This window comes from Heyndrickxia sp. FW510-T9 (assembly GCF_058781025.1).
Genome location: NZ_JBYSWK010000029.1, coordinates 1 through 55,418, shown reverse-complemented (window position 1 = coordinate 55,418; position 55,418 = coordinate 1). Strand labels below are relative to the sequence as shown.

59 protein-coding genes and 1 pseudogene are annotated in these 55,418 nt (G+C 36.0%); 48 read left to right on the top strand and 12 right to left on the bottom strand.

Annotated features, from left to right (window positions below):
- Nucleotides 1–98 precede the first annotated feature (98 nt).
- The gene (locus AC3WJF_RS14950) at nt 99–284 is read right to left on the bottom strand and encodes a hypothetical protein (RefSeq protein WP_492453536.1); all 186 of its coding nucleotides are present in this window, start codon (nt 282–284) and stop codon (nt 99–101) included.
- Nucleotides 285–462: 178 nt separating this feature from the next.
- On the opposite strand from AC3WJF_RS14950, the gene AC3WJF_RS14945 reads away from it, so the two are divergent.
- The 5 genes from AC3WJF_RS14945 to AC3WJF_RS14925 all read left to right on the top strand — a co-directional run bounded on the left by AC3WJF_RS14945 (nt 463) and on the right by AC3WJF_RS14925 (nt 3,664).
- Nucleotides 463–1,269 (top strand): amino acid ABC transporter substrate-binding protein, encoded by an 807-nt coding sequence (locus AC3WJF_RS14945; protein ID WP_492453534.1) that lies wholly within the window; start codon nt 463–465, stop codon nt 1,267–1,269.
- A gap of 15 nt (nt 1,270–1,284) precedes the next feature.
- Nucleotides 1,285–1,968: an amino acid ABC transporter permease gene (locus AC3WJF_RS14940; RefSeq protein ID WP_492453532.1), complete on the top strand. Its 684-nt coding sequence runs from the start codon at nt 1,285–1,287 to the stop codon at nt 1,966–1,968.
- 13 nt (nt 1,969–1,981) lie between these two features.
- On the top strand, nt 1,982–2,728 hold the full coding sequence (locus tag AC3WJF_RS14935) for an amino acid ABC transporter ATP-binding protein (RefSeq protein ID WP_492453530.1): 747 nt from the start codon (nt 1,982–1,984) through the stop codon (nt 2,726–2,728).
- 29 nt (nt 2,729–2,757) lie between these two features.
- On the top strand, nt 2,758–2,895 hold the full coding sequence (locus AC3WJF_RS14930; RefSeq protein ID WP_492453528.1) for a hypothetical protein: 138 nt from the start codon (nt 2,758–2,760) through the stop codon (nt 2,893–2,895).
- 319 nt (nt 2,896–3,214) lie between these two features.
- On the top strand, nt 3,215–3,664 hold the full coding sequence (locus AC3WJF_RS14925) for a Dps family protein (RefSeq protein ID WP_492453526.1): 450 nt from the start codon (nt 3,215–3,217) through the stop codon (nt 3,662–3,664).
- 235 nt (nt 3,665–3,899) lie between these two features.
- On the opposite strand, the gene AC3WJF_RS14920 is transcribed toward AC3WJF_RS14925, so the two are convergent.
- Entirely contained in the window at nt 3,900–4,385 is a 486-nt protein-coding gene (locus tag AC3WJF_RS14920) for an NUDIX hydrolase (RefSeq protein ID WP_492453524.1), read from the bottom strand.
- Between the two features lie 166 nt (nt 4,386–4,551).
- Here AC3WJF_RS14920 and AC3WJF_RS14915 point away from each other — a divergent pair, with 166 nt between their 5' ends.
- The 14 genes from AC3WJF_RS14915 (at nt 4,552) to AC3WJF_RS14850 (ending at nt 17,203) form a co-directional block, all read left to right on the top strand.
- Nucleotides 4,552–4,740, top strand: coding sequence for a hypothetical protein (locus tag AC3WJF_RS14915; protein WP_492453522.1), 189 nt, complete (start codon nt 4,552–4,554; stop codon nt 4,738–4,740).
- 128 nt (nt 4,741–4,868) lie between these two features.
- Nucleotides 4,869–5,345 (top strand): glutathione peroxidase, encoded by a 477-nt coding sequence (locus AC3WJF_RS14910; protein ID WP_492453520.1) that lies wholly within the window; start codon nt 4,869–4,871, stop codon nt 5,343–5,345.
- Nucleotides 5,346–5,648: 303 nt separating this feature from the next.
- The gene (gene proC, locus AC3WJF_RS14905) at nt 5,649–6,485 is read left to right on the top strand and encodes a pyrroline-5-carboxylate reductase (RefSeq protein WP_492453518.1); all 837 of its coding nucleotides are present in this window, start codon (nt 5,649–5,651) and stop codon (nt 6,483–6,485) included.
- 143 nt (nt 6,486–6,628) lie between these two features.
- Nucleotides 6,629–7,063, top strand: coding sequence for an FAS1-like dehydratase domain-containing protein (locus tag AC3WJF_RS14900; protein WP_492453516.1), 435 nt, complete (start codon nt 6,629–6,631; stop codon nt 7,061–7,063).
- Nucleotides 7,064–7,077: 14 nt separating this feature from the next.
- Entirely contained in the window at nt 7,078–7,464 is a 387-nt protein-coding gene (locus AC3WJF_RS14895) for a MaoC/PaaZ C-terminal domain-containing protein (protein ID WP_492453514.1), read from the top strand.
- Between the two features lie 207 nt (nt 7,465–7,671).
- The gene (locus tag AC3WJF_RS14890) at nt 7,672–8,139 is read left to right on the top strand and encodes a flavin reductase family protein (RefSeq protein WP_492453512.1); all 468 of its coding nucleotides are present in this window, start codon (nt 7,672–7,674) and stop codon (nt 8,137–8,139) included.
- A gap of 201 nt (nt 8,140–8,340) precedes the next feature.
- Nucleotides 8,341–9,729: a TldD/PmbA family protein gene (locus tag AC3WJF_RS14885; protein ID WP_492453510.1), complete on the top strand. Its 1,389-nt coding sequence runs from the start codon at nt 8,341–8,343 to the stop codon at nt 9,727–9,729.
- A 4-nt stretch (nt 9,730–9,733) separates the two neighbouring features.
- Nucleotides 9,734–11,077 carry a TldD/PmbA family protein gene (locus tag AC3WJF_RS14880; RefSeq protein WP_492453508.1) on the top strand — a complete coding sequence of 448 codons (1,344 nt, stop codon included), beginning with the start codon at nt 9,734–9,736 and terminating at the stop codon, nt 11,075–11,077.
- A 136-nt stretch (nt 11,078–11,213) separates the two neighbouring features.
- On the top strand, nt 11,214–11,840 hold the full coding sequence (locus AC3WJF_RS14875) for a hypothetical protein (protein ID WP_492453506.1): 627 nt from the start codon (nt 11,214–11,216) through the stop codon (nt 11,838–11,840).
- Nucleotides 11,837–13,060: a sensor histidine kinase gene (locus AC3WJF_RS14870; RefSeq protein WP_492453504.1), complete on the top strand. Its 1,224-nt coding sequence runs from the start codon at nt 11,837–11,839 to the stop codon at nt 13,058–13,060. Before AC3WJF_RS14875 ends, AC3WJF_RS14870 begins: the two co-directional genes overlap by 4 nt.
- Nucleotides 13,057–13,722, top strand: coding sequence for a response regulator (locus AC3WJF_RS14865; RefSeq protein ID WP_492453502.1), 666 nt, complete (start codon nt 13,057–13,059; stop codon nt 13,720–13,722). Before AC3WJF_RS14870 ends, AC3WJF_RS14865 begins: the two co-directional genes overlap by 4 nt.
- A gap of 151 nt (nt 13,723–13,873) precedes the next feature.
- Nucleotides 13,874–14,806 (top strand): ABC transporter ATP-binding protein, encoded by a 933-nt coding sequence (locus AC3WJF_RS14860; protein ID WP_492453500.1) that lies wholly within the window; start codon nt 13,874–13,876, stop codon nt 14,804–14,806.
- Nucleotides 14,807–14,818: 12 nt separating this feature from the next.
- Complete coding sequence (locus AC3WJF_RS14855) at nt 14,819–16,030, top strand: ABC transporter permease (protein WP_492453498.1); 1,212 nt, start codon at nt 14,819–14,821, stop codon at nt 16,028–16,030.
- A 21-nt stretch (nt 16,031–16,051) separates the two neighbouring features.
- Nucleotides 16,052–17,203 carry an ABC transporter permease gene (locus AC3WJF_RS14850; RefSeq protein WP_492453496.1) on the top strand — a complete coding sequence of 384 codons (1,152 nt, stop codon included), beginning with the start codon at nt 16,052–16,054 and terminating at the stop codon, nt 17,201–17,203.
- Nucleotides 17,204–17,233: 30 nt separating this feature from the next.
- On the opposite strand, the gene AC3WJF_RS14845 is transcribed toward AC3WJF_RS14850, so the two are convergent.
- On the bottom strand, nt 17,234–17,509 hold the full coding sequence (locus AC3WJF_RS14845; RefSeq protein ID WP_492453494.1) for an alpha/beta-type small acid-soluble spore protein: 276 nt from the start codon (nt 17,507–17,509) through the stop codon (nt 17,234–17,236).
- 109 nt (nt 17,510–17,618) lie between these two features.
- Here AC3WJF_RS14845 and glsA point away from each other — a divergent pair, with 109 nt between their 5' ends.
- Together glsA and AC3WJF_RS14835 are read left to right on the top strand one after the other, a co-directional pair.
- The gene (gene glsA / locus AC3WJF_RS14840; RefSeq protein ID WP_492453492.1) at nt 17,619–18,548 is read left to right on the top strand and encodes a glutaminase A; all 930 of its coding nucleotides are present in this window, start codon (nt 17,619–17,621) and stop codon (nt 18,546–18,548) included.
- A gap of 245 nt (nt 18,549–18,793) precedes the next feature.
- Complete coding sequence (locus AC3WJF_RS14835) at nt 18,794–19,006, top strand: hypothetical protein (RefSeq protein ID WP_492453490.1); 213 nt, start codon at nt 18,794–18,796, stop codon at nt 19,004–19,006.
- A 41-nt stretch (nt 19,007–19,047) separates the two neighbouring features.
- Here the strand turns inward: AC3WJF_RS14835 and AC3WJF_RS14830 are convergent, their stop codons facing one another.
- Genes AC3WJF_RS14830 through AC3WJF_RS14820 form a run of 3 tightly spaced genes read right to left on the bottom strand, consistent with a single transcriptional unit; the run spans nt 19,048 to nt 22,029 of the window.
- On the bottom strand, nt 19,048–19,932 hold the full coding sequence (locus tag AC3WJF_RS14830) for a glycine betaine ABC transporter substrate-binding protein (protein ID WP_492453488.1): 885 nt from the start codon (nt 19,930–19,932) through the stop codon (nt 19,048–19,050).
- Nucleotides 19,932–20,780, bottom strand: coding sequence for an ABC transporter permease (locus AC3WJF_RS14825; protein WP_492453486.1), 849 nt, complete (start codon nt 20,778–20,780; stop codon nt 19,932–19,934). The genes AC3WJF_RS14830 and AC3WJF_RS14825 overlap by 1 nt, the downstream gene beginning before the upstream one ends.
- Nucleotide 20,781: 1 nt before the next feature.
- Nucleotides 20,782–22,029, bottom strand: a complete 1,248-nt coding sequence (locus AC3WJF_RS14820) for a quaternary amine ABC transporter ATP-binding protein (protein ID WP_492453484.1) — start codon at nt 22,027–22,029, stop codon at nt 20,782–20,784.
- 470 nt (nt 22,030–22,499) lie between these two features.
- Between AC3WJF_RS14820 and AC3WJF_RS14815 the strand changes: the two genes are divergently transcribed.
- The 5 genes and pseudogenes from AC3WJF_RS14815 to AC3WJF_RS14795 all read left to right on the top strand — a co-directional run bounded on the left by AC3WJF_RS14815 (nt 22,500) and on the right by AC3WJF_RS14795 (nt 26,395).
- Nucleotides 22,500–23,039: a GbsR/MarR family transcriptional regulator gene (locus tag AC3WJF_RS14815; RefSeq protein ID WP_492453538.1), complete on the top strand. Its 540-nt coding sequence runs from the start codon at nt 22,500–22,502 to the stop codon at nt 23,037–23,039.
- A gap of 395 nt (nt 23,040–23,434) precedes the next feature.
- A pseudogene (locus AC3WJF_RS14810) lies at nt 23,435–23,530 on the top strand (DUF1641 domain-containing protein); the annotation flags it as partial.
- A gap of 164 nt (nt 23,531–23,694) precedes the next feature.
- Complete coding sequence (locus tag AC3WJF_RS14805) at nt 23,695–23,841, top strand: hypothetical protein (protein ID WP_492453482.1); 147 nt, start codon at nt 23,695–23,697, stop codon at nt 23,839–23,841.
- A gap of 244 nt (nt 23,842–24,085) precedes the next feature.
- A complete protein-coding gene (locus tag AC3WJF_RS14800; RefSeq protein ID WP_492453481.1) occupies nt 24,086–25,705 on the top strand; it encodes a long-chain fatty acid--CoA ligase in 1,620 nt (539 codons plus the stop codon).
- A 72-nt stretch (nt 25,706–25,777) separates the two neighbouring features.
- On the top strand, nt 25,778–26,395 hold the full coding sequence (locus AC3WJF_RS14795) for a lytic transglycosylase domain-containing protein (protein ID WP_492453479.1): 618 nt from the start codon (nt 25,778–25,780) through the stop codon (nt 26,393–26,395).
- Nucleotides 26,396–26,481: 86 nt separating this feature from the next.
- On the opposite strand, the gene selD is transcribed toward AC3WJF_RS14795, so the two are convergent.
- Nucleotides 26,482–27,537, bottom strand: a complete 1,056-nt coding sequence (selD, locus tag AC3WJF_RS14790; RefSeq protein ID WP_492453477.1) for a selenide, water dikinase SelD — start codon at nt 27,535–27,537, stop codon at nt 26,482–26,484.
- A 115-nt stretch (nt 27,538–27,652) separates the two neighbouring features.
- On the opposite strand from selD, the gene selA reads away from it, so the two are divergent.
- The gene (gene selA, locus AC3WJF_RS14785) at nt 27,653–29,062 is read left to right on the top strand and encodes an L-seryl-tRNA(Sec) selenium transferase (RefSeq protein WP_492453475.1); all 1,410 of its coding nucleotides are present in this window, start codon (nt 27,653–27,655) and stop codon (nt 29,060–29,062) included.
- Between the two features lie 194 nt (nt 29,063–29,256).
- Here selA and AC3WJF_RS14780 read toward each other — a convergent pair whose 3' ends face one another.
- Complete coding sequence (locus AC3WJF_RS14780) at nt 29,257–29,403, bottom strand: small acid-soluble spore protein P (RefSeq protein WP_492453473.1); 147 nt, start codon at nt 29,401–29,403, stop codon at nt 29,257–29,259.
- Between the two features lie 118 nt (nt 29,404–29,521).
- Between AC3WJF_RS14780 and AC3WJF_RS14775 the strand changes: the two genes are divergently transcribed.
- Complete coding sequence (locus tag AC3WJF_RS14775; protein ID WP_492453471.1) at nt 29,522–29,779, top strand: hypothetical protein; 258 nt, start codon at nt 29,522–29,524, stop codon at nt 29,777–29,779.
- A 63-nt stretch (nt 29,780–29,842) separates the two neighbouring features.
- Here the strand turns inward: AC3WJF_RS14775 and sspO are convergent, their stop codons facing one another.
- Nucleotides 29,843–29,992: a small acid-soluble spore protein SspO gene (gene sspO / locus AC3WJF_RS14770; RefSeq protein WP_492453469.1), complete on the bottom strand. Its 150-nt coding sequence runs from the start codon at nt 29,990–29,992 to the stop codon at nt 29,843–29,845.
- Between the two features lie 339 nt (nt 29,993–30,331).
- On the opposite strand from sspO, the gene acnA reads away from it, so the two are divergent.
- The 6 genes from acnA to AC3WJF_RS14740 all read left to right on the top strand — a co-directional run bounded on the left by acnA (nt 30,332) and on the right by AC3WJF_RS14740 (nt 35,067).
- A complete protein-coding gene (gene acnA / locus AC3WJF_RS14765) occupies nt 30,332–33,043 on the top strand; it encodes an aconitate hydratase AcnA (protein WP_492453467.1) in 2,712 nt (903 codons plus the stop codon).
- A gap of 342 nt (nt 33,044–33,385) precedes the next feature.
- Nucleotides 33,386–33,520 (top strand): FbpB family small basic protein, encoded by a 135-nt coding sequence (locus AC3WJF_RS14760; RefSeq protein WP_492453465.1) that lies wholly within the window; start codon nt 33,386–33,388, stop codon nt 33,518–33,520.
- Between the two features lie 55 nt (nt 33,521–33,575).
- Nucleotides 33,576–33,719, top strand: coding sequence for an acid-soluble spore protein N (locus AC3WJF_RS14755; RefSeq protein ID WP_055739731.1), 144 nt, complete (start codon nt 33,576–33,578; stop codon nt 33,717–33,719).
- A 96-nt stretch (nt 33,720–33,815) separates the two neighbouring features.
- Nucleotides 33,816–34,052, top strand: a complete 237-nt coding sequence (tlp, locus tag AC3WJF_RS14750; RefSeq protein WP_492453463.1) for a small acid-soluble spore protein Tlp — start codon at nt 33,816–33,818, stop codon at nt 34,050–34,052.
- A gap of 274 nt (nt 34,053–34,326) precedes the next feature.
- Entirely contained in the window at nt 34,327–34,749 is a 423-nt protein-coding gene (locus AC3WJF_RS14745; protein ID WP_492453461.1) for an acyl-CoA thioesterase, read from the top strand.
- Between the two features lie 12 nt (nt 34,750–34,761).
- Entirely contained in the window at nt 34,762–35,067 is a 306-nt protein-coding gene (locus AC3WJF_RS14740) for a hypothetical protein (protein ID WP_492453459.1), read from the top strand.
- Nucleotides 35,068–35,107: 40 nt separating this feature from the next.
- On the opposite strand, the gene AC3WJF_RS14735 is transcribed toward AC3WJF_RS14740, so the two are convergent.
- A complete protein-coding gene (locus tag AC3WJF_RS14735; protein WP_492453457.1) occupies nt 35,108–35,401 on the bottom strand; it encodes a HesB/YadR/YfhF family protein in 294 nt (97 codons plus the stop codon).
- Nucleotides 35,402–35,700: 299 nt separating this feature from the next.
- Here AC3WJF_RS14735 and AC3WJF_RS14730 point away from each other — a divergent pair, with 299 nt between their 5' ends.
- A complete protein-coding gene (locus tag AC3WJF_RS14730; protein WP_492453455.1) occupies nt 35,701–37,356 on the top strand; it encodes an FAD-binding dehydrogenase in 1,656 nt (551 codons plus the stop codon).
- Nucleotides 37,357–37,421: 65 nt separating this feature from the next.
- On the opposite strand, the gene AC3WJF_RS14725 is transcribed toward AC3WJF_RS14730, so the two are convergent.
- Both AC3WJF_RS14725 and plsY read right to left on the bottom strand, forming a co-directional pair.
- Complete coding sequence (locus AC3WJF_RS14725) at nt 37,422–38,576, bottom strand: CapA family protein (protein ID WP_492453453.1); 1,155 nt, start codon at nt 38,574–38,576, stop codon at nt 37,422–37,424.
- 445 nt (nt 38,577–39,021) lie between these two features.
- Nucleotides 39,022–39,621 carry a glycerol-3-phosphate 1-O-acyltransferase PlsY gene (plsY, locus tag AC3WJF_RS14720; protein ID WP_492453451.1) on the bottom strand — a complete coding sequence of 200 codons (600 nt, stop codon included), beginning with the start codon at nt 39,619–39,621 and terminating at the stop codon, nt 39,022–39,024.
- 195 nt (nt 39,622–39,816) lie between these two features.
- Here plsY and AC3WJF_RS14715 point away from each other — a divergent pair, with 195 nt between their 5' ends.
- The 13 genes from AC3WJF_RS14715 to AC3WJF_RS14655 all read left to right on the top strand — a co-directional run bounded on the left by AC3WJF_RS14715 (nt 39,817) and on the right by AC3WJF_RS14655 (nt 55,230).
- Complete coding sequence (locus AC3WJF_RS14715; protein ID WP_492453449.1) at nt 39,817–41,535, top strand: glycosyl hydrolase family 18 protein; 1,719 nt, start codon at nt 39,817–39,819, stop codon at nt 41,533–41,535.
- Nucleotides 41,536–41,588: 53 nt separating this feature from the next.
- Entirely contained in the window at nt 41,589–42,860 is a 1,272-nt protein-coding gene (locus AC3WJF_RS14710) for a purine/pyrimidine permease (RefSeq protein WP_492453447.1), read from the top strand.
- Between the two features lie 105 nt (nt 42,861–42,965).
- Entirely contained in the window at nt 42,966–43,379 is a 414-nt protein-coding gene (locus AC3WJF_RS14705; protein WP_492453445.1) for a CoA-binding protein, read from the top strand.
- Between the two features lie 283 nt (nt 43,380–43,662).
- Complete coding sequence (gene parE / locus AC3WJF_RS14700) at nt 43,663–45,633, top strand: DNA topoisomerase IV subunit B (protein ID WP_492453443.1); 1,971 nt, start codon at nt 43,663–43,665, stop codon at nt 45,631–45,633.
- A 5-nt stretch (nt 45,634–45,638) separates the two neighbouring features.
- Complete coding sequence (gene parC, locus AC3WJF_RS14695; protein ID WP_492453441.1) at nt 45,639–48,083, top strand: DNA topoisomerase IV subunit A; 2,445 nt, start codon at nt 45,639–45,641, stop codon at nt 48,081–48,083.
- 137 nt (nt 48,084–48,220) lie between these two features.
- Entirely contained in the window at nt 48,221–48,979 is a 759-nt protein-coding gene (locus tag AC3WJF_RS14690) for a YybI family spore inner coat protein (protein WP_492453439.1), read from the top strand.
- Between the two features lie 58 nt (nt 48,980–49,037).
- Nucleotides 49,038–49,508: a staygreen family protein gene (locus AC3WJF_RS14685; protein ID WP_492453437.1), complete on the top strand. Its 471-nt coding sequence runs from the start codon at nt 49,038–49,040 to the stop codon at nt 49,506–49,508.
- A 166-nt stretch (nt 49,509–49,674) separates the two neighbouring features.
- The gene (glpK, locus tag AC3WJF_RS14680; RefSeq protein ID WP_492453435.1) at nt 49,675–51,165 is read left to right on the top strand and encodes a glycerol kinase GlpK; all 1,491 of its coding nucleotides are present in this window, start codon (nt 49,675–49,677) and stop codon (nt 51,163–51,165) included.
- 234 nt (nt 51,166–51,399) lie between these two features.
- The gene (locus tag AC3WJF_RS14675) at nt 51,400–52,137 is read left to right on the top strand and encodes a nucleoside phosphorylase (RefSeq protein WP_492453434.1); all 738 of its coding nucleotides are present in this window, start codon (nt 51,400–51,402) and stop codon (nt 52,135–52,137) included.
- Between the two features lie 18 nt (nt 52,138–52,155).
- A complete protein-coding gene (locus tag AC3WJF_RS14670; RefSeq protein WP_492453432.1) occupies nt 52,156–52,761 on the top strand; it encodes an ECF transporter S component in 606 nt (201 codons plus the stop codon).
- Between the two features lie 68 nt (nt 52,762–52,829).
- Entirely contained in the window at nt 52,830–53,597 is a 768-nt protein-coding gene (locus AC3WJF_RS14665; protein WP_492453430.1) for an energy-coupling factor transporter transmembrane component T family protein, read from the top strand.
- Nucleotides 53,594–54,439, top strand: a complete 846-nt coding sequence (locus tag AC3WJF_RS14660) for an energy-coupling factor ABC transporter ATP-binding protein (protein WP_492453428.1) — start codon at nt 53,594–53,596, stop codon at nt 54,437–54,439. The genes AC3WJF_RS14665 and AC3WJF_RS14660 overlap by 4 nt, the downstream gene beginning before the upstream one ends.
- Nucleotides 54,436–55,230 (top strand): energy-coupling factor ABC transporter ATP-binding protein, encoded by a 795-nt coding sequence (locus tag AC3WJF_RS14655; protein WP_492453426.1) that lies wholly within the window; start codon nt 54,436–54,438, stop codon nt 55,228–55,230. Before AC3WJF_RS14660 ends, AC3WJF_RS14655 begins: the two co-directional genes overlap by 4 nt.
- The last annotated feature ends 188 nt before the right edge of the window (nt 55,231–55,418 follow it).

The window sequence follows — 55,418 nt, the reverse complement described above, 5'->3', positions numbered from 1 at the left end:
TTATTAATCTATGAAAAGGAGCCATAAGAAATGGCTCCTTTTCATATTTCCTCTAATTTATTTTTGAACTAAATTGTTAGTTACCATTATTATCTAATTCACTTTCCAAAAAGAGCTATTAATGCTTTTACAATTAAAACTACAGAGAAAAGAATTACAATTATTACTCCAATTACTATTAATACAGTTGCTAATGCTGCAGGTATGATTGATGTTGATACTAATGTTGGAAGGATGATTAAAGCAAATCCGCATAGTATTGCATAGAAATACTGAAGATTCATCTTCTCCACCTCCTTAAAACAATATATGTACAAACCTTCCGTTGGTGAAGAAATTCCGCACAAAAGGGTAATGGCACCAGAAATACAATTGAATACAATACAAAACAGAGGAAATGATAATAAAGATAATTTACATCCTAATTCAAAATGCAGATTGAAACAAAATGGAGGAATATCCATGAAAAAAACTATTCTTATTATCCTATCCTCGTTTTTAATTGTGACACTATCAGCTTGTAGTACGAAAAGTAGAAATACTGGGAGTGATAAAGACGGAAAGAATACACTATATCAAAATATCACAAAAAAAGGCATTATAACCATTGGAACGGAAGGTACATATTCTCCTTTCACGTATCATGATAGTAGCGGAAAGCTGACAGGGTTCGATATTGATATTGCAAATGAAGTGTGTAATAGACTAAAAATAAAACCAAAATACATCGAAACAAAATGGGATGGAATGATAGCGGGTTTGGATGCAAAGAGATATGACATGGTAGCCAATGAGGTGGCTGTAAGACCAGATCGTCTAAAGAAATACGATATGTCTGATCCATATATTGTTTCAAAGGCTGTCTTAATCGTTCGAAAGGACAACAACAATATCAAATCTTTGAATGATTTAAAAAGCAAAAAAGTAGGTCAATCATTAGATAGCAATTATCGGAAGATAGCGGAAGATCATGGGGCAACGAATACAGTTGTAGATGGGTTTAATCAAGCTATTGATCTCATTACATCGAAACGGATTGACGCCACTATAAATGACAGCCTTTCCTATCTTGATTTAAAAAAGCATCGACCTGATATACCTGTAAAGGTAGTATACGAGGAAAAGCAAGCCACAAGTAATGCCTTTTTATTCCGGAAAGGTAATAAAGACTTAGTAGATGGTATAAATAAGGCTCTTGCAGATATGAAAAAAGATGGCACTTATTTAAATATTTCAAAAAAATGGTTTGGGACTGACGTATCGAAGTAAAGGATTGGAGAAACTATGTTTACAAGTGATCGTTCAGAACATATAATAGGGATCCTTCGTGATGCCTTTTTTCCTATATTAAAAGCAGGTTTATATTTTACGATTCCATTAACATTAATTACATTTGCATTAGGTTTATTATTAGCGTTTTTAACCGCGCTAGCAAGGATATCTGATATTAAAATTTTCGACGTTATTGCACGTTTTTACGTTTGGATTTTCCGAGGAACACCTTTAATTGTACAATTATTCATTTTATTTTATGGATTTCCGAGTATTGGGATTACTTTAAATCCCTTTCCAGCTGCTGTAATCGGATTTACTCTGAACGTTGGAGCGTATGCTTCTGAAATTTTTAGAGCTTCCATTTTATCGATTAATAAAGGACAGTGGGAGGCAGCATTTTCGATTGGGATGGCAAAATCACAAGCGATGAAAAGGATAATATTGCCCCAAGCTATGCGTGTTTCAGTTCCTCCATTAGGAAATACTTTTATTAGCTTAGTGAAGGATACATCCTTAGCTGCAACAATTACGGTAACTGAGATGTTTCAAAAGGGGCAAGAAATTGCGGCGGCAACGTATGAACCATTGTGGTTATATATAGAAGTGGCATTAATTTATTTAATTTTTAGCACTGTGTTATCTTATGTCCAAACCACACTTGAAAAACGTTATAATCGTAGCATAGCAAAATAATGGAGGAGCCATCATGATTACGATTGAAAAACTCTTCAAGAAGTTTGATGACCTTGAAGTTTTAAAAGGAATTGATTTAACACTTGAAAAAGGAAAAACTGCCGTTATTATCGGTCCTTCAGGTTCCGGGAAAACAACTTTGCTTCGGTGTTTAAATTTATTAGAGATACCAGATCAAGGCAAAATAACACTTGGTAACATGGCGATGGAGTTTTCACCGTCCACAAAACACAAAGTACGTGACATTATGACATTTCGAAAGCAAACCGGAATGGTATTTCAAAGCTATAATTTATTTCCTCATTTAACGGCATTGGAAAATATCATGGAAGGACAAGTAGTTGTTCTGAAAAGGTCAAAAGAAGAAGCTAACAAAAAAGCGCTTTCCTTGTTAGAAAAAGTAGGTTTAAAGGATCGAGGAGAGATGTATCCCCATCAGCTTTCCGGTGGACAACAACAAAGAATTGGCATTGCCCGTGCGATGGCTATGGATCCGGAAGTGCTTTTATTTGATGAACCAACTTCTGCTCTAGATCCAGAGCTTGTAGGGGAAGTATTAAAGGTGATGAAGGATTTAGCACGTGAAGGAATGACTATGGTAATTGTTACACATGAAATGAAATTTGCCCAGGATGTCGCTGATCAAGTGATATTTATGGACCAAGGTATAGTAATGGAAAAGGGAACTCCCCACGAGGTATTTGAACAATCAAATAATCAAAGACTCATGCAGTTTTTAAATAAGGTAAGTATTAGATAAAAAACTAAATGTAGAACAGGTGATGAAGGATGAAGAAAAAGTCAACCGAAAAAGAAACTTCAACAAAACAATTGAATGAACATCATTCCCTTAATCAAAATACGATAGAGCATATGCCGAAAGAACCATTACCACAACCAAAAGATTATGATGAAATTGAATATTAATATAAGAAACGTGGAAGCGCCGCAGCTCTAGCGTACGGATGAGTGAAATTTGAAGTGTAATTTCACCGAGTGAAATTTGTACTCCCAATTTCACCTGAGTAGTCTTCGACGCAAGATTTAGGAAACACGGCGAGGGACGAGTCGATGTTGACTTATCGTAGGGAGCTGACGTAGAAATCCGCTAGCCGATAGGCGCTGAGCTAGACAAAGATAAAACTGATTTAATTAATTTTTATACAAATTTTATATTTTCCTTTGTATAAAACCTCTTATCTTTCAAAAGATAAGAATAAATCTTATTGAAAGGTAAGGGTACGCTATGTCCAACCAAGAACTAATAAATTTTTTGAATCAAGAATTATCTAATTTCAATATTATGTATGTAAAATTGCATCGATATCACTGGTTTGTACAAGGAAGGCATTTCTATTCTTTACATCAATTATTTGAGGATTTATATAATGAAATGGCACCCGATTTAGATGAGATTGCAGAAAGGATCTTATCGATAGGTGGAAAACCGTTAGCAACTATGAGTAAATATTTAGAAGAAACGACACTTGTAGAAGCCTCTGCAGATGATAAGGAAAATGAAATCATTTCACAATTAATGAAGGATTATCGGCAAATGGTAGATGAAATGAAAAACACTGGGGTGAAGCTTGCAGAAGAGGTAAATGACGCCCCAACAGTAGACTTATTAAATGAACTCCAAGCAAAATTTGAAAAACATTTATGGATGTTTGGTGCACTAACTGCATATGAATAAGTTTAAAACCGGAACTAAACAAAGACTAGTTCCGGTTTTTATTTTCATCTTTGAATTTTTTTACTTTTCTTGATAAAACGAATTAACATTATTCCAACGATTATATAAATGACGACCATTATACTGAGAATAGGAATCCAGATATTACTCATGTTCACTGCTCCTTTATGTATTCTTTCTACATTTTAGGTGTTTTTTTAAAATATGAAAAGGGTTAGATAAAAAGAGTCCAAGTTTATCTTGAATTTAGCGCTGCTTCTAAAATAGCTAAAGATAGTGGATGGTCGTCAATAATATATTGGACTTGATCTGGTTCCACCCAAATACGTGCTACGGATTCATTCTCACGTAAAAATGGCAAACAATCTGTAATTTCCATTCGATAGAAAAGTTGGTATCCAACTAATGGGTATTTTCCTTTTGGATCAAACAGAGAATTTTCTTTATGATTCACTTCTAATGCACCAAGATATTGTATCTTTCCTTTCACATAACCTTCTTCATATGCTTCACGATGAAAAGCCTGTTCTGGTGTTTCATGTAAATCAATATGTCCGCCAGGCATATTAAAGCCGCGATTTTCAATCCGTACTAACATAATTTTTTCATTGAAAAAACAATATCCGTGAACACTAGTTACGAGTTCATAACTAGGAGACTCGTTAGGTAGCCAAGTTAATTTGATATGATGACCATTCCAGTTTACATAAGTATGAACCATAGTATGTTCCTCCATTCAATATGGAATGATATATGATGTGCTATATTTATTATTCTTGGATAAAATATCAATTTCCTTTATAGATTTCATGAAAGATGTGGCAATCTTTTTACATTTGAAGTAGAGGATTAGTCGATTAAAGGAATAATAGAAAGGTGTGTAGAATATGACAAGAATAAGACCAGCTTTTATGGATAGTCCATATTTTGTTGATGAACCAGGGAATTGGCATTTAAAGCCCGGTGCACCAGAAGAGCTTCAAATAGAATTAAATGAATATTTGCAAGCATTAGAAGACGAGAATGTTCCTGGTACAATATATGGAAATCATATTTCCTATCCGTATGATGATTAGAACCGTAACGGAGAAATCCTATTTGGTTTCTCCGCTTTTTTATTCCACAAAAGAAAATTAACAGTGTTGTTTAATTATATAAAGGGAAATTTTAAAAATAGTTATGAAAAAAATGGAGGCAAGCACGAATGAGTATTTATTCAGAATCCGCACGATTAATAAACGGGGAAGAAGTATATATGTCTGACTATAAAGGTAAGGTTTTATTAATTGTGAATACCGCTAGTAAATGTGGATTTACAAAGCAGTTTGAACAATTACAGGAATTATACCAAAAATATTCACACAGAGGTTTTGAAATCCTAGGTTTCCCATGCAATCAATTTGGAAGTCAAGATCCTGGAACTAATGTGGAAATTGCTGAATTTTGCTCTATGAAATATGACGTTACATTTCCAATGTTTGAAAAGGTGGAAGTAAATGGACAAAATACACATCCAATTTATAATTATTTAAAATCCCATGCCTCAGGTATTTTAGGAACAAAAAATATTAAATGGAACTTCACAAAATTTTTTATTAATCGCTATGGAGAGGTGGTTGGTAGATATGCTCCAAATACTACACCGGATAAATTAGAAAATGAAATAGAAAAACTTCTATAGTAGGATAAGGGGTGGAGCTTGGATAACTTGGTTACCTCATTTAATCTTAATTGAATTTATCATAAGGAAAGGAAATGCAACCAAGCAAAAAGTGATTATTCATTAAAATAAGTAAGATGCATATTAAATGATCTTTGAATGAAAAATAAAGCTACAATATTATTTCCTTAAATACATCATAGTATCATGAACGTATATTGGTACAATTCTATATTTCTAGAAAATCTTTTCTATTTATCTATATGTAACGAAATGTTATGATAGTTTGCGTTGTATGAAAATAGATAGATAGAGGGATATTATATGAATATAAAGAAAAAAATTGCTTTTATAGGGGCAGGCCCAATGGCTGAATCCATTATTTCAGGTTTAATAAATGGACAGATCATCCCGGCTAATCAAATATATGTTCAAAATCATCGTAATAAAGATAGACTGTTAAATTTACAAAAATACTACCATATTAATATAGATCATTTTGATATTGAAAAAATGGATATTGTTGTATTGGCGATGCAACCGAAAAATATTAAACAAGCATTAGAATCTATAAAAGATAAAATAAATGCAAATCAATTAATCATATCCGTGGTTACTAGCGTGTCAACAATGTTTTTAGAGGATTTCCTTGGCAAACAACCACAGATTATTCGAGTCATGCCGAATACTTCGAGTACAGTCGGTGAATCTGCAACTGCATTATCCTCCGGTAAATATTGCTTAAAGGATTCTGTTTCTGTAGCAATGGAAATTTTCAGAGGTATCGGTGAGGTATTTGAAATCGAAGAAGAGCATATGGATATTTTTACGGGTATTGCTGGAAGTGCACCAGCCTACTTTTATTCATTAATGGAACAAATGGAACAAATCTCTATAAAAGCAGGATTACCAAAAAACATGGTACGCTATATAATCGCACAAACTGTATTAGGATCAGCAAAGATGGTGATAGAACAAGAAGAGTCATTTGCTGAACTTATTGAAAACGTTGCTGCTCCTAATGGCCCAACTGCAAAAGGTTTAGAAGCACTTGAAGCTTTTGGGGGAAATAAAGCAATTACAGAGGCAGTTAAAGCAACTTCTGCTAGATCACAAGAAATGGGAGAACCTTTTTCGAAAGAATCGTTGGAAGTATACTGAAAACAAGCAGGTTACTTTAAAAAAGTGGCTTGTTTTTTTTGCTCTTTTTCACCAAGCTAGTATCTATATTTCAATTTTGTGAAAAGTGTTATAATAAATGCGTAAGTCTTACACTTTTACTAAGTTTTACAAGAGGAGGACATATGAACATGGTTAAAACCGGTACTACTTTCAAAGTCAATGCATTTACCGTCGAACGCGGAAAAATCAAAGAATTTGCGATGGCTATTGGTGATGATAATCCTCTATATAATGATGTTAGTATTGCCAAAGAGCAAGGTTTCCGCGACATTCCGATTCCACCAACTTTTCCAACTGTGATTGAGATGTGGAGTGGGTTAGATTTTGAGACGTTAATTCAAGAATTAGAGCTTAATCCATTAAGAGTTCTGCATGGAGAACAGGAATATGAGTATATAGAAGATATTTGTGCAGGTGATCAGATTAACTGTTCCGCAAAGATTATTTCACATTCTGAAAAAAGGAAAATGAAATTCATTACGATAGAGAATCAATTTATATGCGAAGGCAAAGTTGTGTTAATTTCCCGTTCTAACATTATAGAAAGAAATGAATAAGAAGAGGTGAGGAAATGAACCAGTTAGAAACGATTAAAAAACAACCAATTACGCATACACAGCTTGTACGATATGCAGGCGCATCTGGAGATTTTAACCCTATACATACAGTTGTTCCAATTGGAGAGAAGGCAGGTTTGGGTGGAGTAATTGCCCATGGAATGCTAGTAATGGGAATGGCAGGAGAGGCATTATCGAAGTGGTATCCAAGACAATATATAAGAAATTTCAAGGTGCGTTTTTCCGCTATGACCAAACCTGGAGAAAAATTATCGATTGAAGGAATGATTGATGGGGAAAAAACAGTCAATGAAGAAATACGGTTACATGGAAAGATTTTTGTGAGAAATGAATTAGGGGAAGTAAAATTAAAAGGTCAATTCGAAGTGAAAAAGCCATAAAAATTTATTGATGTTCACTATCAAGGTCGGTGAACATTTTTTCTTTTTTTCGGATTAAGTAGAAAAAGCTTGGCAGAGGCGCTACCTTTTAAGGGAACCAACTCCTATCAAGAGTTAGTTGTGCTACATTATTTTTGACATTGTTTTTAAACAAAGAGTATAGTTTTATTTATGAGCACTGTTTTTTTGAAGGAGAGAGGTATTTAAATGGATTCTAGAGATTTTCGTAATGCCATGGGGAATTTTGCAACCGGAATTACAGTTGTTACTACTGAATGGAATAATGAGGTATTTGGTATTACCGTTAATGCATTTATGTCTGTGTCACTTGATCCGATGTTAGTGGTTGTTTCCATAGATGAACAAGCGAATATGTATGACATAATTCAGAAAACGAAAAAATATGCGATTAGTATTTTAAAAGAGGATCAAATCAATTCCTCCATGATATTTGCAGATCAAGTACCACGAATAAACAACATAGAATTCGATCGTCAAAATGGTCAGCCCGTTTTACAAAATGCTTTAACAACTATCACATGTGACGTTCAAGACATGGTAAAGGCTGGCGATCACATGTTGTTTATTGGAAAAGTAAACGACCTTTCTATACAAGAAGGGAATCCACTATTATATTTTGGCGGTAATTATCGGCAGTTAAAGGACATCCATTAAGGTGTCCTTTTTCTATCCGACAAAAAATGGCTTGAAGATAATAAATACCTTTAAACTTCCGAATGTTTGTTCCTCCATCTAAAGACGGAGAAGAAATAGAGCATAAACAGGAGGACTTTGTATATGAATAATGTATAATTATTTTAAAGGTTTAAAATATATCGAATATTTAACCTTGACTAAAATTGCAGGAGGTAATATATGCTTAGTCAATCATTAGTTCAAGACGTGTTAAACGCTGCTTTAGCAACAGGTGGAGACTTTTCGGAAGTGTTTGCGGAAGATCGATTTACAAATTCCATCCATTTACAATCAGGAAGAATCGAAAAAAGCATATCCGGACGTGATTATGGTGTAGGTATTCGTGTATTTAAAGGATTGCAGAGTGTATACGCTTATACTACTGACTTTTCCAGAGACGGAATGCTTAAAGCAGCAAAAAATGCAGCTCAGGCTATTAAAAGCGATGTACATATTTCACTAAATCCTTTAGTGAAAGAAACATATCCAATCGTAAACCCGATTATTCAATACCCATTAGAAGTAAAAAAATCTCAAAAAGTGGATATTATGAGAAAGGCATATGAAATCGCTAAAAACTATCATTCTAGTATTTCACAGGTAACAGTAAGGTATTTAGATGAAGAGCAAAACGTATTAATTGCCAATTCAGAGGGGAAATTTGTCCGGGACAAACGAGTAAGAGGAAGACTTGCCATTCAACCCATTGCCACACGCGGAAATAAAATGGAATCTGGCTTTTACGGTCCTGGTTCCTCACAAGGTTTCGAGTTCTTCGAAAATTTGAATCTTGAACATTATGCTGGTGAAGCAGCAAGAATTGCGGTCACTATGCTTGATGCAGACTATTGTCCAAGTGGAAAATTCCCAGTTATCATTGATAATGAATTTGGTGGAGTTATTTTTCACGAGGCATGCGGACATGGACTAGAAGCAGCATCAGTTGCCAAAGATAACTCCGTTTTCGCAAACCGGATTGGAGAAAAAGTTGCTTCTGATATCGTTACTTATATTGATGATGGAACACTTGCTAATGAATGGGGTTCTATCAATATTGATGACGAAGGGGAACAAGCAAGGAAAAATATATTAATTGAAAATGGAATTCTAAAAGGCTATTTAATTGATAAATTTAATGCAAGAAGGATGGGGATGGATTCCACAGGCTCAGGAAGAAGGGAATCATTCCGCTTTGCACCAACTTCCAGAATGACCAACACATTTATTGCTCCTGGAAAATCTACTCCAGAAGATATCATTGCGAATACAGAACATGGTATATACGCGAAATATATGGGTGGCGGTCAAGTAAGCCCTGCAACAGGGGATTATAATTTTGCCATCATGGAAGCATATGAAGTCAAGAATGGAAAGCTTGGAAAACCATTAAAAGGAGCAACACTTATTGGAAATGGTCCAAAAACATTGCAGTTAGTTGACATGGTCGGTAACCAGCTTGCACACGGAGCAGGAATGTGTGGTGCTTCGAGCGGAAGTATACCTGTTAATGTTGGGCAGCCAATGGTTAGAGTAAGTGAAATCACAGTTGGCGGAAGCAAGGGGGAGTAATAGGATGAATCTACAAGATTTTCAAGCAAAGCTTATTGAAGACGCAAAGCAAGTCGGGTTTTCAGATGTTGAGGTTTATTTCGAAAATAGTGAGGTGTTTGGCTGCCAAATCTATAAAGGTGAAATTGACGAATATGAAATTGCGGAAGAAGGCGGTATTTCCTTCAGAGGATTGTATAACGGAAAAATGGGGTACGCTTACGCTGAAAAACTTGCGGAGGATTCCATTCCATTTTTACTATCACAAGCAAAAGAAAATGCTCTTGTTATAGAGGATGATGATTCAGAAGAGATTTTTGCAGGAAGTGATTCGTATGAAGAAGGAAATTTCTTTTCAAGAGATCTAGAAAAAGTCTCCATCTCTGAGAAAATTCAATTGATAAAAGAGATTGAAAAAGAAATATTACAATATGATCCGCGAATAACAGGGACAGATATGTGTAGTCTTAAAAGCGTGCATACTACACGAGCACTTTCCAATAACAAGGGACTTACGTTACAAGACAAACAAAATTATCTGTTTTTTATGATCAATGCAATCGCTAAGGAAGGTCAAGAAACAAAAACCGCTTATAAATTTTTCACGGCAAAGGATTTCACGTCCCTTGACCCGAAACAAATTGCAAAAGAAGCGGCTGAAGAATCCTTATCATTTTTAGGGGCTAAGTCAATTGAAAGCAAAGACTACCCAATTTTCCTAAGAAATGATGCTGCAGCTCAGTTACTGGATACCTTTTCACCTATTTTTTCAGCTGAAAATACGCAAGCTGGGAAATCATTACTTAAGGATAAAATAGGGGAAAACATTGCAAATTCGAACGTTTCCATTATTGACAATCCTTTATTAGAACATGGATTGGCAAGCAGGACATTTGATGGAGAAGGGGTTGCGTCAAAGAAATTAGAAGTGGTGGAAAACGGGGTATTGAAATCATTGCTGCATAATCACAAGACAGCCAAAAAAGATGAAACTGTTACTACGGGTAATGCATCAAAGCAGTCATACAAGTCAGCTTTAACAGTTGGACCATCTAATTTTTATATTCAACCATCCTCCAAAAGCTTTAACGAAATATTGAGCACTATGGAAGAAGGAGTACTGATTACGGAATTATCTGGCTTACATTCGGGAACGAATCAAATTTCAGGTGATTTCTCTGTAGCAGCAAATGGTTTTTATGTGAAAGACGGAAAGATAGAATCACCAGTGAATCTAATGACGATTGCAGGTAATTTCTTCGAATTACTAAATAATATCGAAGAAGTTGGAGCCGATTTAATATTCCCATTCTATCATGTTGGTTCTCCATCCTTAAGAATAAGCTCATTATCCGTAACAGTAGAATAATCGAAAAAACGTCTCTCCGAATTTAATTCGGAAGAGACGTTTTTTCTCTCTAAGAAATATTTAGATACTAAATTTTAAAGGATTTTTTATAGTTTTTATCGAATAAAGATTCGATTACTACTTAGGAGTGATATACATGAAAGTTTGGTATGTAAGTTATGGATCCAATCTTTGTAGGGATAGATTTATGTGTTATATCCAAGGGGGAAAGCCAGAAGGTTCGGAAAAAGTGGAAAAAGGCTGTCGAGACAAAACGCCACCAATAGCAGATGAGAAAATAGAATTAAATTACCCTCTGTATTTTGCAAAAGAAAGAAGTAAATGGGGGAAAGGCGGTGTTGCTTTTATTGGTCATGAAAAGCTGTCGGATGTAAAGACAGTAGGTAGAATGTATTTAATCACAGATGAACAATTCGAGGGTGTCGTTGCGCAAGAAAATCATCAAGATCATCTCTCTATCGATTTACATAAAGTAATAGAAAATGGCTATCAAGATATCAATAATAGCTGGTATGGAAGAATCGTCTTTTTGGGATATAAGGATGGATCACCAATGTTTACATTTACAAATACAAAATCGATGAAAACCGAGAAGTTTTCCTTACCACCTTCTTCTTATTTAAAAGTCATAACAAGAGGATTAATGGAGGTAGGTTTAACAATGGAAGAAAGTATACACTATTTTAATCATTGCAGTGGTATAAAAGGAATTTTTACTTTGAATAAGCTGCATCAATATATTATTAGCGAGGATAGGCTGTGAAGAAGGAATATTTTTTTACATTAAAATTAGCAAAGATTTTTATGTTTTTACTTTTAAGCAGCACTTATTTTTCATTTATTAGTAAAGATGATTCATTTAGACTATTTTACATTATTGCAGCAATGATTATTTTTTTCGTGAATCATTTTATCCAATTTTCTTCAGAAAGATTTTCTGTACAATTGTTATGTATTGCTGTTGATTTTATTTTATGTGCAGGATTTGGCTTTTTCTTCGTAGAGGAAGGAAGTTTAATTTATTTGATTTTCTTTGGTGTTATTTCCACTAGAATATTTCTTACTTTTGATCAAAAAAAAATACTTTTTCTATTTTCAGCTATCTTCTTCGCAGTATGGATTTTAATAAGCACCGAAAAATTTGTCTTAACAAAGGAGTTTAATATAGGAGATAATATTTTAAACTTAATGTTCGTAGTATTTTGTGCTATCGTTGGAGGCTTAATACGAAATTTAATGAACGCAAGGGAAACGATTTCTAGCCAATTTCTTCAGTTAACCGAATCACATGAAAAACTAAGAAAAACGCACGAACAATTGAGTGAGTACTCCAAACAAGTGGAGGACTTAACAGTTATTCAAGAACGAAATCGAATTGCCCGTGAAATTCATGATACGGTAGGCCATAACATGACAGCATTACTAGTGCAAATTCAGTTAGCGAAAGAACTGTTAAAATTAGATTTAACTAAAGGTGAGGAAGTTCTTACCGTTTGCGAAAAATTGACGAGAAATTCTTTAGAAGAAATTCGTTTATCTGTACGTACCTTACGTGAAGACGATGCGCATAATACTGGATTCATCCCATCACTTCGGGAAATGTTGTCCGATTTTTCTGCTATGTCTAATGTAGAAACAAGCTTGAATGTTGTCGGTGATGTTACGTTGTTAACTCCATCTATCCAACCACAGATTAAAAGGGTCATACAAGAATCGTTAACAAATGCAAAACGGCATGGTTTCGCTACTTTTTATAAAGTTTCGATTACTATTTCTGAAAATGAGGTTTCTGTTGAAATTTTTGATAATGGCCAAGGAGTAAAAAAGGTTGTCCCAGGATTTGGCCTAAAAAATATGAAAGAAAGGATACAAGAGCATGGTGGCGAAATCTTTTTTGAGGGAAAAGAGGGTGAAGGCTTCTACATTACATTTTCGATCCCTTTAAAACAATTCAAATGGAATTCCTTGGAGGTATTAAGATGATTAAAATCATCATAGTGGATGACCAGCCCCTCGTTCGAGAAGGGCTTGGCTCACTTTTAAATTTAAGATCGGAAATTGAAGTGGTAGGAACTGCTGGTAATGGATTAGAAGCAATGAATGTGGCTCTTGAGAAAAGACCAGATATAGCATTAATGGATATTCGAATGCCCGTTATGAACGGAGTAGAAGGAACAAAAAAATTATTAGAAAAGATGCCAGACATAAAGGTATTAATGCTTACAACCTTTAACGATAGTGATCTCATCTACGATGCCCTTCATGAAGGAGCTTCAGGCTATTTACTAAAGGATATGTCTACTGATACCATCGTTCAATCCATCATGACAGTATACTATGGAGGCATCGTCTTACCAAAAGATTTTACTAATCAAGTATTGTTGGAGAAGCGATTGAAAGAATCGCCGAATGATAAGTCAGATGAAGTTCCTACTGTGATACAAGAGTTAACCGAACGGGAATTAGAAGTGTTAAAAGCCTTGGGACTAGGATTAAATAATAAAGAAATTGCCAATACGTTGTACATTACAGAGGGAACGGTAAAAAATCATGTTTCCAACATTATTCAAAAATTACATATTAGGGATCGAACGCAAGCAGCTATTTTTGCTGTACGTTATGGGATTACGACTTTCCAAATATGACTTTTGGCATATTAGATAAGGAAAAGCGGCACATTGGTGTCGCTTTTTTTATGTTGCAAAATCTATCTGTAGAGAGATGGAAACATTGCCATTTCTTATTAAAATAACATTAGAAATAACAAAATAGATGTTCATTCGGGAGGAAAAAACTATGTTATCAATATCCAATATAAAAAAAAGCTTTGGAGATCATCATGTAGTGAAAGGTGTAACATTTGAAGTTCAAAAAGGAGAAGCCTTTGGACTTCTCGGTCCAAATGGTGCAGGAAAATCAACGACCATTTCCATGATTTGCGGGCTGATTCCATATGATGAAGGAGATATTCAGGTAGATGGCTTATCCGTAAAGAAAAAACCTATGAAAATCCGTGAAAAAATTGGGGTTGTTCCTCAAGATATCGCTCTTTATCCGACAATGACAGCATTTGAAAACCTCGTTTTCTGGGGAAAAATGTATGGCCTAACTGGGAAGCAAGTAAAGAATAGGGCAAATGAAGTACTAGAATTAGTAGGGTTAAAGGATCGTGCCAAGGACAAAATTGAAACCTTTTCTGGTGGAATGAAACGGAGAATTAATATTGGTGCAGCACTTATGCATAAGCCTGAGTTGTTAATTATGGATGAACCAACAGTGGGGATTGATCCACAGTCAAGAAATCATATTTTAGAGACAGTGAAACGCTTAAATGAAAGTGGGATGACCATTATTTATACGAGTCACTACATGGAAGAAGTAGATTACCTATGTAAAAGGATTGCAATCATAGATTACGGCAAACTAATTGCAATCGGGAACAAAACAGATCTTTGTAACCGTCTAGCAGGAGGGGATATATTGCAATTAGTAGTAGATAAAACTACGGTTGATTTCCTAGTTAATCTTAACAACATTGATGGTATTGAAAGTTCGAATGTTGTAGAGGATGGAACCATTGAAATATTACTTTCAGATAAACATCGTGTTTTAACGGAAGTAATTTCACTCGCTTCCATACATGACATTTCTATCCAATCTATTCAATTGAAAGAGCAAAATTTAGAATCGTTATTTTTACAATTAACTGGTAGAAAACTAAGAGATTAGGGGGGAATAAATATGAAAAGCTTTGCAATAGCAATAAAGGATTTTTCCATTCGAATTAAGGACCGAAAAGCGCTGCTTATGATGATATTAATGCCTTTCGTATTAACTATTATTTTAGGATCCGCTTTAAAAGGGGTAATGGGGGACTCATCCTCCATTCCGAAAATATCTATTGCTGTGTATCAGCAAGATAAAGACACCATGAGCAACCAATTTGTTCATCAAGTTTTACAAGACAAAACAATTAAGAAATCAATCAATACTAAAACAGTACACACTCAAAAAGAACTAAACAAATTGATTCGCGATAAGAAAGTAGATGTTGGCTTAATATTACCGAAAAATTGGAGTACTGAGCTTGAGAACAATTACATCGAACCAGCTATCATTAAAGTATCTTCTGGTAAGGAATTCGAAGCTAATATTATCCAGCAATTAACTGAAGCATATATAAAAACAACCACAACAGTATCTGGTTCTACGAAAGCAGTTGTTTCTGATTTAGCGTCTACAGGCACAACTGGGAAAGAACTGAACACAATTGGAACAGAGCTAACAAGTAAATTATTAAAAGAGGCAGCCGGTGAAAGCAAATTTGTTTCAGAAAAATCGATCGGAAAGAAACAAGTTTCATCTATACAATATTACGCAGCAGCAATGGCAGCAATGTTTTTACTATTTAATGCAATGGTTGGCGGAAAGTCCATTCTAACGGAACGTGCAAATATTACACTTTCCAGAATGATGACTTCACCGACTAGGAATGGATCTATTTTATTTGGTAAATTTTTAGGAACTTTTTTCTATACATTGATACAGTTTCTAATTTTTATCGGTGCTACCCATTATTTATTACAAGTAAATTGGGGGAATAACTTGCTGCAAATATTCACAATTGCTTTCGCTTACAGTATATCTGTTTCCGGTTTGTCGATGATTGTTGCAGCTTTTATGAAAACTGAAAAGATGGCTGATTCCTTAGGTGGAATGTTAGTGCAAGTATTTTCTTTACTCGGTGGATCGATGATTCCAGTTTCTGTTTTTCCACAAGTTTTACAAAACATCTCAAAGGTAGTACCTAATTCGTGGGCATTAACAAGCTTTACAAATATTATGTCGGGTGCATCTTGGAGCAGTTTGATTGTGCCAGTGTTAATTTTAATTGGTATCGGATTTGTTGCTACATTGATAGGAACATTCCGTTTACGGACGATAACAAACTAATGAAGGAAGGAAGAAATTATTATGAGAAAAGCATTAGCGGTTTGTTTTTTTGAAATAAAAAGAACTTTAAGTAAGCCCTCTGCCTATATATTAATGGTAGTGCTGCCTATTATTTTCACCCTGTTATTCGGAAGTGTTTTTGGTAATGATTCGTCACAAGCGATAACACTAGCAATTGTCGATAAGGACAAATCTCATCTATCGGCTGTTTTAATTGACCGGTTAAAACAAGACCACACTTTAAAGGTTAAGGAAACAAGTGAGACAAAATCTGCTGATTTAATCAAAGAGCATAAAATTGAAGGTATTGTTACGATAGCAAAAGGCTTTCAGGAACAGATGGCAGCAGATCAGAATCCAAAGCTATTCTTTCAGTATCAACCAGGTTCGACTACTAACATCATAATAAAACAATCATTAAATCAAAAAGTCCACCTTATGATGCTGCAAGTAATTTCGGCGGTTGAATGGGGAAATGTGAGTAAAAACAATTGGACGATTATGTTTGACAAACTATCAAATTCAGAAATTAAAACAAATGAAATCACAAAAATTGTTTCCAGTAATGATTCAGAGAAAACATTGAGCGGAATGTCATACAGCTCGGCTGGCTTTTCGATAATGTTTGTGATGATGATGATAATGTCTGTAACCGGAGTGATTATTGAAGCGAAAAGTTCAGGAGTTTGGTCTCGATTATTGACAACATCCATCACAAAATTTCAACTAATCATGGGATATTTATTAGCATTCTTTCTAATTGGCTGGATTCAGTTTGGCATTTTAATGACCTTTTCTTCCATTGTCTTTCATGTAGAATGGGGGAATATCATTGGATTAATTGTACTAATCTCTTCACTATTACTTTGTGTGGTAGGACTTGGATTAGCCATCGCAAGTATCGTAAAAACAACGGAGCAACAATCTGCTATTGGAACACTAATTATTGTATCCACTTGTATGCTTGGTGGAGTGTATTGGCCGTTAAATATAGTCCCTAACATCATGCAAAAAATCGCCAATTTTGTCCCGCAATCATGGGCAATGAAAGGTTTTACGGGATTAATCGTCGAGGGAGGAACTTTACCAGATATTTTAACACCCGTAACGATTTTATTAGGATTCGCCGTTGTCTTTCTTTCAATTGGTTTGTTTAGAGTACGTGTTCAATAATGGAAATATAGTGCCGGATAATTCCCGGCACTATTTGTTTTTAAGTTGTTCCTGAGCCATTTTAATCATTTCTTTGACCATATTACCACCAATCGGACCGCCAACTTTTCCTGCTTCCTCTGATGAAAGATTTCCGTTATACCCTTTTTTTAAAGGCACACCTTGTTCTTTAGCAACTTCATATTTCACACTATTCGGATCTTGTGGATCGACTTTATATCCTTGCTTTTCCATCACTTGCCCTTTAAAAGCATCAAGCGCATTGCGAACTCCTGGTACAAGGGTTTGTCTATTTCTTCTTGCCATATTAGATCCCTCCTTTATTTTAGCTTTTCCAGCTTTTATTTTTTCATGTGGTAGTGTATCCTTACTATTTGGTGCAAAATAAATAAAAAATTAAAACGGGGGAACAATCTTGAATTGTCAATCAAACACTGAATTACAAGCATTAGTCGATGAATGCAGAGCTTATGCAAATGAAGGGAAAGTGGCAGATTATATTCCTGCCCTAAAAAAAGCAAAACAAAATGATTTGTCGATTTCTATATATTACCCAGATGGAAGTGGGTTCACAGCAGGTGAATGTCAGCAATCCATGACATTGCAAAGTATTTCAAAGGTAATAACTTTAGCACTTGCAATCATGGACAGGGGAGCAGACTATGTTTTTGAAAGAGTCGGTCAAGAACCAACTGGCGATCCGTTTAATTCCATTGCAAAATTAGAGACAAATAAGCCTTCTAAACCGCTGAATCCAATGATTAATGCAGGTGCTTTAGCTGTTACACATATGATAAAGGGAGCAAATGTAGAGGAACGATTACAAAGATTAATGACCTTCATCCATGACATTACACGAAATGATCGAATTAAAGTAAATGAAGAAGTCGCTAGCTCTGAATTTAAGACGGCCGATTTAAACCGCTCCCTTTGTTATTTTTTGAAACAGCATAACGTAATCGATGAAAACGTGGAGGAATTGATTGATCTATATACAAAGCAGTGTGCAATTGAAGTAACCTGCTTGGATTTAGCTAAAATCGGCTGCGTCTTGGCGATGGATGGAGTTGATATGTTAACTGGAAAACAAGTGATACCTCATGAGATTGCCCGTATTTGCAAAACATTTATGGTAACATGCGGAATGTACAATGCTTCTGGTGAATTTGCTATAAAAGTAGGAATTCCAGCAAAAAGCGGAGTTTCAGGAGGAATTCTCGGTGCAGTACCAGGTAAATGTGGAATCGGATTATATGGTCCATCATTAGATGAAAAGGGAAATAGTATCGCTGGGGTAAAACTGCTAGAAAAAATGTCCCAAAAATATTCATTAAGCATGTTTTAATCATTATTCATCCTTTTACAAAACTTACATGTGAACAAGTATTTGAAAGTTGGCCAACCCGCCTACACAGCGCTGTTAATCGACTCTCATAAAGGCTTGTTTAAGTAGTTCGACAAACAATTTTTTAAAAATATAAAATAGGACAACACACATTTAAGATTCTTTATGATAAATACATAGTCCTTTTTACATATTTCGAATTAAATGTAAAAGATACTACATATCATGTACAGAGGGGATGAAACGTGAATTTTCGAAGAACGCTAGCCTTTAAAGACAATAAATGGGTAGAAATTGATTTTTGGCAGCTGCAAAAAGGGGACAACTTTAGGATGTTTGAACTAGATGGGGATGAAGTGCTTGATGAATATGGAAACAAAATAATGCAAGCTAAATCAGATCCGTATTACGACCTCGTACTTGAGTGCTGGATAGTAGATTTAGAGTATAGCAAATAGGAAAAGAGCCTCTATAAGTAGAGACTCTTCTTTTTGTTTCATTATTTTTGTAAATCCTCGATTGAATCAATTTTCATATACTTTGGTACAACGAGACCTATTTTTACGCCTGTCATACTTGTTCCGATGTCCTCAAATTTTCCATTGTATTTATCTGCATATGTTTTATGGGTTAGTGGAAGCCAAGCAGAAAGAGAAGCATCGGCACTTCCATCGGCAATAGCAGTCCACATTGGTCCTGCCTCTACTTGTGTTAATGTGACTTTATATCCTTGGTCTTCAAGTACTTTTCCAATCACATTTGTACTGGCAATTTCACTATCCCATGCTACATACACAAGTTTGATTTTCTTACCATTCACTTTTTTTGCGCCTTCTGTCCATTTAGCGACCTTCTCAGCATTATCTTTCACCCATTTAGCGGCAGCATCTTCCGGTTTTGTGCCTTCTTGAATATCAAGCATAACTTTGCCCATATCATCTTCTGTCCACTTAAAGTTACTTAGAATCTTATAAGCTTCCGGAAGATCCTCTTTAAGTCCTTTTCTGGCAATAGTATGGATTTCTTCCGCACTTCCATATACACCTTTTGGATCCTCTAAATATTTTAAATCGTATTTTGCAAACATCCAATGAGGGTTCCAGCCTGTAATAATGATAGGTTTCTTTTTATCGTATGCCTTCTTTAACATTGCAGTCATCGCAGCACTTGACCCGGATACAATCTGCCAATCATCTAATTTATATTCCTTAACGGCTTTATCCGTTGCTTGCATAATTCCTGCACCTGGGTCAATACCGATTATTTTATGATCGACACTATCTCCAACGGAAGATTTGTCTGAACTCGCTTTATCACTACCACATGCTGCAAGGCTGAAAGAGAGTGCAGCAACAGACGCCAACCCGATTATTTTTTTCCACATTATAAATTCCCCCTTTTTTTCCTTGTTCCAACATTTTGCGTAATTCTATCTAAAACAATGGCAACAATGACAATAGCAATACCAGCTTCAACACCAACACCGATTTTTAATTGTGTTACTGCCCGATACACTTCTTCTCCTAACCCAGGTGCACCTACCATAGATGCGATAACAACCATTGAAAGAGCAAGCATGATACTTTGGTTAATTCCGGCCATTATCGTAGGCATAGCGAGTGGCAATTGAACCTTGATTAACCTTTGATAGGTAGTGGAACCAAAGCTTTCCGTTGCTTCAATAATATCTTCAGGAACTTGCTGAATTCCTAAAATGGTAAGTCTTATTGTTGGAGGCATCGAAAAAATAACCGATGCAACAACACCTGGTACCACTCCGATATTAAAAAAGAAGATGGCTGGTAAAAGGTACACGAAAGCAGGCATTGTTTGCATGAAATCAAGTATTGGCGTTACGATTTTGCGAACCAACACTTTTTGCGAGGACCATATCCCAATTGGAATTCCTACAACAATGGAGATAATAACCGAAGTTAAGACAAGAGCCAATGTGTTAAGCATTGCATCCCAATAGCCAAGATAATTTATAATTAGGAATCCGATAAACGTAAAAATCGCAATGCTTTTTTTGGTAAGCCATAAGGCAAGCAATCCAATAATAATCGCCAGTACAAATGGCGGTAATAGACCCAATACCTTTACAATTCCGTCCACAGAGTTTTCAACTATAGAAGAGACATCATCAAATAGTCCGCCAAAAGTAGTTGTTAACCAATCTACAAATGTATCGATCCAATCAGCTAATGGAATTCTAGGTAACCAATTATCCATCTTAATTCACCTCCTTCACTGCAGAAGGTTCCATGATTTCAGATTGATGAATATAATTCTCGTTCCCAGCAAGGGCACCAATCAATGCTCCTCGAATGACAATTCCTCTCATTCTGCCTCGCTCATCCACTACTGCAACAGGAATATTTGCCGTTGATACAATTTCAAAAAGGTCTGTTAGTAATGTATCACTTTGAACAGAGGTAATTTTTCTAATCAATACTTCTTCAAGAGATTTACCGTTTTGAGCTGCTTCTTTTGCATCTTGCGCTGTAACCGCACCTAATAAACGATTTTGTTTATCTACAACATATATAGAAGAGATAGCGAGATTCTTCATCAATGTTAAAGCAACCCTTGGACCTTTTTCCACTTGAACCGTCATAGCACGCTTCATAATATGTCCTGCCGTCAAAACCTTAGAGAAATCGACATCTTCTACGAATCTCTCAACGTATTCATTGGAAGGGTTCATTAGGATTTCTTCTGGTGTACCGATTTGCACGATATGGCCATCCTTCATTAAGGCTATTCGGTCACCGATACGAAGAGCTTCATCGAGGTCATGGGTTATAAAGATAATCGTTTTACCCATGGAATGATGCAATTCTAATAATTCGTCCTGCATATCTTTTCTAATTAATGGATCCAATGCGCTAAAAGCTTCATCCATTAGCATAATATCAGGGTCATTAGCTAAAGCTCTTGCTAAGCCGACCCGCTGTTGCATCCCACCGCTTAATTGATCTGGATATTGGTCTTCGTAGCCTTCTAAACCTACCAATTTTAAGGATTGCAGCGCTTTTTCCTTTCTTGCTTGTTTATCAATACCTTGAATTTCTAATCCATATTCGGTATTTTGGAGAATTGTTCGATGAGGTAATAACGCGAATTTCTGAAACACCATACTGATTTTCCTTCTACGGACATTACGAAGCTGTTCCTTTGTCATCGAAGTAATATTTTCATTATCAATGAGAATTTCACCATATGTCGGTTCGATTAATCGATTTAACATTCGAACAAGTGTCGATTTTCCACTTCCGGATAGCCCCATAATAACGAAGATTTCACCATCGTAAACCTCAAAATTTGCCTGATTTACTCCAATTGTGGCTCCGGTTAATTTTAAGATTTCCTGTTTTGATTTTCCGTTTGATAATAGATGTGACGCTTTTTTTGTGTGTTTGCCAAATATTTTAGTGACATTCTTAACATGTACTTTTATCTTCTTGTTTTCTTCTATCATCCAATCACCCCTCTTAGTTGCCACTCTATAATTGTATAGAAATTGGAAGGGAACACTCAAACTCCATATCCCTTTATATTCCGTTCATACAGTTCGTAAAGTAAAAACTGTACACACTTGATGATGTGTGTTCTTAAATTTCCTTCGATTTCCTCTTGAATCCTCCTACATGAGGATACTTTACATTCCAAGTTGAAACGGATAGATTATTAAATGAGGAGTTATTTGAGGCTCTTTTCTTAAACTATTTTACTTTTGTAGACAAAATCTATAAGCATTCCTATTTGGATTAAGAATAAATACTTATTTAAGAATAGATGCCCCAAAACAAGGTCAAGATGAGAATTTATTAAAATTTACGAAAAGCAACAAGTGATAACCGTTATTTGGATTTTAAACAGGATAAAATTGGCTTTTGGATTTTTCAAGCGATACGAAAATAGCCACTTATGATTAGGATGTGAATATTGTTGAATGCGAAGGACCAACTGGAAAAAGTAAGGGAACGGGTCATCGAGTCAATTGCTCAAAATATGAACCTATACGGGATTACTCCTTCTATTGGAAGATTATATGGCATGATGTTTTTTCATCATGAGCCATTAACATTAGATGAAATGAAAGATGAATTAGGAATGAGCAAGACTAGTATGAGTACTTCCGTTCGTACTTTATTGGAACTGAAAATGGTAGATAAAGTGTGGAAAAAAGGGATGCGCCGGGATTTATATGCAGTTGAAGGCGATTGGTATCAAAATTTTATCGATTTATTTTCCGTCAAATGGAGAAGCGCTATTTCCATGAATACAAATAGTATTTCAAAATCCATTAAGGAACTAAAGGAAATGCTTCAATATGAAGAAGTAGACATAGAGTTTAAAGAAACTATTAAAGGTGATATTGAGAAATTAGAATTTACATTGGAGTATTATGAATGGCTAGATCGGTTAGTCGATACATTTGAAAGCCATGAAATATTTAATTTTGTTCCTAAGAAAAGCCAAGAATAGTAAACGAGATTCAACTTATGTTGAGTCTTCTTTTTTATTTTTTGCATGAATCCCCAAAAACGTTCATACGATTAAAGGTGAATTCATTGTTGGGGGTTTTGTTAATGAAACATAAAATCAATAGTCCAGATTCTGTTTCACTTGGAGCCAAACATAATACAACAGATTTACACCATTTTTTAGAGAATAATAAAGAACATGTTTACGAACTTATCAATCTTGTCAAACAGCTGCAAAAATATAATCTTTTATCATTAGTTAATGATTCCATTACGAAACATTCAAGTCGAACAGTAGAAATAAATAGTAAAGATATCGACCAATTAGTAAATGGTATAAAAAAAGGAATCGAAGAAGGTTCAGCTAATATGGATACAGGGAAGGATATCAACGCTTTTCAGTTAATGAAGTATTTGAAAGATCCCGATATTAATCGTGCAATAAATTTTCTACTTCATTTTTTAAGGGGAATGGGAAAAGAGTTGGAATAGGGTAGGGGGAGGCAGAGCGACGGCACTCCTTTTTTTAAAAGATAAGAATGTATAAAATTTGTGACAACCACAGTTACTTGAACTGTGGTGTTTTTTTTTTTTATTTGTGTATCAGGAGGGATGTTACCGTCAGTTCGTCCCCCTATTGAAGGGGGTTTTTGCAAGTGACTGAATTATTTGCCGTTATGCCTGAATTATTCCTTGTAGTGACTGAATTATTTCTCGAAACGCCTGAATTATGTCTACAATTGCCTGAAATAATTATTTCGGAAGCTGGGCTGCCACATCGATGTCGGTTAGAAGTGGATTAACGGACAACTACAGGAACAAAGGCGGCAAAGTAATCAATTAGATGAATTAAATACTTACAATTTTCATCAATCTCATGATGATTTGTCGACTTTTCTATTGGTGGTGCTGTTTAACATATTTTTCTTATAGCAATTTCTACTTTTGGCAGGTATTTTGGTCTATAGGTCGAAATGAATGAATATAACCATCTTAGAACCTCAAATATGAAAAGCGCTAACATAAAAATGAGGGGGGAAGAAAAATATGATGGACACACCACTACTATTAACCTCCATGATCGAACGTGCAGAGAAATATTTTCCGCGAAAAGAAGTCGTTTCAAGAACACTATCCGGCATTCATAGATTTACTTACAAAGAAATAGGAGAAAGAACTAGAAAATTAGCAAGTGCATTGACAAAGATTGGGATGGAAAAAGGCGATAAGATTGGCACTTTTGCTTGGAACCACCACCGCCATTTAGAAGCTTATTTTGCTGTTCCATGCAGCGGTGCTGTTCTTCACATGGTCAATATCCGACTATCTCAAGAACATTTAACTTATGTCATAAACCATGCTGAAGACAAAATATTACTTATAGACCCTGACCTACTGCCTATAATTGAAAAAATTAAAGATCAATTAACAACGGTTGAATGCTTTGTGATAATGTCTGATCAGAAGGAAATGCCGAATACCACTTTAAATCCTGTCTATTCGTATGAGCAACTGTTAGAAGAAGCAGACCCATCTTTTTCATTTTTATCTGATATGGACGAGCATACACCTGCAGCAATGTGCTATACTTCTGCCACAACTGGCAATCCAAAAGGTGTCGTTTACTCACATAGAGGAATCGTCCTTCATAGTCTAACAATTGGTCTCGCTGACACACTTGGATTATGTGAACGAGATGTTTCTATGCCTGTTGTACCCATGTTTCATGTAAACGCTTGGGGACTACCTTTTGCTTCAGTTTGGTATGGGACAAAACAAGTTTTGCCTGGTCCTTCTTTTACACCAAAAATAATAGCTGAGTTGATTGAACAAGAAAAAGTAACCATTACAGGTGGTGTCCCAACCATTTGGATTGGTTTGTTAAAGGAATTAGAGGAAAATCATTATGATATAAGCAGTATACGGTTACTAGTTTGCGGTGGGGCTGCATCTCCTAAGGGACTCATTCGAGCTTTTGAAGAAAAGTATAAGGTGCCATTTATTTCAGGATACGGAATGACGGAAACAAGTCCAATCGTTAGTCTATCTACCTTTACAAGTGAGATGGATTCCCTTTCTCTAGAGGAAAAAATTGATATTCGTTCTAAAACTGGATTAGTTGTTCCTGGCTTAGATATTCGGGTTGTAAATGAAAATGGCGATGTACCTTGTGATGGAACGACAATGGGAGAATTAATCGTCAAAGGTCCTTGGATTGCAGACGAATATTATAAAGATGAACGTACAAATGAAGCATTTAAGGATGGTTGGCTTTATACCGGTGATATTGCGGTAATGGATGAAGATGGATATATTCGAATTACCGACCGGACAAAGGATTTAATTAAAAGCGGCGGAGAATGGATTTCATCCGTAGCACTTGAAAATGCTCTAATGTCTCACGAAGCAGTTTTCGAAGCGGCCGTTATTGCAATCCCGCACCCAAAATGGCAAGAACGGCCATTAGCTTGTGTTGTTCTAAAAGATGCTTATAAAACTCAAATTTCCGAAGATGAGCTTAACATATTTTTAAAAGGTCAATTTTCCAATTGGTGGGTCCCAGACGAGATCATATTTTTAGAGAACATTCCGAAAACCTCTGTAGGGAAATTTCTAAAGAGGACATTACGGGATCAATGGAAGCATTACTATGCCAATGCTGAATAATAATTGTTGTATAATAAATATAGTGTAATATAGTTACAGTTTCAGTCATGAAAGGATTCCATAGACAAAAAAATGGCAGCAAAGAAAAAATCATTCAAAAAGCGAAAAAAGAATAATCAATCTCCATTATTAATATTGCTAATACCGTTCGTAATTATCGTTGTATATGTACTTTTAAATGGTGATCACGAAGATAAAAAAAAACAGCCGAAACAACTTGATATGGAAATTCCAGCTCAATATATTCCAATATATAAAGCAGCAGAGAAAAAATACGGTGTCCCATGGTATGTCCTTGCAGCTCATCACCGCGTGGAAACTCGTTTTTCTACTATGAAAACAATGGTTTCACCAGTCGGGGCTGAAGGGCCAATGCAGTTTATGCCATGTACATTTGTCGGCTGGAAACACCCTTCCTGTTCCGGTAAAGGGAAAGGGAACATTCCCAAAAAGGAGAAAGAAAATCCAGCAATTATCCAAAAATATGGAGGCTATGGTGTGGATGCGGATGGAGATGGAATAGCAGATCCATTTAATATTTATGATGCAGTCTTTAGTGCGGCAAACTATCTTGCGCATAATGGTGCTGCTGACGGAAATTTTAAAAAAGCGATATATTCATATAATCATAGCAATGACTACGTAAAAGAAGTCTTATATTATATTAAAATTTACAAGCAAGAATATTAGCTATATGGTGCCAGGCACCAAACTGAAACGAAAATCCCCTTGAGTCTTTTCAAAAGGGGATTTTTCATTACAAATATAAAATATCGTCACTTAAAAACGTGAATAATCGAGTCTTTCTTTTCTGTAACCGTACCAATAATGGCTGCATCTTCTATACCTTTTTGCTGCAAGTCCTCTACATAAAAAAGTGCATCTGATACTTTCATCGCAACAAGTAATCCACCGGATGTAACCGCATCACATAATATAAACTGCTGCTCTTCAGATAGGGAAGAATCATATATGATATCATCCGCTAACCACTTATGATTAGACTTGGAACCGCCTGGCATTACTCCATTTTTTGCGAGTTCATATGTACCATTAAGAATTGGCACTTTACTATAATCAATGTTAAAGGAAACGCCGCTTCCATCAGCCATTTCTCTTGCATGACCTAACAATCCAAATCCAGTAACATCGGTAACAGCATGCGGTTCATACTTTTTCAAGCATTCAGCAGCTTCCTTGTTCAACATCGCCATTACACTTGTGACAATTGCCTCTTGCTCCTTAGTCACTGCATTTCGTTTGATTCCGGTTGTCATGATGCCAACACCAATCGGTTTTGTTAAAACGAGAACATCACCTGGCATAGCACCAACGTTTTTCCATACCTTACTTGGATGGACAATACCGGTTACAGATAAACCAAACTTTGGTTCCTGATCATCGATGGAATGTCCGCCAATTGTGATAGCACCAGCTTCATGAACTTTATCAGAAGCACCTCGTAAAATTTCTGCTAAAATATCAGCACCTAATTTCTTGATAGGGTAACCAACAATATTTAAGGCAGTTTTTGGTGTTCCCCCCATGGCAAAAACATCACTAAGGGCATTTGCAGCAGCTATTTGCCCAAACATATATGGATCGTCCACAATTGGAGTAAAGTAATCAATTGTTTGAACTAGTGCAATATCGTCTGTTAATTGATATACTCCTGCATCATCCGATGTCTCATTTCCTACCAATAGTTCTGGAACATTTTTTGTTTTTGGTAATTTACGCAAAACTTGCGCAAGGTCCTCGGGACCAATTTTGCAGCCTCAGCCAGCTTTGGTAGAAAGAGCTGTCAAACGTAGTTTTTCATGTTCACTCATCCATACCACCTCCAATATTTTTTAGTTTATCCTTTTTTGTAAAACATGAAAACAAATTTGCAATGGGATGGCGGTGAATAATAAAATAATTTTAAATAATCTAGGAGGCATACATATGCGTGAAATGGTTCGTTCTATACCACCTATACATGAACTGCAAAAAACAGATTCATTTCAATACATTATAAATAAATATAAAATTCCATCTGAACAGTTATCCATTATCATAAAGGACGAAATTAATGATATTCGGCAATCTATTTTAATAAATGAATGGGGAGGCAGTCACCCTGGAACAATAGAATTTTTAAAAGAATTTTTTCATAGAGTAGAAAAAGCAACAGCTCAGCTTTTTACCTATTCAATAAAAAAAATAATTAACGCAACAGGCACAATTTTACATACAAATATCGGTAGAGCACGTTTAAGTAAAGAAGCGGCTGAACATGTTATGGAGACAGCTTTATCCTATACAAATCTTGAATATGATATAGAAAATGGAACGCGCGGAACAAGACATTCTCATGTAGAAGAAATAATCAAAGAACTTACAGGAGCAGAAGCAGCACTTGTCGTCAATAATAATGCTGCAGCTGTATATTTTATTTTACATACATTTGCGAAAGAGAAAGAGGTCATAATTTCTAGAGGGGAGCTCATTGAAATTGGCGGATCCTTTCGGGTTTCGGCCATTATGGAGGAGTCCGGAGCAAAACTAATAGAGGTTGGAACAACTAATAGAACACATCTAAAAGATTATGAAAATGCTATTAGTGATCAAACATCCACCATCATGAAGGTACATACAAGTAACTTTACTATCAAAGGATTTACTAGTTCCGTTGATACAGAAACTCTTTACTCTATTAAACAAAAACACCCTTCATTACTTCTCTATGAAGATCTTGGCAGCGGGGCATTATTCGATTTAACCCCTTTTGGAATAGGAGACGAACCCGTTGTTAGCAGCAAGTTAAAAGCCGGTGCAGATATCATATCCTTCAGTGGAGACAAATTACTAGGCGGGCCACAAGCGGGAATTATCGCCGGCAAGAAGGATTATATTGAGAAATTAAAAAAGCACCAGCTAGCACGTGTGCTGCGTGTTGACAAAATGACAATAGCAGCTCTGGAAGCGACATTGCTTCACTACTTAAAAGGAGAGGCACATTGTAAAATACCTACCTTATACGCTATGACGATGAATTCTTCTATTATAAAACAAAGAGCAGAAGATTTTAAAAAGGTGCTCTCACTGGAAAGAGAAGACTTTATCATCAGTTTAAAGGAAGATACGAGTCAAATAGGTGGGGGATCATTGCCTGATGTTACATTAAAAACATATGTACTCTGTTTAAAGCATAAAAAAATCAAAGCAGACGATCTGTCAAAGCAATTAAGAACCGGTCAAATCTGCATATTATCAAGAATTCATCAAGATGAGCTAATATTCGATTTTAGAACAATTGCCAAAGAAGAAGAAAACCTTCTGCTAGAAGAATTAAAAAAGATACCAGGTCGATAATGACCTGGTATCTTTACAATGTCTAGCTCTAGTGCCTATCGACTAGCAAACTTCCGGTCTCCTCCCTACGATAAGTCAACATCGACTCGTTCCTCGCCGTGTTTCCTTTATCTCAGTCGAAGCCCTCCAGGTGAAATTTGCACTTCAATTTCAATAGTTTGTACGTCGATGAACAGGCACTTGCGCTTTTCTTATTACATATCATGACTCTTATTATGCTTAGCACGAGTATGATTGCGGTTTTTCACCTTTTTCGATCCACTTAAAGGCTCTGGTTGCCCATCGATATGACCTTTTTCGGCATTTTTTCTCATATCTTTTCCATCATTTTTATTTGTCATCTTTAGTATCCCTCCTATATTTTAGATTGTGCCGTCATCAACAATTTATACTGCATAAAATTTGATTTTTTGCACAATCTATTTCTGCAATTTATTTTTGTGAAGGGAAGAAGAATGGATGGCACATCATAAAAATAAACAACAAGCATTTCAGGCTGCAGAAAAAGGATCAAAGCAAGTACAAGATGCTTATAGCAACCTCGAAAGAGATAGTGCGAGCTATGGTCATCAATTAAAACATTTAAAACAAGAAGTAAATGAAACTTATCAACAGATTGAAAACGCAATGGAAGTGGCAAGTGAAACACAAAGACCTCAATTAGAAAAGTTTAAAAATGATATTCAACAAATAGTAAACGAAGTGAATGAATTTTGATGATATCAAGAGAAAAAACTCGCTAATACTGGCGAGTTTTTTCGTTTAAAATATGTTCTTAAATTAGTGGTTTTTCTTACGTTTCTTATTATTTTGTTTTTGCGCAGCCGTTAATGGTTCGTTGGACAATTCTTCATTATAGCCCGTTCCCATCCCTTGCGCTTTTGCTGCATTTGCTCCAGGAATAATATGATTAGCCTTTCGTTTTCCCACCTTATTCACCTCTAACTTAAAATTTTCACCGCAAATCTCCGCTATAGCAGTTAATTATTACTAAAGCAGAAATTTCTATTATTTTGTACATATCAAGCGAGATTAAACGGAAAATAATAAATGCAATCAAGGTAGAAAGCCATAAGTTTTGATATTAGAATTATGCATCACAAGTTTTTGATAAGAAATACTTATGAAAAACAATAACATTCTTGTTATTTACTTATGTAATTTCTTGTATTAAGATGTTAATGTGCGAAAAGTAAGAGACTAACATTCGAGCTTTTCTTCCAATTATCGATTTTATTATGCATTATTGAAAAGAAGGGGGAATATCAGGTGGCTAAAAATGACGTATTTAATTCACGTACTTCCTTTGAACTAGAAGGAAAGCGTTATAACTATTATCGTCTTGCAGCTCTTGAAGAAGCAGGTGTAGCGAGTATTTCACGCTTACCTTATTCCGTGAAAGTATTATTAGAATCTGTTCTTCGCCAAGTAGATGGCCGTGTAATCACAAAAGAACATGTTGAAAACCTTGCAAAATGGGGATCTGAAGAAGTAAAGGATGCAGAAGTGCCATTCAAGCCTTCTCGTGTTATCTTACAAGATTTCACAGGTGTTCCGGCAGTTGTTGACCTTGCATCACTTCGTAAAGCAATGGCTGATTTAGGTGGAAATCCTGATAAAATCAACCCAGAAATCCCGGTAGATCTTGTTATTGACCACTCTGTACAAGTTGATAAATATGGTACTACTGACGCATTAAATGCAAATATGGATTTTGAATTTGAACGAAATGCAGAACGTTATCAATTTTTAAGCTGGGCAACAAAAGCATTCAATAATTATCGTGCTGTTCCACCAGCAACAGGTATCGTTCACCAAGTAAACCTTGAGTACTTAGCAAGCGTTGTTCATGCTATCGAAAATGCTGAAGGTGAATTCGAAACATTCCCTGATACATTAGTTGGTACTGACTCTCATACAACGATGATCAACGGTATCGGTGTTCTTGGATGGGGTGTAGGTGGTATTGAAGCAGAAGCAGGTATGCTTGGACAACCATCATACTTCCCAATTCCTGAAGTTATCGGAGTTAAATTAACTGGTGAAATGCCTAATGGTGCAACTGCTACTGACTTAGCATTGAAAGTAACTCAAGTATTACGTCAAAAAGGCGTTGTTGGTAAATTTGTAGAATTCTTCGGTCCTGGTGTATCTACACTTCCATTAGCAGACCGTGCTACAATTGCTAACATGGCTCCTGAATACGGTGCTACTTGCGGTTTCTTCCCAATTGATGCCGAGTCTTTAGAGTATCTTCGTCTAACTGGTCGTCCAGAAGAACAAGTGAAGCTTGTAGAAAAATATCTACAAGAAAACAACATGTTCTTTACTCCAGAAAATGAAGAACCAGTTTACACTGATGTAGTCGAAATTAATCTTTCTGAAATCGAAGCAAATCTTTCTGGTCCTAAACGTCCACAAGATTTAATTCCGTTATCTAAAATGCAAAAAGCATTCCAAGATGCATTAACTGCACCAGTAGGTAACCAAGGATTCGGTCTTAAAGATGCTGAAATCAACAAAGAAGCTGTTGTTAAGTTTGATAATGGTGACGAAGCTACCATGAAAACTGGTGCTGTTGCAATTGCGGCTATCACAAGCTGTACAAACACTTCAAACCCATATGTAATGCTTGGAGCAGGTTTAGTAGCGAAGAAAGCTGTTGAAAAAGGCTTAGAAGTTCCTAAGTTTGTAAAAACTTCACTAGCACCTGGATCAAAAGTAGTTACAGGATATTTAAGAGATTCCGGTTTACAAACATACTTAGATCAATTAGGATTCAACGTAGTTGGATACGGATGTACGACTTGTATCGGTAACTCTGGTCCTTTAAAAGACGAAATTGAAAAATCAATTTCTGAAAGTGATTTACTTGTAACTTCTGTACTTTCTGGTAACCGTAACTTTGAAGGTCGTATTCATCCATTAGTAAAAGCTAACTACTTAGCTTCACCACCACTTGTTGTTGCATATGCATTAGCAGGTACAGTGGATATTGACCTAGTAAATGAACCTATCGGAAAAGATAAAGATGGCAACGATGTATTCATGAAAGACATTTGGCCAACTACAGAAGAAGTAAATGCAGCAGTTAAAGAAACTGTAACACCAGAATTATTCCGTAAAGAATACGAAAATGTATTCAACGATAATAAGCGTTGGAACGAAATCAAAACAAGTAATGATCCATTATATACTTGGGATGAAGAGTCAACTTATATCGCAAACCCACCATTCTTCGAAAATCTTTCACCAAATCCAGAAGAAGTTAAACCTTTATCTGGCTTACGTGTAATCGCGAAGTTTGGAGACTCCGTTACAACTGACCATATTTCACCAGCGGGTGCAATCGGTAAAGACACTCCTGCAGGTAAATATTTACGTGAACGCGGTGTAGAACCTCGTGAATTTAACTCTTATGGTTCTCGTCGTGGTAACCATGATGTAATGATGCGCGGTACATTTGCGAACATTCGCATCCGTAACCAAATCGCACCAGGAACTGAAGGTGGCTATGCTACTTTCTGGCCAACTAATGAAGTAACTTCTATCTATGATGCATGCATGAAGTACAAAGAAGATGGAACTGGCTTAGTAGTACTTGCTGGTAAAGATTACGGTATGGGATCTTCTCGTGACTGGGCAGCAAAAGGTACTAACCTATTAGGTATTAAAACTGTTATTGCGGAAAGCTTCGAACGTATTCACCGTTCAAACCTTGTATTGATGGGAGTTCTTCCTCTTCAATTCAAGAAAGGTGAGAACGCTGAAACACTTGGCTTAACAGGAAAAGAAGTAATCGATGTTCAAGTGGATGAAAATGTAAAACCACGTGACATCCTTACTGTAACAGCTACTGATGAAGCTGGAAACAAAAAACAATTCGAAGTATTAGTACGTTTCGATTCCGAAGTGGAAATTGATTACTATCGTCATGGTGGTATTCTACAAATGGTACTTCGTGATAAATTACAAGCGTAAATTACAAAACACATCTTGTTTTTAACGAGATGTGTTTTTTTATTTCAAAAATATTTAGGATGCTTAGTTCCTGTCTAGCTTCAGCGCCTAATGGCTAATGGGTTTCTCCGTCTCCTCCCTACGATTAACAATCAGGTAAAATTGGAAGTACAAATTTCACCCGGTAAAATTAAACTTCAAATTTCACCCGGTGAATTTGAAATGCTAATTCACTCACCCATACTCCGATGAGCAAGGCGATTCTGCTTTTCTAAAAATGTTCAAAATATATTATAATTATGCAAATAACTGACCATACTAAATAATAGGAAAAAGACAAATTTTGAAAAGGAGACATACAAAATGAGAAAATCGATGAAAAAATCATTTACTGATCTTGTAATGGAAAATAAGCAAGAACTTCTAAAGGATCGTGATGCAATAGAGCGGTTAGAGATAAAGCTGGAACAGAAACGAATGATTACTAAAGCAGAATAAATCACATATTCCCTGACGTTTCGGAAAAACTAAAAAGAAAAGGAGGGAATATTTATTGAGTAATCCAAAAAGAAAACCTCAAGATTATGTACCAAACCATATTGGAACACAGCAGCGATCAGCTGGTGGTAATAAAGGAAAGAAGATGCAGGATCAATCCGGTGAACATGCACAGGTGATGCAAACAAAAGGGGAATAAACCTGCAATTTCCATCTATTCTTTTTTGATAACTAGTTACACTAATCATGTATCGACATTACGGTACACTTATTTTCTTCAAGGAGGAATAAGCTAATGGCATGGGACAAACCGAAACCAGATGATCGCAGCGATAATGTAGAGAAGCTCCAAAATATGGTGCAAAACACGATAGAAAATATGGAAAAAGCTGAAGCTACAGCAGAATTATCTGATAGCGAACAAAAAGCAAACATTGAAGCAAAAAATGAGCGCCGTCGTGAAAGTATCGATGCGATGAGAAGCGAGATTAAAGACGAAGCTAGTGCACAGGAAAGTAATAACTATCAATAATTGTATCTCAAAAGCCGGCACTTGCCGGCTTTCATTATGTAAGGCTCTTTTCATTAAATTTTGCTGATTTTTCATGCGAAAACACTTGTTACAACCTTATTTGGGTTAAAAAACAATAAACTTTATGCCCCGAAGACAAAATCACTTAAGATTTAAAACAAATGACGAAAAGCCACAATTAATACGAGAACAACCTTATGTACAAGTCATATGAGTTTCCGAACGAAAAAATGCATGATAAAATGATGGTACTAGTTATACTTGAGGTGAAGATATGATAATATCTGAAAAAACAATCGAAGTAAGGTATGCGGAAACAGACCAAATGGGTGTTGTATATCATGCAAATTATTTAGTTTGGATGGAATTAGGACGTACAAAATTAATTGAAGATCTAGGCTTTAAATATGCAGAAATGGAAGCTAAAGGTATTCTTTCTCCAGTTATTGATATCGAAATTTCATATAAAAAACCTGTTCGATATGGAGAAAACGCAACCATTAAAACATGGATTGAATCATACGATGGAATCCGAATAACATATGGCTATGAAATTTATAAAGAGAACGGGGAACTTTCCGTTACCTCTTTGTCGAAGCATGCCTGTGTAAAAAAAGAGTCGTTCCGACCGATTTCAATTAGAAAACTGTTCCCAGATTGGCATGAAGCGTATGAAAGAGAAAAAAAGGCAGAGTAGGGTGTGGAACTGTTGGCATTTGGTATTACTAAGGAAGAGCTTAGACGGTGGAAAAAATCAATTGATCGAGGAGAAATAGCATTTCTAACCCATTATTGGCTAGATGATCGTTTTCCTGAAGCCAGATCTGTAACAAAAGTAGGCTGCAATGATTTACATAAGCTGCAAGATTGGGGAGCCCGTCATGGGTTAAAAAAGGAATGGATACATAATCGTGAGGACGGATATTCTCATTACGATTTACTTGGACCCGTTCAAAGAAAAATTCTAGAGGTGGAAGGAATATTAAATAATCATAAAAAATTCCTTTTAAAATAATAACACCTCCATACCGAATTATTCGGATGGAGGCAGTTCCTTAGCCTTTTTTATATTCAAATACTGGTTCATCTAATGAAGCACTATATCCAACATGTAAATCATGACCATCAAAATACCATACATCTCTTTCTTCAATAAAAAATAAAATTCCGTTTTTAGTTGTTGTAACAACGGGATCTTCCGCTTCCTCTTTCATTAAACCAAGTGAAAATCCTTCTTGAACGGCCGTTGATCCTCCATATTTAACAAAAAATCGAATCGAATCTCCTTCTCTAATTTCCATCTCATCATTGAACCATTTAACAGCATCATCGGTAACAAAAATTTTCATAATATTTATACCTCCTATATAAAAAGAGTGCATTATAGAATCCTTTAGGTTCTCTTCTAAAGATTATTACTTCTTTTATTCATTTTGACTTTCCTAATTTTATCAAAGAATAGCTGTTAAGGAAAATTATTAGTTTTCATTATGGTGGTCGTTCTTTTTTTGAGAATTATTAGAACGTTCAATCAATATATTGAAATCGATAATGGTCGGTTATATACTGAATATTAAATAAACAGTGTTATAGAACAATCATAATAATAGATATAGACGGTAAATAACCTTATGAATGGAGGGTATTTGTGGATTATGATGCTATAGTAGTAGGCGCAGGTCTTGCTGGTTTAGTAGCAACAACGGAGATTGCCGATGCTGGTAAAAAGGTGCTATTGCTCGATCAAGAACCAGAAAGCTCATTAGGAGGACAGGCTTGGTGGTCATTTGGCGGCTTATTTCTAGTGAATTCACCAGAACAGCGGAGAATGGGAATTAACGACTCTAAAGAATTAGCTTGGCAAGACTGGTTAGGGACAGCCGGATTTGATCGAGATAATGATGAAGACTATTGGGGAAAAAAATGGGCGCAAAACTATGTAGATTTTGCGGCTGGTGAAAAGCGTGAATGGTTATACAATATGGGAGTAAGATTTTTCCCTGTAGTTGGATGGGCGGAACGTGGAGGATATCTTGCAGATGGACACGGAAATTCAGTACCTAGATTCCATATTGTATGGGGAACAGGTCCAGGAATAGTTGCGCCTTTCGAACATAAGTTAAGAGAGTACATAAAAAAAGGATTAATAGTCTACCGCCCCCGGCATCGAGTCAATCGTATCCTCACAAATAATGGGGCTGTCTGCGGGGTAAGTGGATCTATATTAGAACTGAGCTATGTTTCACGTGGAGAAGAAAGCTCTCGAGTAGTAGTGGGAGAATTTGAATATAAAGGACAAATCGTTGCCGTTACAAGTGGCGGAATAGGTGCAAATCATGACTTAATTAAGCAAAATTGGCCGAAGAGGCTTGGATTACCACCTAATCACATGCTTTCCGGAGTACCAGCACATGTTGACGGAAGAATGCTCTCTATTACAGAAAATGCAGGCGGGCGTATCGTTAACCGTGATCGCATGTGGCACTATACTGAAGGGATAAAAAATTGGAATCCGATATGGAATCTTCATGGAATTAGAATTCTTCCAGGGCCATCTTCGATTTGGCTGGACGCAAAGGGGAAAAGATTTCCTGCTCCAAATTTCCCAGGTTTTGATACACTAGGAACATTGGAAGCGATTCAAAAGACTGGGTATAGCTATTCATGGTTTATATTGACTCAAAAAATTATTGAAAAGGAGTTTGCCTTATCGGGATCGGAGCAGAATCCAGACTTAACAGGGAAAAGTATTAGACAAGTATTAGGGAGAGCACTACCTGGAGCATCTGCTCCAGTACAGGCTTTTTTAGATAACGGAGAGGATTTTGTCATTGCTAATACATTATCCGAGCTTGTTGAAAAAATGAATAGTATTACGGATGAAAAATTATTGGATTTTAATGAGATTGAAAGGCAAATTCTAGCCCGCGATCGAGATATGGAAAATCTATTCACAAAAGACATGCAAATAACGGCAATTCGTGGAGCACGGAAATATCTTGGTGATAAATTAATTCGGGTTGCAAAGCCCCACAAAATCCTTGATCTTAAAAACGGACCTCTTATTGCCGTAAGATTGAATATTCTAAGTAGAAAAACATTAGGTGGATTACAGACCGATTTATCTGGCAGGGTACTTGATACTACCGGAAAGCTTATACCTGGACTTTACGCTGCAGGTGAGGTGTCAGGATTTGGTGGAGGAGGGGTACATGGTTATCGATCATTAGAAGGGACATTTTTAGGTGGATGTCTTTTTAGTGGAAGGGTAGCTGGCCGTGCCATTGCGGAAGAACTAATGTGAATTTTGAAAAAAGAGCTTTATTCTCTCGATAGAATAACTTCGGAGAAAAAGCTCTTTTTTCAAAATTATTTTATACCGCTCATCATATGTTGCATAATCTCTTTATAGGAGTGATCTGCCATTCCATCTGCATACGCATCTTGTAAAGGGTACAACCTGAAATTTTTAAATTTCTGATTACTAACAAAGGTTGGGAAGAATTGTACATTTTCAAGCTTGATTTTAGTTCCGCTTGATGTAACATCTTTTGAAACCTTTACTTCCATCATACCACCGATATCCTTGTAATCCCACATTTGCCCTGAAATGAAGTTACCAAGCGAATAAATAACGACAGCATCCCGTCCGTCGGAAGTATGAAACTTCTCAATGGGTTGCAAAACATGTGGATGACTTCCAAGAATGATATCTGCACCGCCATCAGTGAAAAGCTTTGCTAATTGTTTTTGTTCTTCATTAGGCTGGCGTTGATATTCAATGCCCCAATGCAAGCTTAATACGACAACATCCGCTTTTGTACGAGCTTTTTTCAATTCAGCCAAGATCTTATCTTTATCAATAATATTGACAAGATAATCTTTTCCTTCAGGAACTGGAATTCCATTTGTTCCATACGTATAAGCAAGGATAGCAATTTTTATACCATTTACATTTTCAATTCTTAACGTATCATGATCTTCTTTGTTTTTAAATGTTCCAACATGTGGCAGGTGTACCTTATCATAGTACGAAAGAGCACTTAATAATCCTTTTTCACCTTTATCTAGAGCATGATTATTAGCAGTTGTCACAAAATTAACACCAGCATCCATAATTGCGTCTACTATCTGATATGGACTGTTAAAACATGGATAACTCGAAACGCCTAACTGCACTCCACCAGGAGTTGATTCTTGATTTGCAATTAATAAATCCGGTTTATGTAACATCGATTTTACATGTTGAAAAATCGGTTTAAAATCATAACCTTTTTTCGTTTGAGCATCCTCATACACCCAATCATGGATTAATACATCACCAATTCCACCTATTACAGCACTGGAATGAAACTCCTTCGTTTGTACACTTAATGTCCTCGTTGTATTTATTTCGACAGTATGTGTTTTCTTGGAAAATGCATTTTTCCAGTCAGCATATTGATTAAATGATAGAATCCCTATTATCGCCAATAATAATAAGCATATCATTAAAACTCCTACACGTTTTTGTTTTCCCCTCATTATCAAACCAACCTTTACATCATATCAATCTTACATGAATCTAATTGTACTTTTATATTACTATACGAATTACAATTCGTGGTAATTTTTTTGGAAATTAGCGAAAAATAAAAATAAAAGCGGAAGCGACTTGCTCATCGGCGTACGGATGAGTGAAATTTGAAGTTTAATTTCACCTTCGTAGTCTTCGACGCAAGATTTAGGAAACACAGTGAGGCAGTTCACGAACTATTGAAAATTGAACTACCATTTTCACCGAGTGAAATTAGCATTTCAAATTTCACCTGATGTTGACTTATCGTAGGGAGGAGAAAGAGAAATCCGCTAGCCGATAGGCGCTGTAGCTAGACATAGACAACTAGTATAAAAGGTTTTTCACAGAGCTTTATAAAACATGAAAAACGCCCTAATAATTTATATTAGGACGTTCTTTCATTATGTCACCTTATATCCATTTCACTTTCGGTTCCGTTTTTTGTCTTATTCTTCTTAGATTAGCTCTATGTCGATAGATAACAAAAAAACCAAGAGCAAATACTACTACAAATAATGGCCAATCATGGTTTATGAACATTTCAATAAAAGCATAAATGATGGCAAATATACCAGCAATGATAGACGATAAAGATACATATTTACATATTTTCAAGCTCAACAAAAAAACAATTACTACGATTAAAAATAATAATGGGCTATACGCCAAGATTATACCACCTGATGTTGCCACTGCTTTTCCACCTCTAAATCCGGCAAAGATCGGAAACATATGGCCAACAACAGCAAACAATCCGACTAATAGGGGATGAATTTCAGCTTGAACTCCAAAAAATAAAGGAAGTAGTGTCGCAACCGTTCCTTTTAAAATGTCAGCCGCCGTAACAGCAATCCCTGCCTTTATTCCCAACGTTCGAAATGAATTCGTTCCTCCAAGATTGCCGCTTCCATGTTGGCGGATATCAATGCCGTAGAAAAGTTTTCCAACAATTAAACCTGAAGGGATCGAACCAAGAAGGTAGGCAAGTATTAATATAAGTGCATATAACATCAACATAACTCCTTTTAAAGGATTCAAATAAATTTAAACACAAATTTTTATCCAATCTTCATAATTAGGGCTCTATTATTGTATCATGGAAAGATAGAGAATAAAAAAGATTTTTCACAAGATTAATCATTATTTTGCTCTTTAATAGACTTTGTCCTCCTTTACAATTAGGTTAGGGCATTCAGGAGGATTACGATGGAAACGATACCTTTAAAATCTATTGCCCCCAAAAATAACAGATGGTTCTTCATTCTGATTTTTCTCTTTATCATGATTACAGGGGCATTATTTTCTATTTTCTACCCTTTTGCTTCCATGAAAAAAGTGAACTATTTATCCGGAAAATATCCGGTATTGATAAAAGGAGAAATCCATGGAAATGGAATATACAGCGAAAATACAACATATATCCCGTTAAAAATAGTTAAGGATGTAATCGATGATAGTATTTACGAAGAAGGTAAGACACTCATCATTACAACTAAATTAAACGTGATTCAAATTTCATTAAATAAAAAAAATATGTATGTTAATGGGAATCCAAAACAAATGGACTTTCCTATAATTAAAATAGTAGATAATCAAAAATATATTTCTATGGATTTCCTTAAATCCATATATCCTATTCGTTACCATATAACGAAGCATACAGGAGTTATTTGGATTCAAATGGAAAACGAACATTATTATAATGGGAAAATTGATTCAAAAAATAGCAAAACAGCATACTTACGTTTACGTAAGCAACCAAACTTACAATCCCCATATGTAGCTGAGGTTAAAAAAGGGGAATCTGTCTATATTGAACGTGAATTAAATGAATACTATTATGTTAGAACAAGAGAAGGCATTAGTGGATATATTAAAAAACCTTATATAAAAAAAGAAAATCTCGTACATGTGAAATTCCCTTTTTCAAAAGAAACAGTTAGCTTACCAGCCATCACAAATCCTGTACAATTGTCTTGGGAGGCAGTCTACACAAAAACACCTGATCCTTCCCAGCTTCCGAAAATGCCTGGAGTTAATATAGTCTCTCCGACATGGTTTCTATTAAAAAATAAAGACGGAGAAATATCGAGCCTTTTATCATCACAATATATAAAATGGGCAAAACAGCATCATATGCAAGTGTGGGCATTATTTTCAAATTCATTTAATCCAGATTTAACAAAAGCTGCTTTCAGTACAATTGAAAAAAGACAAAAAATCATTAAACAGCTTGTGAACATCGCAAATAAGGAACATTTAGATGGAATAAATATTGATATAGAAAATGTTTACCCTGAGGATGGACCACTAGTTACTGAGTTTGTGAGAGAACTTTCTGCCTACCTCCATTCTAATCATAAATATGTTTCGATGGATATTACATTCATCGCAAAAGGCAACTGGTCGGAATTTTATGAGCGGGAAAAGTTAGGAAAAATAGTTGATTACCTCATTGTAATGGCATATGATGAACATTGGGCAAATTCACAAGTAGCAGGAAGTGTTGCAAGTTTACCATGGGTCGAAACTAGTCTTCAGCCAATATTAAAGTTAGTTCCGAACGAGAAAGTCATTCTTGGTATTCCTTTTTATACACGTTTATGGAAAGAACAATCGAAAGACGGGAAAAAGGAGATATCCTCCAGTACATTTTCTATGAATCAAGCAAATGCTTGGATAAAGGAACATAAATTAAAAGTACTGATGGATTCTGAAAGTGGACAACATTATGTAGAGTATACTGAACCAAAAACCCATACTACGTATAAAATGTGGTTGGAGGATGAATATTCTTTAGCTAAAAGAGTTGATATTGTGGAACACTATCAATTAGCAGGAATTGCATCATGGGCAAGGGTTTTTGCAGATGAAAATGCCTGGGTTTCACTCAAATCTAGTCTATCTGCTTATAATCAAAAATAATATAGTGTTTGTAGATTAGGAATGTAGATTATTTTAGTTAGGGGTTTTATGTTATGAAAACATTTCTGTCAGCCATCCAATGGATGGCTTTTATGATTGCTGGAGCAATTGCAGCTCCTATCGCTATTGCTGATTTATTTCATTTAAATCCAGTAGAAACATCAGCATTTGTGCAAAGGACGATATTCGTATTAGGAATAGCCGGTCTATTGCAAGGGATCGTTGGCCATCGTCTCCCAGTCAGCGAAGGACCGGCTGGATTATGGTGGAGTGTATTTGCTATTTATGCTGGATTTGTAGGGAGCATTTATTCCTCTGGCATCGCAACATTAAATGCCCTTTGTGGCGGAATGATTTTTAGCGGAATTGTATTCTTTATTCTTTCTGCCTTTGGGTTAATTGAAAGATTAGCTAAGCTTTTTACGCCAACGGTGACATTTATTTATCTTTTTTTGCTAATCCTACAATTAAGCGGTTCGTTTATTAAGGGAATGCTAGGATTATCAGAGGAACAAGCCCATATTCAACCATCTATTGCCATTTTGTGTATTGTTATCATTCTTGTAACGTTCTATCTCGGGAAAGTAAATATACAATGGGTACGTCAATTCTCGATAATATTCGGACTGTTGATAGGCTGGGTCCTTTTTATCATTTTCCGTCTTGCACCTAAGGTTCCGAGCAGTCATGCAATACTATCGTTTCCAAGATTATTTCATTTCGGAATGCCGACCTTTGATGTAGGCGTTCTTACCACTTCATTATTTATTACGATATTATTAACAACAAATATGATTGCTTCCATTCGTGTTATGGAAGAGGTTATTAAAGGGACGTCTGAAAAGAGTGTTAACTATAAACGCTCTGGATTCGTTTCTGGTTTCAACCAAATTCTTGGAGGTGTTTTTTCTGCTATTGGATCTGTACCAATTTCTGGCTCCGCGGGATTTGTTGCACAAACAGGCATTAAATCGATAAAGCCATTTATCATAGGTGCTGTATTCGTTACCGTTATTTCGTTGTTACCACCTCTCATGAATATCATGTCAGCACTTCCAGCACCGGTTGGATATGCAGTAACCTTTGTAATTTTCACAAAAATGATCGGGCTTGCATTATCAGAAATTGAAAAAGCAACCGATCGGCAAATTACTTATACCACTGCTGGTATCGCATTAATGGTCGGGGTCGGAACAATGTTTTTGCCCCCTGAAGCCACCGTTAAGCTACCGGCGTTCATCGGGTCTCTCGTAAATAACGGATTAGTATTAGGAACAATCATTGCCATTTTAACTGAACAATATTTAAGATGGCAAAAGAGATAATCATAAGTTGCAGGATTTCATAGAAAAGCTTACCATTATAAGAAATCCGCTAGCCGATAGGCGACGGAGCTAGACAAAATAAAAAGACTTATGGGGGGTTTTAGGATGTCCATTGAAAATCCAAGCAGAGATGAAATCAAGCAAATCTTAAAAAAGGCAAAACGCATTGCAGTTGTAGGATTAAGTGATAATCCAGAGAGAACATCTTATATGGTGTCAGAGGCGATGCAAAAGGCTGGCTATGAAATTATTCCTGTTAATCCTTCCGTCAATAATGTTTTAGGAACCCAAGCAGTTTCTTCCTTAAAAGAAATCAAAGGACACGTTGATATTGTCAATGTGTTTCGCAGATCAGAATTTTTGCCTGAAATAGCGAAAGAGTTTTCCGAAATCGATGCTGATGTTTTTTGGGCACAGCTTGGCCTTGAAAATGAAGAAGCATATCAGTTTCTAAAAGAAAAAGGATATACGGTAGTAATGGATCGCTGTATTAAAGTAGAACACGCTTTAACAAAATGATTTTTCTTTAAACAAGCGTATTATTTTTTTGTACGCTTGTTTTTTCTTCATATAAGACTAATACGTTTATTCTCGTAAAATGAATACATAAGAAATGATCAAATCAATTAAGTTTATGGAAAGAGCATTTGCCAAATAGGAATTTATCGCTAAAATAGTTCATAGACGCTTATTTGGTGTATGTTATAATGATTAACGAACAAATGTTTGTTCTGTCGTTTCTCTAATAAATAATGATTGTACCTAGAGATAGAGAGCAGTGTTGTTGAAAGGGGAATTTTTTGTGAGTAAGAAAGAGAATATATTTGAATACAATGATGATGCTATCCAGGTGTTGGAGGGCCTTGAAGCGGTTCGAAAACGCCCAGGGATGTATATAGGTTCAACAGATGCCCGTGGTTTACATCACCTTGTTTACGAAATTGTTGATAACTCCGTAGATGAGGCACTAGCTGGCAATGGGAATCATATCATTGTCAAAATTCATAAAGACAATAGTATCAGTGTAGATGATAAAGGACGCGGGATGCCAACCGGAATGCATAAATTAGGCAAACCAACAACAGAAGTCATTTTTACTGTTCTGCATGCTGGCGGTAAATTTGGACAAGGCGGATACAAAACATCTGGAGGATTACATGGTGTAGGTGCATCTGTCGTAAATGCCTTATCAGAATGGTTGGTTGTAACGATAAAGCGTGACGGCTATGTATACGAGCAACGATTCAAAGATGGAGGTAAACCCGAAACGACGTTAGAAAAAATCGGGAAAACCAATCAGACAGGAACAAAAATTCACTTTAAACCTGATCCAACGATGTTTAGTACGACTACGTACAATTACGATACCCTGTGCGAACGGTTAAGAGAATCCGCATTTTTATTAAAGGGATTAAAAATAGAAATAATTGATGAGCGTTACGGACAAAGTGATACGTTTCATTACGAAAATGGAATTGAAGCGTTCGTAGAATATTTAAACGAGGGAAAAGATGTTCTTCATCCTGTTGTCATGATTGAGGGAGAAGCAAGTGAAATTGAAGTAGAATTTGCTTTCCAATTTAATGACGGATTTTCAGAAAACATTCTTTCTTTCGTAAATAATGTTCGTACTAAGGATGGAGGTACTCACGAAGCTGGCGCTAAAGCAGCCTTAACTCGTGTGATTAACGAATATGCGAGGAAAGTTAGCCTTTTAAAAGAACGTGATAAGAATTTAGAAGGAACCGATATCCGTGAAGGGCTATCAGCGATTGTTTCTGTACGTATCCCTGAAGAGCTCTTGCAATTTGAAGGACAAACGAAGGGAAAGCTTGGTACAAGTGAAGCACGTTCAGCTGTCGATTCTGTTGTATCCGAGCATCTAGCCTATTTCTTAGAAGAAAATCCTGATTCCAGTAACTTATTAATTAAAAAGGCAATAAAAGCTGCCCAAGCCCGTGAAGCGGCACGAAAAGCTCGTGAGGAAGCACGTAGCGGCAAAAAGAAAAAGAAATCAGATAGTATTTTGTCAGGAAAGTTAACTCCTGCACAATCACGAAATCCAGAAAAGAATGAGTTATACCTTGTTGAGGGAGATTCCGCTGGAGGTTCGGCCAAACAAGGACGCGACCGCCGTTTTCAAGCCATACTCCCGCTTCGTGGAAAAGTAATAAACACAGAAAAAGCAAAGCTTCAGGATATTTTTAAAAATGAAGAAATCAACACGATCATCCATACTATTGGAGCCGGTGTGGGTCCGGATTTTAATGTGGATGATGTCAACTATAACAAAGTAATCATCATGACCGATGCTGATACGGATGGAGCTCATATACAAGTATTGTTACTTACTTTCTTCTATCGTTACATGCGTGCTCTAATAGATGCTGGAAAAGTATATATAGCTCTCCCACCTCTTTACAAAGTAAGTAAAGGAAGCGGTAAAAAAGAGGTAATCGAGTATGCGTGGACTGAAAATGAATTACAAACTGCCATTAAAAAAGTTGGAAGAGGCTATATGCTCCAACGTTATAAAGGTCTTGGAGAAATGAATGCAGACCAATTATGGGAAACTACGATGGATCCGGAATCAAGAACATTAATCCGTGTGCGCATTGATGATGCAGCAAGAGCGGAACGTCGAGTAACTACCCTAATGGGGGATAAAGTAGAACCGAGACGAAAGTGGATTGAAAATAATGTTGCTTTTGGTCTTGAAGAAGATCAAAGCATATTAGAGAATGAAAATCTTACTGTCGAAGGAGGGGAATAGATCTAATGACAACAGTGGAACGTTTTCAAGATTTACCTTTGGAAGAAGTAATTGGAGACCGTTTTGGAAGATACAGTAAATATATTATTCAAGATCGTGCCCTTCCCGATGCAAGGGACGGTCTAAAACCAGTACAAAGACGTATTTTATACGCGATGCATGTTGAGGGAAACACTGCAGATAAAGGTTTCCGAAAATCGGCTAAAACAGTCGGTAATGTAATCGGTAATTATCACCCACATGGGGATACATCTGTTTATGATGCAATGGTTAGGATGAGTCAGGATTGGAAGGTTCGCAATGTTCTAGTGGAAATGCACGGAAACAACGGTAGTATTGATGGGGATCCGCCTGCTGCAATGCGTTATACAGAAGCACGTCTTTCCGCAATCGCGTCTGAACTTTTACTTGATATTGATAAAGACACGGTTGATTTCATTCCAAACTTTGATGATACATCGAAAGAACCAACTGTTCTGCCAGCAAGGTTTCCTAATCTATTAGTAAATGGATCAACCGGAATATCAGCCGGATATGCAACAGATATACCTCCTCATCATCTTGGGGAAGTAATAGACGGGACCATTATGCGTATTGAACGACCTAATTGTACGATAGAGGACATAATGACCGTTATCAAAGGTCCCGACTTCCCAACAGGCGGAATCATTCAAGGAATTGATGGGATAAGGAAAGCATACGAAACAGGCAAAGGTAAAATGATTGTCCGCGGCAAAACTTCCATTGAGGATATGCGTGGTGGAAAACAGCAAATTGTCGTAACCGAAATACCTTATGAAGTTAATAAAGCGAATCTAGTTAAGAAAATAGATGAACTTAGATTGGATCGCAAAGTAGAAGGAATTTCGGAAGTTCGCGATGAAACAGACCGTACTGGACTTCGTATAGTTATTGAATTAAAAAAAGATGCAGATGCTGAAGGTGTCCTATACTATTTATTCAAAAATACAGACTTGCAAGTATCTTATAACTTTAATATGGTTGCAATCCACAATCGTCGTCCAAAATTGCTTGGTATTCGTGAGCTTTTAGACTCTTATATTGAACATCAAAAGGACGTCGTTACAAAACGAACGAAATTTGATTTACAAAAAGCGTTGGATCGCCAGCATATCGTTGATGGACTTATGAAAGCTCTATCCATTTTAGATGAAGTAATCGCTACCATCCGTGCTTCCAAAGATAAACGAGATGCTAAGGATAACTTAATTGCCAAATATGATTTTACAGAGCCACAAGCCGAAGCTATCGTTTCCTTGCAGCTTTATCGCTTAACTAATACTGATATTACAGCTCTTCAGAAGGAAGCAATGGAATTAAATAAGAAAATCGAGGAATTAACAGCCATTCTTGATAGTGAAAAAAATCTGCTAAAAGTAATCAAAAAAGAATTACAAGAAATAAAGAAGAAATATGCTGATGAGCGCAGAACGAAAATAGAGGATGAAATTGAAGAAATAAAAATCAATCTTGAGGTTATGATCCCTAATGAGGATGTCATGGTAACGGTAACAAAAGATGGTTATGTGAAGCGGACAAGTATTCGTTCCTATACTGCTTCTAATGGTCTTGATCTCGCTATTAAAGATACAGACCGCTTGTTATTCCAAGAAGAGATTAATACCACCAAGGTTATTTTACTATTTACGAATAAAGGTAATTACTTATATTGTCCAGTACATGAATTACCAGATATTCGTTGGAAGGACCTTGGCCAACATATTGCTAATATCGTACCAATCGAAAGAGACGAACAAATCATTAAGGTACTCACCATTAAGGATTTTTCTGCTCCTCAGTACTTATTATTCGTAACAAAAAACGGAATGGTCAAAAAGACAGAATTAAATCAGTATAATGCACAAAGATACTCCAAACCATTAGTTGCTATTAATTTAAAAGGGAATGACGTAGTAGTCGATGTTCATTTAACGGATGGGCAAATGGATTTATTCATTGCTACACATATTGGCTACGGCTTGTGGTTTAGTGAAGAAGAAGTCAATATCGTAGGAGCAAGAGCTGCCGGTGTGAAAGGAATCAATTTAAAAGACGAAGACTATGTGGTTTCTGGAAAAATCGTATCAAATCCAGAAAAAGAATTCATTTTTATCGCAACCCAAAGAGGGGCAATAAAGAAAATGAAAATGTCAGAGTTTGAAAAAACAACTAGAGCAAAACGCGGGGTTGTCATGCTAAGAGAATTGAAAAATAATCCGCATCGGATTGCTGGTATGGATATAGTAGAAAATAGTGATATCATGAACATTCAAACAGAAAAAAATAATAACGAACAAATGAATATAGTGGAAATGCGAGCAAATGATCGTTATTCCAATGGTTCCTTTATTTTTGATGAATCGGAGAACGGCGTAACGAATGCCATTTGGAAAGAATCATCCAGCAAAAAAGAAAATGAAAAGAATTAGTTATAAAAAAAGAACTTGCCAATTATTTGAAGGCAAGTTCTTTTTTAGTATGAACTGTATTTGAGAGGAAAATATTACATACTTTCAATCATTTTGCTAATAATAGTAACAATCGGAGAAAAAGGAGTTAAAAAGTGATGAAAAAAGAATATTTACTCGCAATTACAGCCTTTTTCATGCTGAGTTTTACAACCGTTGCGATTACTTACGCTGGCGAAGAGTCAGCCCCTGCAAGCACCATAATTAAAACATATAAAGAGGATATTAATGGAGATGGAGAGAAGGAAAAAATTATTCTAAAAGGGATTCCATATCAACAAAGTCATTCCCATTATCAAAAAATTTGGTCAGAAATTATTATTCCTGATCAATCCACGATTAAAATAAATTATTCGCCAGGTTTTAAGCCTATGATCAAGTTCGTCGATTTAAATCATGACGGAATAAAAGACATGTTAGTTTCAAGCGCAACAGGTGGGAGCGGTGGGATTTATAACTATCGCTTGGATACAGTTAAAAATTCTCAACTAGATAAAATGTCATTACCGTCATCTTTAAACCTTCAAGGGCTATTTGAAAATAATTATAAAGCGTTGATTACTGTTCCTGAAACAAAAGAAACTATTCATCTAGATTTGGCAAAACGTAAAAATGATTATATTCGCTTAGGTTTATATATGGACAACGGAAAGTTAAATGAACCAACCGAACTGATGATTGATCCAGTGTCTGTATATAAAACGGTTAGAGTAAAAGGCAAAAAAGGATATGGACTTCGGTCTTACAGACAAATTAGTGGAGCCTCCCATGCAGATTTATTAGGTGTTTTGCAAGTTACCTGGTACTTTGAAAATGGAAAATGGCAATTAATAAAGACTAAATGGGGTAGTAGGTAACCGTTTATAGGCAAGTATCATATACTAAGTTAAGTATAGATGAAGGGGGATGCTTTTCATGAGTGAATCAAAACCTGAAACATTTTCCATTAATATTGTACCTCCAGCAACAGCCTTTTACCCATTAGAGGGACGAAAATATACATTATCACAATCCGAATATACTGAGAGCTTATTTTTATCAATTAGCAATCACTTCACTGTTGAAAAAGCTGGCTCCAGTGTTACTGAAATTCTTCATGCGGAATGGATAACACTTATGGGGGAATATGCTCTTAAAGGAAAAATAAAAATGAATGGGTCAGAAAACGATGTGAGACTTACACAGGTGCGCTATATGATATATCAAAAAGAACTACCTGAATTGATTCGTTTACTTGTAACAGCGGATATTCAATTTCTTAAAAACTATCCATTGCTTTTAGATGCGCCAATCACCATTCAATTTGATACACCATTACCAGAATTCAAAGGTTCTCTTCATCTAGGTACACCAAGACAATACCTGTTAAAAGCTGTTGTCAATTAGTGAAGGAAATAAATTATGAAAACATAGAACATGACAAGGTTTTTTATAAACTTTTCATGTTTTTTTATGTTCTTAATAGATTAATACTATTGGTCATGTTATTTTGGAAGTAAGTTTTTAGAAAAATATATAAACGATCATAGAATTGTAAAGGGAGGGGAAAGCGGTGGAACAGTATATTTTATCACTAGATCAAGGAACTACGAGTTCACGAGCAATAATATTTGATCATGAAGGGAATATGGTCCATGTAGCCCAGAAAGAGTTTACACAAATCTTTCCAAAGCCCGGCTGGGTTGAACATAATGCAAATGAAATTTGGGGATCCATTCTTGCAGTTATTGCCTCGGTACTTTCAGAATCTGAAATCAAACCTAATCAAATAGTGGCAATTGGCATAACGAATCAGCGAGAAACTACTGTCATTTGGGACAAAGAAACAGGTCAACCAATATATAATGCTATTGTATGGCAATCAAGACAGACCTCCGATATTTGTGATGAATTGAAAGCAAAAGGATACAACGATTTATTTAAAGATAAAACGGGTTTGTTAATTGATGCATATTTTTCAGGTACAAAAATTAAATGGATACTTGATAATGTAAATGGAGCAAGAGAAAAAGCAGAGAAAGGGCAGCTGTTATTTGGAACAATTGATACTTGGTTAGTTTGGAAATTGTCAGGGGGCAAAGCACATGTTACCGATTATTCCAATGCATCAAGGACATTATTGTTTAATATTTATGATTTAAAATGGGATGAAGAATTACTTGAAATATTATCGGTACCAATTTCTCTACTTCCGGATGTCCGCCCATCTTCAGAAATTTACGCAAAAACATCATCTGCTCATTTTTTTGGCCAAGAAGTGCCTATCTCAGGCATTGCTGGTGATCAACAAGCGGCATTATTTGGTCAAGCATGTTTTCAGAAGGGGATGGCAAAGAACACGTATGGAACAGGCTGCTTTATGCTTATGAATACGGGAGAACAGGCTGTCAAATCAAAACATGGTTTATTAACAACGATTGCTTGGGGTATTGGTGGGAAAGTAGAATATGCTTTAGAGGGAAGTATTTTTGTAGCGGGGTCTGCCATTCAATGGTTACGTGATGGATTACGCATGTTCCAAGATGTAAGCGAAAGTGAACAATACGCAACTAAAGTAAATTCAACGGATGGAGTATATGTTGTACCAGCGTTTGTAGGTTTAGGGACGCCTTACTGGGAAAGTAATGTACGTGGAGCGGTTTTTGGTCTCACACGTGGTACATCGAAAGAGCATTTTATAAGAGCAACATTAGAGTCTCTAGCGTACCAGACAAGGGATGTACTAACTGCAATGGAAGCGGATTCAAATATTTCGTTAAAAACTTTACGTGTAGATGGAGGAGCGGTAAAAAATAACTTTCTAATGGTATTTCAAAGTGACATCTTAGGTGTAGCGGTAGAGCGGCCGGCAGTAAATGAAACAACAGCTCTTGGCGCTGCATTTTTAGCAGGTTTAGCAGTTGGATTTTGGAAAGATCAACTAGAAATTTCATCTCAATGGCATATGGACCGTAAATTCGAACCAACAATGGATGAGTTACAAAAAGAAGAACTGTATGATGGATGGAAAAAGGCAGTTCAAGCGGCCATTGCATTTAAATAGAATAATTCAATATTAGAAGGAAGCTTGAAATAATAACAAAACAACAACATTAACAAGCGATTTGCACAAAAATACTCTAGCAATATTGCTTTGATCCAAAATGGGAAAAATCGAATTAGAAACTAGAGATTTCAGATTGATAAAAATACTTAGAAAATTTATCTAGTATTCATTTTTATATTGATATATATTTATGGTAAATATAAGTAAAAAATTAATAGGAGAATTAGATTGATGAATAATAGAATACAGCCCCATATTAGAATCGGAGAAGAACATGGTGAGGCATATGCTCTATTACCAGGAGATCCAGCAAGAGTCGATGAAGTAGCGAATTTTCTAGAGAATCCTGAGGTATTGGCATACAACCGAGAATATAAAACTATCAGAGGTATATATAAAGGACTGCCCGTTTTAGTAACTTCAACTGGAATCGGAGGTGCATCGGCAGGTATTGCCGTAGAGGAATTAAAAAATATTGGTGTAAAGACCATGATTCGGATTGGTAGCTGTGGCGCACTTCAGTCCCACTTAAAGCTTGGGGATCTCGTTATAGCTTCAGGTGCTGTAAGAAATGATGGTGCTTCTTTTGCGTATATCGACAAATCTTACCCTGCCATTCCAGATACAGAATTACTCTTCCACGTTATTGCTGCTGCAAAAACAGTTGATGCAAAATATTCGACAGGTATTGTCAGATGTCATGACAGCTTTTATACTGATAAAGAACAGGATATTGATAGTTATTGGTCAGGTAAAGGAATTCTATGTTCGGATATGGAAACTGCAGCTCTTTTTGTCATTGGCAGCTTACGCGGTATTAAAACAGCTTCAATTTTAAATGTTGTGGTTGAACATGAAGGAGATTTGGAAGAAGGAATAAACGATTATGTGGATAGTAAGCGCGGAGAAGAGAAAGAAATACGAACTGCATTAGAGGCAATTGTTTCCTATGATACGTCTTTACATTAATTAGAGGGGGTTTTTTAGATGAAAAAACAGAGTATGTGGTCATTTCGCTTTTCTACAGCAGCATTGGTTTTAATTCCTGTTGCTGTCGGGGTCAACTATCTTGGAAAATTTATAGCAGGACTTTTAAAGTTACCGTTATGGCTCGATTCAATTGGAACCATATTGTCAAGTATGCTTGCAGGTCCAATCATTGGTGCATTATCAGGTGCGATAAATAATATCATTTATGGCTTAACTGCTGACCCTATTTCCTTCGTCTACGGAATTACAAGTCTAGCAATTGGTTTAGTAGCAGGGATATTGTTTTATAAAGGCTATATTTCCAGCTGGGGTAAGGCGATTATTGCGGGTCTGATTATCGGACTGGTAGCAACTATTGTTTCTACACCGTTAAATATCGGATTTTGGGGTGGACAAACAGGAAACATTTGGGGAGATGCTTTATTTGCATTCGTGTTACATAACACACATTCTACTTGGCTTGCATCCTTTCTAGATGAGATTGTTGTCGATGTACCAGATAAATTAGTTGTGGTACTTGTAAGTTATGCCATATTTAGAGGTTTACCGCGCAACCTAGTCCATTTATACAATAGCAACAATAAGGTTGAGAATTTAGATTAATTTAATCGGCTCTTGGATTCTATCAATCAATACGAAAACAGTATTTATTAAAAGGATGGTGAGACATCTTGAAAACTATCAGCCTCTTTTCAGAACGGGATTCTATCATACATGATGTCGATCCTCTTACAAAGCTTTTATATATAGTCATTGCGATAGTAATTCCAATTATCCTGCCATCGTTCACTCTTTCTATTTTATGTGTGGTTATTAGCATATTACTATTATTCATGGCAAAGGTCATACGAAAAACACTGCCAGTTTATAGTTTTATCTTTGTTATTCTCATAACAGTTGTCATTATTCAAGGGCTCTTCAAACCGGAAAATGAAACAGTCCTATTCCACATAGGTGCTTTAAAGATGTATAAAGAGGGATTGCTATACGCACTAAAGATTGCGCTTCGTGTTATCAGTATTGTTAGTTCCTTTATGATTCTTGTTCTGACTACGAAGCCTTCTGATCTTGTAGAATCCTTAGTCCGAAAAGGCCTGTCGCCCCGAATTGGATACGTAATTGTATCGGTTTTTCAAATCATCCCTGAGATGCTATCAACCATGAATACAATTACAGATGCACAAAGATCGAGAGGTATGGAAACAGAAGGGAGTCTTCTCATTAGGATCAAAGCATTTCTGCCTTTATTAGGTCCAGTGGTATTGGGATCACTAATTAATACGAAGGAACGAGCAATGGCTTTAGAAGTAAGAGGGTTTAATTCCAAATCCATTAAAACATATATAAGTAAAGAAAAAACCTATACACACAGTAAAATCTTACAGGCATTACTTGTTTTGCTTTTAGTTGTTGCTGTAGTTTGGAGGGTAGTGGAGTGAAAAAGATTATCGTAGAAGGGCTAAAATATAAATATCCACTATCAGAGTCACTTGCTTTAAATGATATCTCCTTTCATATTGAAGAAGGAGAATTAATTGGAATTATCGGGAGGAACTCTGCGGGAAAGTCAACGCTATGCCAAGCCATTGTAGGCTTGGTTCCTCATTTTTATAAAGGGGCATACGGAGGGAAAGTTTTTGTCGGTGATTTAGAAGTAAAAAACAACGAGATTGCTGATATCTCATTAAAGGTAGGAATGGTATTTCAAAATCCATTTACTCAAATAACAGGCTCTAAGCTGTCCGTATTTGAAGAAATTGCTTTCGGACTTGAGAATATAGGGATTCCTCGAAATGAAATGGTGGAGCGAATTGATGATGTCCTTAAACTATTAAAGATTGAAAAGGTAAAATATCAAAATCCATTTGATTTGTCAGGTGGACAAATGCAGCGAATGGCGATTGCGAGCATTATCGCGATGAAGCCCGAGGTTATTGTGCTTGATGAACCAACTTCCCAGCTAGATCCTGCAGGCTCCGAAGAAGTTTTTCGTGCCATCCAAAGCTTAAGTGAGCAAGGAATTACCGTTATCATGGCGGAGCATAAAATGGAAAAGGTAGCGCAATATTGTGACAGAGTTTTACTGCTTCATGATGGGAAGTTGATTGATTTTGATACCCCCGAAAAGATTTTTTCACGAGAAGATTTGGAAAAATTCGGAGTTAATCCTCCTATATATACGAGAGTATCCAAAGCGCTAAATGTAAAATCCGCGGACACCGATGTTTATCCGGTGACTTTGGAGGATGCAGTGAAAGAATTAAAGGGGAGAGGAATATGATTAAAGTTTCAAATTTGTCTTTTTCTTATAAAGAAGATTCACAGGTCCTTTCCGATATCAATTTAGAATTTGATTTGCGCTCGACTGCGATTATAGGTCAAAATGGTGCTGGAAAAACTACCTTTGTGAAACTATTAAAGGGATTGTTAAAACCGTTCGAAGGAGAAATTTTAATTCAAAATCAAAATGTACAACAATCTTCAGCAGCCATACTTGCCAAAACTATTGGACTTGTTTTTCAAAATCCAAATGATCAAATCTTTAAACGAACGGTTTTAGATGAAGTGATGTTTGGCCCAATTATGATTAAAATGAATAAAGATTTGGCGCGAGAGAAGGCTGTTGAAGCTCTAAAAATGGTTGAATTGGAGGAGAAACTTAGTTTTAATCCTCATGATTTAAGTTTATCAGAAAAAAAACTATTATGCATTGCGTCAGTCATAGCAATGGATACGGAAATTGTGATATTGGATGAACCTACGATTGCACAAGACTATGCTGGGAAGAAAAAAATCAGTGAAATTATTCAAGCCTTAAAGCAAAAAAATAAGCTAGTTATGACCATTATCCATGATATGGATTTTGTTGCAGAGAATTTTGAAAGAACTATTGTTTTTAACAAAGGGAAGGTACTACTTGATGGTGAGACAAGATATGTCTTTTCACAAAAAGAGCTCTTAAAACAAGCAAATGTAGAAGCACCCGGGATTACTCAATTAGCTGATCGGCTTGCATTCAAAGAAACTATCTTAACCATTGAAGAGTTTACCAGAAATAACTTTCGTATTTGAATGGAAGTTATAATTTACTGAAGACTAAAAAATAAAACAAAAATTTTTTTCTGTCTCATTATTTAAAGTATTCTTTGGATATGAGACAGAAATTGATTTATTTCCATTGCTTCCTATAATATATATTATGTCGGGGGCGTTGTAGGAAATATAAAAAACTAATATGTAATTACTACTCCACCCTATGT

What these genes read in the sequence shown, in the direction of transcription:
- AC3WJF_RS14950 (WP_492453536.1), bottom strand. Translation starts at nt 284, where the DNA reads ATGAATCTTCAGTATTTCTATGCAATACTATGCGGATTTGCTTTAATC.
- AC3WJF_RS14945 (WP_492453534.1), top strand. Translation starts at nt 463, where the DNA reads ATGAAAAAAACTATTCTTATTATCCTATCCTCGTTTTTAATTGTGACA.
- AC3WJF_RS14940 (WP_492453532.1), top strand. Translation starts at nt 1,285, where the DNA reads ATGTTTACAAGTGATCGTTCAGAACATATAATAGGGATCCTTCGTGAT.
- AC3WJF_RS14935 (WP_492453530.1), top strand. Translation starts at nt 1,982, where the DNA reads ATGATTACGATTGAAAAACTCTTCAAGAAGTTTGATGACCTTGAAGTT.
- AC3WJF_RS14930 (WP_492453528.1), top strand. Translation starts at nt 2,758, where the DNA reads ATGAAGAAAAAGTCAACCGAAAAAGAAACTTCAACAAAACAATTGAAT.
- AC3WJF_RS14925 (WP_492453526.1), top strand. Translation starts at nt 3,215, where the DNA reads ATGTCCAACCAAGAACTAATAAATTTTTTGAATCAAGAATTATCTAAT.
- AC3WJF_RS14920 (WP_492453524.1), bottom strand. Translation starts at nt 4,385, where the DNA reads ATGGTTCATACTTATGTAAACTGGAATGGTCATCATATCAAATTAACT.
- AC3WJF_RS14915 (WP_492453522.1), top strand. Translation starts at nt 4,552, where the DNA reads ATGACAAGAATAAGACCAGCTTTTATGGATAGTCCATATTTTGTTGAT.
- AC3WJF_RS14910 (WP_492453520.1), top strand. Translation starts at nt 4,869, where the DNA reads ATGAGTATTTATTCAGAATCCGCACGATTAATAAACGGGGAAGAAGTA.
- proC (WP_492453518.1), top strand. Translation starts at nt 5,649, where the DNA reads ATGAATATAAAGAAAAAAATTGCTTTTATAGGGGCAGGCCCAATGGCT.
- AC3WJF_RS14900 (WP_492453516.1), top strand. Translation starts at nt 6,629, where the DNA reads ATGAACATGGTTAAAACCGGTACTACTTTCAAAGTCAATGCATTTACC.
- AC3WJF_RS14895 (WP_492453514.1), top strand. Translation starts at nt 7,078, where the DNA reads ATGAACCAGTTAGAAACGATTAAAAAACAACCAATTACGCATACACAG.
- AC3WJF_RS14890 (WP_492453512.1), top strand. Translation starts at nt 7,672, where the DNA reads ATGGATTCTAGAGATTTTCGTAATGCCATGGGGAATTTTGCAACCGGA.
- AC3WJF_RS14885 (WP_492453510.1), top strand. Translation starts at nt 8,341, where the DNA reads ATGCTTAGTCAATCATTAGTTCAAGACGTGTTAAACGCTGCTTTAGCA.
- AC3WJF_RS14880 (WP_492453508.1), top strand. Translation starts at nt 9,734, where the DNA reads ATGAATCTACAAGATTTTCAAGCAAAGCTTATTGAAGACGCAAAGCAA.
- AC3WJF_RS14875 (WP_492453506.1), top strand. Translation starts at nt 11,214, where the DNA reads ATGAAAGTTTGGTATGTAAGTTATGGATCCAATCTTTGTAGGGATAGA.
- AC3WJF_RS14865 (WP_492453502.1), top strand. Translation starts at nt 13,057, where the DNA reads ATGATTAAAATCATCATAGTGGATGACCAGCCCCTCGTTCGAGAAGGG.
- AC3WJF_RS14860 (WP_492453500.1), top strand. Translation starts at nt 13,874, where the DNA reads ATGTTATCAATATCCAATATAAAAAAAAGCTTTGGAGATCATCATGTA.
- AC3WJF_RS14855 (WP_492453498.1), top strand. Translation starts at nt 14,819, where the DNA reads ATGAAAAGCTTTGCAATAGCAATAAAGGATTTTTCCATTCGAATTAAG.
- AC3WJF_RS14850 (WP_492453496.1), top strand. Translation starts at nt 16,052, where the DNA reads ATGAGAAAAGCATTAGCGGTTTGTTTTTTTGAAATAAAAAGAACTTTA.
- AC3WJF_RS14845 (WP_492453494.1), bottom strand. Translation starts at nt 17,509, where the DNA reads ATGGCAAGAAGAAATAGACAAACCCTTGTACCAGGAGTTCGCAATGCG.
- AC3WJF_RS14830 (WP_492453488.1), bottom strand. Translation starts at nt 19,932, where the DNA reads ATGTGGAAAAAAATAATCGGGTTGGCGTCTGTTGCTGCACTCTCTTTC.
- AC3WJF_RS14825 (WP_492453486.1), bottom strand. Translation starts at nt 20,780, where the DNA reads ATGGATAATTGGTTACCTAGAATTCCATTAGCTGATTGGATCGATACA.
- AC3WJF_RS14820 (WP_492453484.1), bottom strand. Translation starts at nt 22,029, where the DNA reads ATGATAGAAGAAAACAAGAAGATAAAAGTACATGTTAAGAATGTCACT.
- AC3WJF_RS14800 (WP_492453481.1), top strand. Translation starts at nt 24,086, where the DNA reads ATGATGGACACACCACTACTATTAACCTCCATGATCGAACGTGCAGAG.
- AC3WJF_RS14795 (WP_492453479.1), top strand. Translation starts at nt 25,778, where the DNA reads ATGGCAGCAAAGAAAAAATCATTCAAAAAGCGAAAAAAGAATAATCAA.
- selA (WP_492453475.1), top strand. Translation starts at nt 27,653, where the DNA reads ATGCGTGAAATGGTTCGTTCTATACCACCTATACATGAACTGCAAAAA.
- AC3WJF_RS14780 (WP_492453473.1), bottom strand. Translation starts at nt 29,403, where the DNA reads ATGACAAATAAAAATGATGGAAAAGATATGAGAAAAAATGCCGAAAAA.
- AC3WJF_RS14775 (WP_492453471.1), top strand. Translation starts at nt 29,522, where the DNA reads ATGGCACATCATAAAAATAAACAACAAGCATTTCAGGCTGCAGAAAAA.
- AC3WJF_RS14760 (WP_492453465.1), top strand. Translation starts at nt 33,386, where the DNA reads ATGAGAAAATCGATGAAAAAATCATTTACTGATCTTGTAATGGAAAAT.
- tlp (WP_492453463.1), top strand. Translation starts at nt 33,816, where the DNA reads ATGGCATGGGACAAACCGAAACCAGATGATCGCAGCGATAATGTAGAG.
- AC3WJF_RS14745 (WP_492453461.1), top strand. Translation starts at nt 34,327, where the DNA reads ATGATAATATCTGAAAAAACAATCGAAGTAAGGTATGCGGAAACAGAC.
- AC3WJF_RS14735 (WP_492453457.1), bottom strand. Translation starts at nt 35,401, where the DNA reads ATGAAAATTTTTGTTACCGATGATGCTGTTAAATGGTTCAATGATGAG.
- AC3WJF_RS14725 (WP_492453453.1), bottom strand. Translation starts at nt 38,576, where the DNA reads ATGAGGGGAAAACAAAAACGTGTAGGAGTTTTAATGATATGCTTATTA.
- plsY (WP_492453451.1), bottom strand. Translation starts at nt 39,621, where the DNA reads ATGTTATATGCACTTATATTAATACTTGCCTACCTTCTTGGTTCGATC.
- AC3WJF_RS14715 (WP_492453449.1), top strand. Translation starts at nt 39,817, where the DNA reads ATGGAAACGATACCTTTAAAATCTATTGCCCCCAAAAATAACAGATGG.
- AC3WJF_RS14710 (WP_492453447.1), top strand. Translation starts at nt 41,589, where the DNA reads ATGAAAACATTTCTGTCAGCCATCCAATGGATGGCTTTTATGATTGCT.
- AC3WJF_RS14705 (WP_492453445.1), top strand. Translation starts at nt 42,966, where the DNA reads ATGTCCATTGAAAATCCAAGCAGAGATGAAATCAAGCAAATCTTAAAA.
- parC (WP_492453441.1), top strand. Translation starts at nt 45,639, where the DNA reads ATGACAACAGTGGAACGTTTTCAAGATTTACCTTTGGAAGAAGTAATT.
- AC3WJF_RS14690 (WP_492453439.1), top strand. Translation starts at nt 48,221, where the DNA reads ATGAAAAAAGAATATTTACTCGCAATTACAGCCTTTTTCATGCTGAGT.
- AC3WJF_RS14685 (WP_492453437.1), top strand. Translation starts at nt 49,038, where the DNA reads ATGAGTGAATCAAAACCTGAAACATTTTCCATTAATATTGTACCTCCA.
- AC3WJF_RS14675 (WP_492453434.1), top strand. Translation starts at nt 51,400, where the DNA reads ATGAATAATAGAATACAGCCCCATATTAGAATCGGAGAAGAACATGGT.
- AC3WJF_RS14670 (WP_492453432.1), top strand. Translation starts at nt 52,156, where the DNA reads ATGAAAAAACAGAGTATGTGGTCATTTCGCTTTTCTACAGCAGCATTG.
- AC3WJF_RS14655 (WP_492453426.1), top strand. Translation starts at nt 54,436, where the DNA reads ATGATTAAAGTTTCAAATTTGTCTTTTTCTTATAAAGAAGATTCACAG.